The organism is Streptomyces sp. NPDC096176 (genome assembly GCF_044763255.1).
Classification (GTDB): domain Bacteria; phylum Actinomycetota; class Actinomycetes; order Streptomycetales; family Streptomycetaceae; genus Streptomyces.
Map to the genome: position 1 here is coordinate 224,982 of NZ_JBIWFV010000006.1, position 57,671 is coordinate 282,652.

51 protein-coding genes (2 of these 51 cut by a window edge) are annotated in these 57,671 nt (G+C 70.5%); 35 read left to right on the plus strand and 16 right to left on the minus strand.

The features are described 5' to 3' along the window. The 4 genes from ACIQ7Q_RS18690 to ACIQ7Q_RS18705 all read right to left on the minus strand — a co-directional run. Positions 1-761: the 5' portion of a transglutaminaseTgpA domain-containing protein gene (locus ACIQ7Q_RS18690; protein WP_403862738.1), read on the minus strand. Its footprint begins 1,774 nt before the window's first position; the window shows 761 of its 2,535 coding nt (coding positions 1-761); it begins with the start codon at positions 759-761; its stop codon lies beyond the left edge, outside the window. After that, positions 758-2,119, minus strand: coding sequence for a DUF58 domain-containing protein (locus ACIQ7Q_RS18695; RefSeq protein WP_403862741.1), 1,362 nt, complete (start codon positions 2,117-2,119; stop codon positions 758-760). The genes ACIQ7Q_RS18690 and ACIQ7Q_RS18695 overlap by 4 nt, the downstream gene beginning before the upstream one ends. Next, positions 2,119-3,165: an AAA family ATPase gene (locus ACIQ7Q_RS18700; RefSeq protein WP_403862744.1), complete on the minus strand. Its 1,047-nt coding sequence runs from the start codon at positions 3,163-3,165 to the stop codon at positions 2,119-2,121. Before ACIQ7Q_RS18700 ends, ACIQ7Q_RS18695 begins: the two co-directional genes overlap by 1 nt. Positions 3,166-3,364: 199 nt before the next feature. Then, positions 3,365-3,913, minus strand: coding sequence for a beta-class carbonic anhydrase (locus ACIQ7Q_RS18705; RefSeq protein ID WP_403862747.1), 549 nt, complete (start codon positions 3,911-3,913; stop codon positions 3,365-3,367). A gap of 273 nt (positions 3,914-4,186) precedes the next feature. Between ACIQ7Q_RS18705 and rsmH the strand changes: the two genes are divergently transcribed. The 16 genes from rsmH to ACIQ7Q_RS18785 all read left to right on the plus strand — a co-directional run bounded on the left by rsmH (position 4,187) and on the right by ACIQ7Q_RS18785 (position 22,251). After that, complete coding sequence (gene rsmH / locus ACIQ7Q_RS18710; protein WP_403862750.1) at positions 4,187-5,143, plus strand: 16S rRNA (cytosine(1402)-N(4))-methyltransferase RsmH; 957 nt, start codon at positions 4,187-4,189, stop codon at positions 5,141-5,143. Between the two features lie 55 nt (positions 5,144-5,198). Further along, positions 5,199-5,822 carry a septum formation initiator family protein gene (locus tag ACIQ7Q_RS18715; protein WP_403862753.1) on the plus strand — a complete coding sequence of 208 codons (624 nt, stop codon included), beginning with the start codon at positions 5,199-5,201 and terminating at the stop codon, positions 5,820-5,822. 4 nt (positions 5,823-5,826) lie between these two features. Further along, a complete protein-coding gene (locus tag ACIQ7Q_RS18720) occupies positions 5,827-7,794 on the plus strand; it encodes a peptidoglycan D,D-transpeptidase FtsI family protein (protein ID WP_403862756.1) in 1,968 nt (655 codons plus the stop codon). Between the two features lie 15 nt (positions 7,795-7,809). Continuing rightward, positions 7,810-9,507: a UDP-N-acetylmuramoyl-L-alanyl-D-glutamate--2,6-diaminopimelate ligase gene (locus tag ACIQ7Q_RS18725; protein ID WP_403862759.1), complete on the plus strand. Its 1,698-nt coding sequence runs from the start codon at positions 7,810-7,812 to the stop codon at positions 9,505-9,507. Between the two features lie 4 nt (positions 9,508-9,511). After that, positions 9,512-10,930 (plus strand): UDP-N-acetylmuramoyl-tripeptide--D-alanyl-D-alanine ligase, encoded by a 1,419-nt coding sequence (murF, locus tag ACIQ7Q_RS18730; RefSeq protein WP_403862762.1) that lies wholly within the window; start codon positions 9,512-9,514, stop codon positions 10,928-10,930. Next, the gene (gene mraY, locus ACIQ7Q_RS18735; protein WP_005318698.1) at positions 10,927-11,997 is read left to right on the plus strand and encodes a phospho-N-acetylmuramoyl-pentapeptide-transferase; all 1,071 of its coding nucleotides are present in this window, start codon (positions 10,927-10,929) and stop codon (positions 11,995-11,997) included. The genes murF and mraY overlap by 4 nt, the downstream gene beginning before the upstream one ends. After that, complete coding sequence (murD, locus tag ACIQ7Q_RS18740) at positions 11,979-13,406, plus strand: UDP-N-acetylmuramoyl-L-alanine--D-glutamate ligase (RefSeq protein WP_403862766.1); 1,428 nt, start codon at positions 11,979-11,981, stop codon at positions 13,404-13,406. The genes mraY and murD overlap by 19 nt, the downstream gene beginning before the upstream one ends. 308 nt (positions 13,407-13,714) lie before the next feature. Further along, positions 13,715-15,112, plus strand: a complete 1,398-nt coding sequence (gene ftsW / locus ACIQ7Q_RS18745) for a putative lipid II flippase FtsW (protein WP_403863580.1) — start codon at positions 13,715-13,717, stop codon at positions 15,110-15,112. Between the two features lie 6 nt (positions 15,113-15,118). Next, entirely contained in the window at positions 15,119-16,213 is a 1,095-nt protein-coding gene (murG, locus tag ACIQ7Q_RS18750) for an undecaprenyldiphospho-muramoylpentapeptide beta-N-acetylglucosaminyltransferase (protein WP_403862769.1), read from the plus strand. A gap of 13 nt (positions 16,214-16,226) precedes the next feature. Continuing rightward, positions 16,227-17,042, plus strand: coding sequence for a cell division protein FtsQ/DivIB (locus ACIQ7Q_RS18755; RefSeq protein ID WP_403862772.1), 816 nt, complete (start codon positions 16,227-16,229; stop codon positions 17,040-17,042). Positions 17,043-17,327: 285 nt separating this feature from the next. Continuing rightward, positions 17,328-18,539 (plus strand): cell division protein FtsZ, encoded by a 1,212-nt coding sequence (gene ftsZ / locus ACIQ7Q_RS18760; RefSeq protein ID WP_403862775.1) that lies wholly within the window; start codon positions 17,328-17,330, stop codon positions 18,537-18,539. Further along, positions 18,536-19,285, plus strand: a complete 750-nt coding sequence (pgeF, locus tag ACIQ7Q_RS18765) for a peptidoglycan editing factor PgeF (RefSeq protein WP_403862778.1) — start codon at positions 18,536-18,538, stop codon at positions 19,283-19,285. Before ftsZ ends, pgeF begins: the two co-directional genes overlap by 4 nt. Next, positions 19,282-20,001: a YggS family pyridoxal phosphate-dependent enzyme gene (locus ACIQ7Q_RS18770; protein ID WP_403862781.1), complete on the plus strand. Its 720-nt coding sequence runs from the start codon at positions 19,282-19,284 to the stop codon at positions 19,999-20,001. The genes pgeF and ACIQ7Q_RS18770 overlap by 4 nt, the downstream gene beginning before the upstream one ends. Positions 20,002-20,125: 124 nt before the next feature. Then, positions 20,126-20,731 carry a cell division protein SepF gene (locus ACIQ7Q_RS18775; RefSeq protein ID WP_403862784.1) on the plus strand — a complete coding sequence of 202 codons (606 nt, stop codon included), beginning with the start codon at positions 20,126-20,128 and terminating at the stop codon, positions 20,729-20,731. A 70-nt stretch (positions 20,732-20,801) separates the two neighbouring features. Continuing rightward, complete coding sequence (locus tag ACIQ7Q_RS18780; protein ID WP_403862787.1) at positions 20,802-21,098, plus strand: YggT family protein; 297 nt, start codon at positions 20,802-20,804, stop codon at positions 21,096-21,098. A gap of 49 nt (positions 21,099-21,147) precedes the next feature. After that, a complete protein-coding gene (locus ACIQ7Q_RS18785) occupies positions 21,148-22,251 on the plus strand; it encodes a DivIVA domain-containing protein (RefSeq protein WP_403862790.1) in 1,104 nt (367 codons plus the stop codon). 383 nt (positions 22,252-22,634) lie between these two features. Here the strand turns inward: ACIQ7Q_RS18785 and ileS are convergent, their stop codons facing one another. Beyond that, positions 22,635-25,772 (minus strand): isoleucine--tRNA ligase, encoded by a 3,138-nt coding sequence (gene ileS / locus ACIQ7Q_RS18790; RefSeq protein ID WP_403862793.1) that lies wholly within the window; start codon positions 25,770-25,772, stop codon positions 22,635-22,637. Positions 25,773-26,324: 552 nt separating this feature from the next. Between ileS and ACIQ7Q_RS18795 the strand changes: the two genes are divergently transcribed. From ACIQ7Q_RS18795 to ACIQ7Q_RS18815, 5 genes are all read left to right on the plus strand, one after another. Continuing rightward, positions 26,325-27,581, plus strand: coding sequence for a TraR/DksA family transcriptional regulator (locus tag ACIQ7Q_RS18795; RefSeq protein ID WP_403862796.1), 1,257 nt, complete (start codon positions 26,325-26,327; stop codon positions 27,579-27,581). Between the two features lie 59 nt (positions 27,582-27,640). Then, positions 27,641-28,201 carry a signal peptidase II gene (gene lspA / locus ACIQ7Q_RS18800; protein WP_403862798.1) on the plus strand — a complete coding sequence of 187 codons (561 nt, stop codon included), beginning with the start codon at positions 27,641-27,643 and terminating at the stop codon, positions 28,199-28,201. Positions 28,202-28,218: 17 nt separating this feature from the next. After that, positions 28,219-29,160 carry an RluA family pseudouridine synthase gene (locus ACIQ7Q_RS18805; protein ID WP_403862801.1) on the plus strand — a complete coding sequence of 314 codons (942 nt, stop codon included), beginning with the start codon at positions 28,219-28,221 and terminating at the stop codon, positions 29,158-29,160. Then, the gene (locus ACIQ7Q_RS18810; RefSeq protein WP_403862804.1) at positions 29,157-29,657 is read left to right on the plus strand and encodes a GNAT family N-acetyltransferase; all 501 of its coding nucleotides are present in this window, start codon (positions 29,157-29,159) and stop codon (positions 29,655-29,657) included. Before ACIQ7Q_RS18805 ends, ACIQ7Q_RS18810 begins: the two co-directional genes overlap by 4 nt. 97 nt (positions 29,658-29,754) lie before the next feature. Next, a complete protein-coding gene (locus ACIQ7Q_RS18815; protein WP_403862806.1) occupies positions 29,755-31,341 on the plus strand; it encodes a Na+/H+ antiporter in 1,587 nt (528 codons plus the stop codon). Positions 31,342-31,559: 218 nt separating this feature from the next. Here ACIQ7Q_RS18815 and ACIQ7Q_RS18820 read toward each other — a convergent pair whose 3' ends face one another. Continuing rightward, positions 31,560-32,738, minus strand: a complete 1,179-nt coding sequence (locus tag ACIQ7Q_RS18820) for a mechanosensitive ion channel family protein (protein WP_403862809.1) — start codon at positions 32,736-32,738, stop codon at positions 31,560-31,562. Positions 32,739-32,783: 45 nt separating this feature from the next. Here ACIQ7Q_RS18820 and ACIQ7Q_RS18825 point away from each other — a divergent pair, with 45 nt between their 5' ends. Next, the gene (locus ACIQ7Q_RS18825; protein ID WP_403862812.1) at positions 32,784-33,353 is read left to right on the plus strand and encodes a dienelactone hydrolase family protein; all 570 of its coding nucleotides are present in this window, start codon (positions 32,784-32,786) and stop codon (positions 33,351-33,353) included. 76 nt (positions 33,354-33,429) lie between these two features. On the opposite strand, the gene ACIQ7Q_RS18830 is transcribed toward ACIQ7Q_RS18825, so the two are convergent. The 5 genes from ACIQ7Q_RS18830 to ACIQ7Q_RS18850 form a co-directional block, all read right to left on the minus strand. Then, complete coding sequence (locus ACIQ7Q_RS18830; protein WP_403862814.1) at positions 33,430-34,431, minus strand: zinc metalloprotease; 1,002 nt, start codon at positions 34,429-34,431, stop codon at positions 33,430-33,432. A gap of 284 nt (positions 34,432-34,715) precedes the next feature. Then, a complete protein-coding gene (locus tag ACIQ7Q_RS18835) occupies positions 34,716-36,362 on the minus strand; it encodes an alkaline phosphatase D family protein (RefSeq protein ID WP_403862817.1) in 1,647 nt (548 codons plus the stop codon). Positions 36,363-36,491: 129 nt separating this feature from the next. Beyond that, complete coding sequence (locus tag ACIQ7Q_RS18840) at positions 36,492-37,307, minus strand: DsbA family protein (RefSeq protein WP_403862820.1); 816 nt, start codon at positions 37,305-37,307, stop codon at positions 36,492-36,494. A gap of 49 nt (positions 37,308-37,356) precedes the next feature. Beyond that, positions 37,357-38,049, minus strand: a complete 693-nt coding sequence (locus ACIQ7Q_RS18845; RefSeq protein ID WP_403862824.1) for a hypothetical protein — start codon at positions 38,047-38,049, stop codon at positions 37,357-37,359. Positions 38,050-38,129: 80 nt separating this feature from the next. Next, positions 38,130-39,455 carry a DUF2252 domain-containing protein gene (locus ACIQ7Q_RS18850; RefSeq protein ID WP_403862827.1) on the minus strand — a complete coding sequence of 442 codons (1,326 nt, stop codon included), beginning with the start codon at positions 39,453-39,455 and terminating at the stop codon, positions 38,130-38,132. A 232-nt stretch (positions 39,456-39,687) separates the two neighbouring features. Between ACIQ7Q_RS18850 and dnaE the strand changes: the two genes are divergently transcribed. Beyond that, positions 39,688-43,227 carry a DNA polymerase III subunit alpha gene (dnaE, locus tag ACIQ7Q_RS18855; RefSeq protein WP_403862830.1) on the plus strand — a complete coding sequence of 1,180 codons (3,540 nt, stop codon included), beginning with the start codon at positions 39,688-39,690 and terminating at the stop codon, positions 43,225-43,227. Positions 43,228-43,462: 235 nt separating this feature from the next. Here the strand turns inward: dnaE and ACIQ7Q_RS18860 are convergent, their stop codons facing one another. Then, entirely contained in the window at positions 43,463-43,633 is a 171-nt protein-coding gene (locus tag ACIQ7Q_RS18860) for a hypothetical protein (protein ID WP_403862833.1), read from the minus strand. Positions 43,634-43,866: 233 nt separating this feature from the next. On the opposite strand from ACIQ7Q_RS18860, the gene ACIQ7Q_RS18865 reads away from it, so the two are divergent. The 4 genes from ACIQ7Q_RS18865 to ACIQ7Q_RS18880 are packed head-to-tail and all read left to right on the plus strand — an operon-like array spanning position 43,867 to position 47,663. Further along, positions 43,867-45,159, plus strand: coding sequence for an NYN domain-containing protein (locus ACIQ7Q_RS18865; RefSeq protein WP_403863583.1), 1,293 nt, complete (start codon positions 43,867-43,869; stop codon positions 45,157-45,159). Positions 45,160-45,179: 20 nt separating this feature from the next. Then, positions 45,180-46,154 carry an ABC transporter ATP-binding protein gene (locus tag ACIQ7Q_RS18870; protein WP_403863586.1) on the plus strand — a complete coding sequence of 325 codons (975 nt, stop codon included), beginning with the start codon at positions 45,180-45,182 and terminating at the stop codon, positions 46,152-46,154. Beyond that, positions 46,151-46,972, plus strand: coding sequence for an ABC transporter permease (locus tag ACIQ7Q_RS18875; RefSeq protein WP_403862836.1), 822 nt, complete (start codon positions 46,151-46,153; stop codon positions 46,970-46,972). The genes ACIQ7Q_RS18870 and ACIQ7Q_RS18875 overlap by 4 nt, the downstream gene beginning before the upstream one ends. A 34-nt stretch (positions 46,973-47,006) precedes the next feature. Then, on the plus strand, positions 47,007-47,663 hold the full coding sequence (locus tag ACIQ7Q_RS18880; protein ID WP_403862839.1) for an ABC transporter permease: 657 nt from the start codon (positions 47,007-47,009) through the stop codon (positions 47,661-47,663). Positions 47,664-48,310: 647 nt separating this feature from the next. Here ACIQ7Q_RS18880 and ybaK read toward each other — a convergent pair. The 4 genes from ybaK to ACIQ7Q_RS18900 all read right to left on the minus strand — a co-directional run bounded on the left by ybaK (position 48,311) and on the right by ACIQ7Q_RS18900 (position 52,340). Next, the gene (ybaK, locus tag ACIQ7Q_RS18885; protein WP_403862842.1) at positions 48,311-48,808 is read right to left on the minus strand and encodes a Cys-tRNA(Pro) deacylase; all 498 of its coding nucleotides are present in this window, start codon (positions 48,806-48,808) and stop codon (positions 48,311-48,313) included. 17 nt (positions 48,809-48,825) lie between these two features. After that, positions 48,826-49,566 (minus strand): LON peptidase substrate-binding domain-containing protein, encoded by a 741-nt coding sequence (locus ACIQ7Q_RS18890; RefSeq protein WP_403862845.1) that lies wholly within the window; start codon positions 49,564-49,566, stop codon positions 48,826-48,828. 43 nt (positions 49,567-49,609) lie between these two features. Next, entirely contained in the window at positions 49,610-50,635 is a 1,026-nt protein-coding gene (locus ACIQ7Q_RS18895; RefSeq protein ID WP_403862848.1) for a hypothetical protein, read from the minus strand. Positions 50,636-50,738: 103 nt separating this feature from the next. After that, positions 50,739-52,340 carry an oxidoreductase gene (locus tag ACIQ7Q_RS18900; RefSeq protein ID WP_403862851.1) on the minus strand — a complete coding sequence of 534 codons (1,602 nt, stop codon included), beginning with the start codon at positions 52,338-52,340 and terminating at the stop codon, positions 50,739-50,741. Between the two features lie 148 nt (positions 52,341-52,488). On the opposite strand from ACIQ7Q_RS18900, the gene hisD reads away from it, so the two are divergent. The 8 genes in view from hisD to hisF are tightly spaced (each overlapping or abutting the next) and all read left to right on the plus strand, a layout consistent with a single transcriptional unit that may run on beyond the window. Next, positions 52,489-53,811 carry a histidinol dehydrogenase gene (hisD, locus tag ACIQ7Q_RS18905; protein WP_403862854.1) on the plus strand — a complete coding sequence of 441 codons (1,323 nt, stop codon included), beginning with the start codon at positions 52,489-52,491 and terminating at the stop codon, positions 53,809-53,811. Next, positions 53,808-54,920 (plus strand): histidinol-phosphate transaminase, encoded by a 1,113-nt coding sequence (locus ACIQ7Q_RS18910; protein ID WP_403862857.1) that lies wholly within the window; start codon positions 53,808-53,810, stop codon positions 54,918-54,920. Before hisD ends, ACIQ7Q_RS18910 begins: the two co-directional genes overlap by 4 nt. Continuing rightward, entirely contained in the window at positions 54,917-55,513 is a 597-nt protein-coding gene (gene hisB, locus ACIQ7Q_RS18915; RefSeq protein WP_356639009.1) for an imidazoleglycerol-phosphate dehydratase HisB, read from the plus strand. Before ACIQ7Q_RS18910 ends, hisB begins: the two co-directional genes overlap by 4 nt. Continuing rightward, positions 55,510-55,677: a hypothetical protein gene (locus tag ACIQ7Q_RS18920; RefSeq protein WP_403862860.1), complete on the plus strand. Its 168-nt coding sequence runs from the start codon at positions 55,510-55,512 to the stop codon at positions 55,675-55,677. The genes hisB and ACIQ7Q_RS18920 overlap by 4 nt, the downstream gene beginning before the upstream one ends. After that, positions 55,674-56,324: an imidazole glycerol phosphate synthase subunit HisH gene (gene hisH / locus ACIQ7Q_RS18925; RefSeq protein ID WP_403862863.1), complete on the plus strand. Its 651-nt coding sequence runs from the start codon at positions 55,674-55,676 to the stop codon at positions 56,322-56,324. The genes ACIQ7Q_RS18920 and hisH overlap by 4 nt, the downstream gene beginning before the upstream one ends. Beyond that, entirely contained in the window at positions 56,324-57,049 is a 726-nt protein-coding gene (gene priA / locus ACIQ7Q_RS18930; protein ID WP_403862866.1) for a bifunctional 1-(5-phosphoribosyl)-5-((5-phosphoribosylamino)methylideneamino)imidazole-4-carboxamide isomerase/phosphoribosylanthranilate isomerase PriA, read from the plus strand. The genes hisH and priA overlap by 1 nt, the downstream gene beginning before the upstream one ends. Then, the gene (locus tag ACIQ7Q_RS18935) at positions 57,046-57,459 is read left to right on the plus strand and encodes a RidA family protein (protein WP_403862869.1); all 414 of its coding nucleotides are present in this window, start codon (positions 57,046-57,048) and stop codon (positions 57,457-57,459) included. Before priA ends, ACIQ7Q_RS18935 begins: the two co-directional genes overlap by 4 nt. Beyond that, positions 57,456-57,671, plus strand: partial view of an imidazole glycerol phosphate synthase subunit HisF gene (gene hisF / locus ACIQ7Q_RS18940; RefSeq protein ID WP_403862872.1) — the 5' portion only. Its footprint extends 540 nt past the window's final position; only the first 216 of its 756 coding nucleotides appear in the window; the start codon lies at positions 57,456-57,458; the stop codon falls past the right edge of the window. The genes ACIQ7Q_RS18935 and hisF overlap by 4 nt, the downstream gene beginning before the upstream one ends.

A 57,671-nucleotide genomic window follows, 5' to 3' on the forward strand; every position in this document is an offset into this window, starting at 1 on the left:
CCCACGCCGCCGAGCAGGCCGCCGTCCAAGGCCGGCAGGGCCGCCGGGACCGCGAGCGCGACGCCCAGCGCGACCACACCGATCCTGCGGCCCGCTCGGATCGGGGCCTGCGGACGCCCGTCCGTCATGTCCAATCCGCCGGTCGAACGTCGCCGGGCACTGCCGGCGCCGCCGAAGACGCGCCCCCACTGGGACAGCCGGTCTCGGCCTTCGGCGAGCAGCAGCAGCAGATAGCCGGAAGCGGCAAGCAGGAACCACAGCCAGCTGGCCCCGCCGCCGGAGAGCCCGGCGGCCACCGAGTAGAGCGCCAGGAGCGGAAGACCGGCCGGTGCGGCGCTGCGGAACGTCACGGCCAGTGCGTCGACGGCCAGACCGATGACCAGCACGCCGCCGATCACCAGCAGTCTGATGCCGTCGGTCGCGGGGGCCGGGATGGCGTACTTGCCGACGTCGTCGGTACCGGCCTGCAGCAGCTCGCCGAACCGGGCGAACGAGTCGGGCCCCGGCAGCAGGCCGAGCACCGCCTGTTCGCGTGTGAAGACGACGGTGAGCACCAGGAGCGTCACCAGCACCTGCGCCGCCACGGTCAGGGGCCGGGCCAGCGGCACCCGCCGCGCGAGCGCGCCCGCCCCGGTCTGGACCGCCAGCAGGAACGCTGCCTGAATCAGCCAGTTGGGCGGATCGACCAGGGGCAGCAGCGACGCCGCCGCCATCAGCGTGGCGGCGAAGGCGCACAGCGCAAGCCGTCCGCGACCGCTCATGACCAACCTCCCCAGGAGTTCGTACCGGCGGTCGACGTCTCGCCGGGGCGCTCCCGGGCCGCCTGCTGCCACAGGTCCGCGAGCCGCGTCCCCGGCATCACCGCCAGTGCCGTCCAGCCGGCCTCGCGCAGCTGCCGCAGCCGGTCGTCGAGCGCGCCTTTCACAGCACCGCCGGTCAGCCAGGTGCCACTGTCCATCGCGAACGCGACGGCGGAACCGCTGCGCTGCCGCATCCTGGCCGCCAGCTCGGCCTGTTCGTCGTCCAGATCGCCGAAGAAGGCGACCAGCAACCCTTCGCCGCCGCCGCGCAGCACGTCGTACGCCCGCGACAGACCGGCGCCGTCGGAGTGGTCGACGACGGCGAGCGTGTCCATCATCAGACCGGCGGACTCCGCGGACTCCTGAGAAGAGGCGAACCCCTCGGCGCCCTCACCGGGGACGGAGCTTCCCGTGTCCGTCAACAGCCGGACGGCGAAGCCGCGTTCCAGCAGATGCGTCAGAGCGGAGGCCGCGCCGGACACCGCCCACTCGAAGGCCGAGTCGGGGCCCGCGCCCTGATAGGCCAGTCGGCGGGTGTCCAGCAGCACGGTGCACCTGGCCCGCTGCGGCTGCTCCTCGCGCCGCACCATGAGCTCGCCGTAGCGCGCCGTGGAGCGCCAGTGCACCCGGCGCAGGTCGTCGCCATAGCGGTAGGCGCGCGGGATGATGTCGTCGTCGCCGGCCAGGGCGAGCGAGCGCTGGCGGCCGTCGCCGTAGCCGGAGGCCTCGCCCGCCAGCCGAACCGCGGGCAGCGACTCGGTGCGAGGTATGACCGTGAGGGTGTCGAAGGCGCTGAACGAGCGGGTGAGCTCACACATGCCGAACGGGTCGTTCAGCCGCAGCTGGAGCGGTCCGAGCGGATAGCGCCCCCGCAGATCGGAACGGACCCGGTAGGACACCTCGCGCCTGCCGCCAGCCTCGACCCGGTCCAGGACGAAGCGGGGCCGCGGACCCAGCACATAGGGCACATGGTCCTGGAGCATCAGCAGCCCGGTCGGCATCCGCGAGACGTTGTCCATCCGCAGATGCACCCGCGCCTCTGAACCGGCGGGAACCCGGCCCGGCGACAGCCGGCGGCTGGCCGCGACGCGGTAGCGGGTGCGGTACAGCACGGTCACGCAGATCAGCGGCAGCGCGGCGAGCAGCAGCCCGACACGGAGCAGGTCGCTCTGGCCCAGGACGTACGCGCACACGGCGGCTGCCACACCGGCGGCGAGGAACGAGCGACCGCGGGTGGTGAGCCCGCCGAGCGCCGCCCGCATGCCGCCGGCTTCCTTGCCATCCGGGCCCGCAGAGGCGGCGGGCCCTACGGGTGTCATCACAGCCGCCGGGCGCCGGGCTGCTGGCCGTAGAGCGGCGACTGTGCCAGCCGGCCGGAGACGTATGCGCCGTCCGAGCTGCCGGTGGTGGGAACGGCCGTGCGCTGGACGATGTCCAGGACCACCTGCTCGGCCGTGCGGCGGTTGAGCTGGGCCTGTGCCGTGGGCAGCAGCCGGTGCGCGAGGACCTGTACGGCGAGCGCCTGCACGTCGTCGGGGAGGGCGTAGTCGCGTCCGCTGAGGGCCGCGGACGCCTTCGCGGCGCGCAGCAGGTGCAGCGTCGCGCGCGGTGAGGCGCCGAGTCTGAGGTCGGGGTGGCTGCGGGTCGCGGCGACGAGGTCCACCGCGTAACGCCGGACGGACTCGGCGACATGCACCGCGCGCACCGCCTCGATCAGCTTCACGATGTCGTGGGCGTGCGCCACGGGCTGCAGGTCGTCCAGGGGGGAGACGCCGCCGTGGACGTCGAGCATCTGCAGCTCGGCGGCCGCGCTCGGGTAGCCGATGGAAACGCGCGCCATGAAGCGGTCGCGCTGCGCCTCGGGGAGCGGGTAGGTGCCCTCCATCTCCACCGGGTTCTGGGTGGCCACCACCATGAACGGGTTGGGCAGCTCATAGCTGTGCCCGTCGATGGTGACCTGGCGCTCCTCCATCGACTCCAGCAGCGCGGACTGCGTCTTGGGCGACGCGCGGTTGATCTCGTCGCCGATCACGATCTGGGCGAAGATCGCGCCGGGCTTGAACTCGAACTCGCGCCGCTGCTGGTCGAAGATCGACACCCCGGTGATGTCGGAAGGCAGCAGGTCCGGTGTGAACTGGATCCGCCGCACCGAGCAGTCGATGGATCGCGCCAGCGTCTTGGCCAGCATCGTCTTGCCGACGCCGGGGACATCCTCGATGAGCAGATGTCCCTCCGCGAGCAACACGGTCAGCGAAAGCCGTACGACCTCTGGCTTGCCCTCGATCACACCCTCCACCGACCTGCGGATCCGATCCGCGGTGGTGGTCAGATCTGTGAGGCTCGTTCGATCGTCATAGGTCGTCACCCGGCCCTCCTCGGCCCGTTCTAGGGCCGGTGCACACAAGACGGCACGGCCCACCCCGAAACACGGACACCGCTTCCGGAGAGTCCGGAAGTGGGGTCACACCCGCATTCTTGTTGGCGTTCCCGCGTTGTGTCACTCGCCTGTGGATAAGTGGATGAGATATGTCGGGGTTGGGCGGTTATTCCGGGTGTCGGGCCGCTTACGCAGCGGGGTCGATCTCCCGCAGCTTCCCTGTGGTGACGTCGAAGACGAAGCCGCGGACGTCGTCGGCGTGCAGCAGGAACGGCGAGGTGCGCACGCGCTGCATCGACTGCCGTACGTCCTGGTCGACATCGCGGAACGCCTCGACCGCCCACGCCGGCCGCTGCCCGACCTCTTCCTCCAGCTCGATGCGGAAGTCCTCGGTGATGGTCTCCAGACCGCAGCCGGTGTGGTGCACGAGTATCACGCTGCGTGTGCCGAGCGCCCGCTGGCTGATCGTGAGCGAGCGGATCACGTCGTCGGTGACGACGCCGCCGGCGTTGCGGATGGTGTGGCAGTCGCCCAGTTCCAGGCCGAGCGCGGCGTGCAGGTCGAGGCGGGCGTCCATGCAGGCGACCACGGCCACCTTGAGTACAGGGCGCGCGTCCATCCCGGGGTCCTGGAACTTTGCGGCGTAGCGCTGGTTCGCTTCGACGAGACGGTCGGTGACGGTGCCGCCGGTGCGTGTGGCGTCGGCGGCGGCGGGTGTGTGCGCAGAAGTCGACATGGAATGAAGGTAGCGGTCACCGACCGGGCGGGCGCGGTGTGAGGGCGGACAAAAGAACGTCAACGACCCTTGCAGTGATGTAACCCACAAGAATGACGCGGTGGCCCGTGCGACGCGCTGGCCGGTTGATTGACCGGCCGGACCAGTGGACTAAAGTGACGCGAAGTTCACGGACACCATCCGCGTCAGCGGTGGCCTTCCGCACAATTCCCCGCGTGCGCGGCGTACGCACGGCCCGGCCATGACCCGCCCGCGCCGGATCTGAGAGGGCGCATGAGCCAGACCCGACACGTCCCGGTGATGCTCCAGCGGTGCCTGGACATGTTGGCCCCCGCGCTGGAGGAGCCCGGGGCGGTCGTCGTCGACTGCACCCTCGGCCTCGGCGGACACAGCGAGGCCCTGCTCAAGCGGTTCCCCGAGGCGTGCCTGGTCGCGCTCGACCGGGACAAGGAGGCTCTGCGCCTCTCCGGCGAGCGGCTCGCCCCCTTCGGTGAACGCGCCACGCTGGTGCACGCCGTCTACGACGAGCTCCCGGACGTCCTCGCCCGTCTCGACATCCCCCGCGTCCAGGGCATCCTCTTCGACCTCGGCGTCTCCTCCATGCAGCTCGACGAGGCCGACCGCGGCTTCGCCTACGCCCAGGACGCCCCGCTCGACATGCGCATGGACCAGACGACGGGCCTCAGCGCCGCCGAGGTGCTCAACACGTACCCGGCGGGCGAGCTGGTGCGGATCCTGCGCGCCTACGGCGAGGAGAAGCAGGCCAAGCGGATCGTCTCCGCCATCGTGCGGGAACGGGAGAGGGAGCCCTTCACCAACAGCGCGCGGCTCGTCGAACTCATCCGCGACGCGCTGCCGCAGGCCGCCAAGCGCACCGGCGGCAACCCGGCCAAGCGCACGTTCCAGGCCCTGCGCATCGAGGTGAACGGAGAGCTGACCGTGCTCGAGCGGGCGATTCCCGCGGCGGTCGCCTCGCTCGCCGTCGGTGGACGGATCGCCGTCCTGTCGTACCACTCCCTCGAGGACCGGCTGGTCAAGCAGGTCTTCGCGGCCGGCGCCGCGATCACCGCGCCGCCCGGGCTGCCCGTCGTGCCCGAGGAGTACCAGCCGCGACTGAAGCTGCTGACCCGCGGAGCGGAGCTGCCCACCGAGGAGGAGGTCGCGCAGAACCGCCGCGCCGCACCGGCGCGTCTGAGGGGGGCACAGCGCATCCGGGAGGACGTGGCGTGACCCGAGCGGGCGAGCGGCGCCGCGCAGTCGGCGGAGAAGCGAACCGGAGGACACCTTGAGCGCAGCGGCCAAGCAGCTGAAGGGACGGGCCGCGCGGCTCACGCGGCTCATGCCGTCGGGGCCGAGTACCGCCGCCCGCACCCCCTTCGTCCTGTTGGTCGTGATCCTGCTCTCCGGAGGACTGATCACGCTTCTGATGCTGAACTCGTCCCTGAACCAGGGCTCTTTCGAGCTGAGTGAGCTGAAGAAGAAGACCACCGAACTGACTGACGAACAGCAGGCGCTGCAGCGGGACGTGGACCGTCGCTCGGCCCCGGACGCTCTCGAGCGGCGGGCCCGTGAACTCGGCATGGTGCCCGGCGGCGGCCCCGCCTTCCTCGGCCCGGACGGCAAGGTCCTCGGCGTTCCGAAGAAGGCCACCGCGCAGCCCGTGCCGCGCCCGCCGTCGCCCACCGCGCCCGCCCCGGCGACTGCGGAGCCCTCGCCGTCCGCCTCGCCCTCGACGTCCGTGCAGACTCCGCCCCCGGCCGCCCCGCCGTCCGGTGCCACCCCTGAGCAGCAGGGCGGAGCCGGGTCCGCACAGACGCAGTCGACGCAGGCACCGGTCCTCCCCGCGCCCGCGCCCGCCCAGCCCTTCCGTACGTCCCCGCAGCCGACCCCGACGACCCCCGGCAGGTGACGCAGTGCCCTCCAAGGAACCACCGCGGCGCCGGGTGCCAGGCCCCGCCCGGCGGCCTTCCGCCCAGTCCTCCGCACGTCCCGGGCAGCGCTCCGGCTCCCGTTCGCCCCGCCCGGGGCAGCGTCCGGCGCCCCGGCGCGTACGGCTGAGCAACCCGCGCCCCCGGCTGAGGCTGGTCAGCCTGGGCCTGACGCTGGTCATGCTGGCGTTCGTCGTCAGGCTGCTGCAGGTACAGGCCGTCGACGCGAGCGCGTACGCGGCCAAGGCGCAGAAGAACCGCTACCTCAGCCACAAGCTGTCCGCCGAGCGCGGCGAGATCACCGACCGGGCCGGTGTCGCGCTGGCCATCAGCGTCGACGCGCACGACATCACCGCCGACCCGAAAATGTTCACGCTCGAGGACAGCAAGTCCGCGAACGCGCCGGAACAGGCGGCGGCACTTCTCGCTCCCATCCTGGGCACGGAGCCGGCCGAACTCGCGGAGAAGCTCAAGAAGCCCGGCTCCCGCTACGCCGTGCTGGCCCGCCGCCAGACCCCGCAGGTGTGGAACCAGATCAAGGACCTCAAGGGCGTCTACGCGGAGAAGGCCGCGGCCGACAAACGCAGGGGCGGTCCCGGTGCCAATGTGCTTGCGGGCGTCTTCCAGGAGCCCAGCAGCCGGCGCGTGTACCCGAACGGCGATCTCGCCGCCGGGATACTGGGCTTCGTCAACGCCGCGAACCGGGGCGGCGGCGGCATCGAGTCGATGCTCGACGAGGCGCTGGCCGGCAAGGACGGCACCATCACCTACGCCCAGTCCGGCGGTCGGCGCGTGCCCACCGCCACCTCCAGTGAGGTCCCCGCGGTCCCGGGCTCCGACGTCGAGCTGACCATCGACCGCGACATCCAGTGGGCCGCGCAGAAGGCCATCGAGGACCAGGTCCAGAAGTCGAAGGCCGACCGCGGCTATGTCATCGTCCAGAACACCAGGACCGGCGAAGTACTCGCCATGGCCAACGCGCCCGGCTACGACCCCAACGACCTGGGCCGGGCAGGCACGTTCCCCCTGGGCAACGCCGCCCTCCAGGACGCGTACGAACCGGGCTCCACCGCCAAGGTGATGTCCATGGCCGCCGTGCTCGAGGAGAAGAAGGCGACCGCCGGGACCCATGTCGTCGTCCCCAACCGGCTGCACCGGGGCGACCGGCTCTTCAAGGACGACATCGACCACCCCACCTGGTACCTCACGCTCAACGGCGTACTCGCCAAGTCGAGCAACATCGGCACCATCCTGGCCACCGGGCAGCTCGGCAAGAACCAGCCGGAGGCCAACAAGGTGCTCCACTCCTATCTGCGCAAGTTCGGCATCGGCAACCCGACCGGTCTCGGCTACCCGGGCGAGACCCCGGGCATCCTCGCCGAACCGCAGGACTGGTCCACCTCGCAGCAGTACACGATCCCCTTCGGACAGGGCCTGTCCGTCAACGCCGTGCAGGCGGCCTCCGTGTACTCGACCATCGCCAACGGCGGCGTCCGCATCGAGCCGACGCTGGTGCGCGGCACCAAGGGCCCCGACGGGCGCTTCACACCGGCGCCCGAACCCGACAAGACCCGGGTCGTCAGCGAGAAGACCGCCAAGACCCTGGCCACCATGCTCGAATCGGTCGTCGACGACGAGGAGGGCACCGGCACCAAGGCCCGCATCCCCGGCTACCGCGTCGCCGGCAAGACCGGGACGGCCAACCGCGTCGATCCAGAACTCGGCGTCTACAAGGGCTACACCGCCTCCTTCGCCGGCTTCGCACCGGCCGACGACCCGCAGATCACCGTCTACTGCGCCATCCAGAACCCCACCAGGGGCAGCTACTTCGGCGGACAGATCTGCGGCCCCATCTATCAGCAGGTCATGCAATTCGCGCTGAAGACCCTGCAGGTCCCCCCGACCGGCAAGGGGCCCGCCCGGCTGCCCGTGACCTTCGAACCCGGCGAGTGACCGGAGGTACCACCAGTGACAACGATCACGCCCGATTCCGGGAACCGGCCCGGTGAGGGCCCCTCATTTTCGCCCGGGCCCGGTGCGCCCGGTACGCTCACCGCCGTGCCACAAGCTGATCAGACCCGAACCACCCAGCAGGACGCCCCCCACAAGCACCCGGGGGCGCCCCGTCCGGACCGGCCCCGCCCGACGCAGCTCGGGGAGCTGGCCGCCCGGCTGGGTGTGCCGAGCCCGGGCCGCGCGGAGATCACGGGCATCACCCACGACTCGCGTGCGGTACGCCCCGGCGATGTGTACGCCGCGCTGCCGGGCGCTCGTTTCCACGGCGCCGACTTCGCCGCCCAGGCCGCCGACCTCGGGGCCGCCGCGATCCTCACCGACGAAGCGGGCGCCGAACGCGCCGCCGCAACCGGCCTGCCGGTGCTCGTCACCGACAACCCGCGCGGCCGGATGGGCGGACTCGCCACGGAGATCTACGGTCACCCCGGCGACGACCTGCTCCAGATCGGCATCACCGGCACCTCCGGCAAGACCACGACCGCCTACCTCGTCGAGGGCGGCCTCAGGGCAGCAGGCCGCTCCACGGGTCTGATCGGCACGGTCGAGATGCGCATCGGCGACGAGCGCATCAAGTCGGAGCGCACCACCCCCGAAGCCACCGACCTGCAGGCGCTGTTCGCGGTCATGCGCGAACGCGGCGCCGACTCGGTCGCCATGGAGGTCTCCAGCCACGCCCTCGTGCTCGGGCGGGTCGACGGCTGCGTCTTCGACGTCGCCGTCTTCAACAACCTCAGCCCCGAGCACATGGAATTCCACTCCGACATGGAGGACTACTTCCAGGCGAAGGCGCAGCTGTTCACACCGCTGCGCAGTCGGCAGGCCGTCGTCAACTTCGACGACGAGTACGGCCGCAGGCTGGTCGAAGAGGCCACCGTCCCGGTCACCACCTTCTCCGCGGAAGGCCACCCGGACGCCGACTGGCGGGCCGAGGACGCCGAAGTCACGGCGGTCGGCTCCACCTTCACCGTGGTGGGCCCCAAGGGCGAGCGGATTCGTGCGCAGGCGCCGCTGCCCGGCCCGTTCAACGTCGCCAACACCCTCGCCGCCGTCGTCACCCTCGCAGTCGCCGGCCTCGACCCCCAGACGGCGGCGGACGGGATCGCCGCCGTGCCCGGCGTTCCGGGCCGTCTGGAGCGGATCGACGCGGGCCAGCCGTACCTCGCGGTCGTGGACTACGCGCACAAGACCGACGCCGTCGAATCGGTCCTGCGCTCGCTGCGCAAGGTCACCGAGGGCAAGGTGCACATCGTGCTCGGCTGCGGTGGCGACCGCGACAAGACCAAGCGCGGCCCGATGGGCGCCGCCGCGGCACGGCTGGCCGACACCGCCGTACTGACGTCCGACAACCCGCGCGGCGAGGACCCCCTCGCGATCCTCGCCACGATGCTGGCGGGCGCCGCCGAAGTGCCCATCCACGAGCGGGGCGACGTGATGGTCCACGAGGACCGGGCCGCCGCCATCGCCGCCGCCGTCGCCCGCGCCGAGCCGGGCGACACCGTGCTCGTCGCCGGCAAGGGCCATGAGCAGGGCCAGGACATCGCCGGAGTGGTGCGCCCGTTCGACGACCGCCAAGTCCTCCGCGAAGCCATCGAGGCGCACCGAGACGCGGCGTCGAAACGCGCCACCGAAAACGAGAACAGTCAGGGATGACCAAGTGATCGCCCTCTCCCTCGCCGAGATCGCAGACATCGTCGGCGGGCAGTCGCACGACATACCGGATCCGGCCGCACCCGTCACCGGATCCGTCGTCATCGACTCCCGGGCCGTCGAGCCCGGCAGCCTCTTCGCCGCCTTCCAGGGTGAGAACGTCGACGGACACGACTACGCCGAGCGCGCGGTGTCGGCCGGCGCGGTGGCCGTACTGGCCGTTCGCCCCCTCGGCGTACCGGCGATCGTCGTCGACGACGTCCAGGCCGCCCTCGGCCGCCTCGCACGGGCCGTGGTGGAGCGCCTCGGCACCAAGGTCGTCGCGCTGACCGGCTCGGCCGGGAAGACCAGCACCAAGGACCTGATCGCACAGGTGCTTCAGCACAAGGCGCCCACCGTCTGGACGCCCGGCTCCCTCAACAACGAGATCGGCCTTCCCCTCACCGCCCTGCGCGCCACCGAGGACACCGAGCACCTCGTGCTCGAAATGGGAGCGCGCGGAATCGGCCACATCCGGTACCTGACCGAACTGACCCCGCCCCGGATCGGCCTCGTACTGAACGTCGGCACCGCCCACATCGGGGAGTTCGGCGGCCGCGAGCAGATCGCCGAGGCAAAGGGCGAGATGGTCGAGTCGCTGCCCGAGGACGGCGTCGCCGTACTCAACGCCGACGACCCGCTGGTGCGCGCCATGACATCCCGGACGAAAGCACGGGTGCTGCTGTTCGGCGAGGCCGCCGACGCCGCCGTACGCGCGGAGAATGTCCGGCTCACCGACCAAGGACAGCCCACCTTCACGCTCCACACACCCACCGGGTGCAGTGACGTGACCATGCGGCTGTACGGTGAGCACCACGTGTCGAACGCGCTCGCCGCGGCCGCCGTCGCCCATGAGCTGGACATGTCCGTCGACGAGATCGCCCTCGCGCTCTCCGAAGCGGGCACCCTCTCCCGCTGGCGCATGGAGGTCACCGAGCGTCCGGACGGCGTGACGGTCGTCAACGACGCCTACAACGCGAACCCCGAGTCCATGCGCGCCGCGCTGCGCGCACTGGCCGCCATGGGCGAGGCCGCACGGGCAAGGGGAGGACGTACGTGGGCGGTGCTCGGCAAGATGGCCGAGCTCGGAGACGAAGCGCTCGCCGAGCACGACGCGGTCGGACGGCTCGCCGTCCGGCTCAATGTCGGCAAGCTCGTCGCGGTCGGGGGCAGGGAAGCGTCCTGGTTGCAACTGGGCGCATACAACGAGGGTTCGTGGGGTGAGGAGTCGGTGCACGTGTCCGACGCGCAGGCGGCGGTCGACCTGTTGCGCAGAGAGTTGCGCCCGGGAGACGTCGTGCTGGTGAAGGCTTCCAGGTCGGTCGGTCTGGAGCGGATCGCTCAGGCTCTGCTCGAGGGTCTCGAGGGTGAGGGTGCCGTCCGATGAGGCAGATCCTCTTCGCGGGAGCCATCGGTCTGTTCCTGACCCTGATCGGTACCCCGCTGCTGATCAAGCTCCTGGCCCGCAAGGGCTACGGGCAGTTCATCCGTGACGACGGCCCGCGCGGCCACGCCGGGAAGAAGGGCACGCCCACCATGGGCGGCATCTCCTTCATCCTGGCCACGCTGATCGCCTACGCGCTCGCCAAGGTGATCACCGGCGAGGACCCGACCTTCTCGGGTGTGCTGGTGCTCTTCCTGATGGCGGGCATGGGGCTCGTCGGCTTCCTCGACGACTACATCAAGATCGTCAAGCAGCGGTCGCTCGGCCTGCGCGCCAAGGCGAAGATGGCCGGCCAGCTGATCGTCGGCATCGCGTTCGCCGTGCTGTCCCTGCAGTTCGCCGACCAGCGCGGCAACACCCCGGCCTCCACCAAGCTCTCGTTCATCACGGACTTCGGCTGGTCGATCGGCCCGGTGCTCTTCGTGGTCTGGGCGCTGTTCATGATCCTCGCGATGTCGAACGGTGTGAACCTGACGGACGGTCTGGACGGCCTCGCCACCGGCGCGTCGGTGATGGTCTTCGGCGCGTACACCTTCATCGGCCTGTGGCAGTTCCAGGAGTCCTGCGCCAACGCGGTGACCCTGACCAATCCCAGCGCCTGCTTCGAGGTGCGCGATCCGCTCGACCTCGCGGTCGTCGCCTCGGCCCTCATGGGCTCCTGCTTCGGCTTCCTGTGGTGGAACACCTCACCCGCCAAGATCTTCATGGGGGACACCGGCTCGCTCGCACTCGGCGGCGCACTCGCGGGCCTCGCAATCTGCTCCCGTACGGAGTTCCTGCTCGCCCTGCTCGGCGGACTGTTCGTCCTCATCACCATGTCCGTCGTGATCCAGGTCGGTTCGTTCAAGATGACGGGCAAGCGGGTCTTCCGGATGGCGCCGCTGCAGCACCACTTCGAACTCAAGGGGTGGTCCGAAGTCCTTGTCGTGGTCCGGTTCTGGATCATCCAGGGCATGTGCGTGATCGTGGGCCTCGGCCTCTTCTACGCGGGATGGGCAGCAGACAAGTGAGCGACTGGCAGGGTACGAACGTCACCGTCGCCGGCCTCGGCGTGAGCGGCGTCAGCGCCGCCCGCGCCCTGGCCGGGCTCGGCGCCCGGGTCACCGTCGTCGACGGCGGCGACAGTGACACGCACCGCACGCGCGCGGCCGAACTGTCCGAACTGGGCATCGCCGTTCGCCTCGGTGACGCGGAGACCCTGCCGGAGGGCACCGACCTGATCGTCACCTCGCCCGGCTGGAAGCCGTCCAGCCCGCTCTTCGAAGCGGCGGCGAAGGCGGGCGTCGATGTCGTCGGCGACGTCGAGATCGCCTGGCGGCTGCGCGGCCCGGACGCCGCGCCCTGGCTCGCGGTCACGGGCACCAACGGCAAGACGACGACGACGCGGATGCTCGCCTCGATCCTGACGGCGGCGGGCCTGCGCACGGCGGCGATCGGCAACATCGGTACGCCCATCGTCGATGTCGTCCTCGGCGGCGAGCCGTACGACGTGCTCGCCGTTGAACTCTCCAGCTACCAACTGCACTGGGCGCCCTCGCTGCGCGCCCACTCCGCCGTGGTGCTCAACCTCGCCCCCGACCACCTCGACTGGCACGGCTCCATGGAGGCGTACGCCGCCGACAAGGGCCGTGTCTACGAGGGCAACACGGTCGCCTGCGTCTACAACGTCGCCGATCCCGCGACCGAGGAACTGGTCCGCGCGGCGGACGTGGAGGAGGGCTGCCGGGCGATCGGCTTCACGCTGGGCACCCCAGGCCCCTCTCAACTCGGCGTCGTGGACGGGATCCTGGTGGACCGCGCGTTCGTCGAGAACCGGCAGAAGCAGGCGCAGGAACTGGCGGAGGTCTCCGACGTCAACCCGCCGGCGCCGCACAACATCGCCAACGCCCTTGCCGCCGCCGCCCTCGCCCGCGCCTTCGGCGTCGCGCCGGCCGCGGTACGCGACGGCCTGCGTGCCTTCCGGCCCGACGCGCACCGCATCGAGCACGTGGAGGACGTGGCGGGCGTCGCGTACATCGACGACTCCAAGGCCACCAACACCCATGCCGCGGAAGCCTCTCTGGCCGCCTACGACCCGATCGTGTGGATCGCAGGGGGACTTGCCAAGGGAGCGACCTTCGACGAACTGGTCACCAAGTCGGCGAAGCGACTTCGCGGTGTCGTCCTCATCGGGGCCGACCGCGCCCTGATCCGCGAAGCCCTCGCGCGACACGCGCCCGAGGTCCCGGTCGTCGACCTCGACCGGACCGACACTGGGGCGATGTCCGCCGCGGTACGGGAGGCGGCCTCGCTCGCCCGGCCGGGAGACACGGTGCTGCTGGCCCCGGCCTGCGCCTCGATGGACATGTTCACCGACTACAACAAGCGGGGCGAGGCATTCGCGGAAGCGGTCCGCGCCCTCGCCGCCGAGCACGCCTGACAGCCGCCAGGTCCGGCTGCCGCCGGGCACGACTGGAGGGGACAGCGACCATGCCGGCCACCGACCAGCCCTTGGGCCCCGCCCGGTCCGCCGACCCGCCCGGGCCGCCCACGCAGGGTGCCCCCGGGGGCACGGCAGACGGCTCCCTGGCCACGCAGGGTGCCCCCGGGGGCACGGCAGACGGCTCCCCGGCCACGCAAGGCGTCCCCAGGGGCACAGCAGGCGGCGCCTGGGTCGCCGGCGGCGTGCCTCGGCCGACCCGGGGACGTGTGCCGGACCGGACGGCCGCCAAGGGCGCCCTGAACGCCATGCGGACCGCGCGGGCCTGGGCGGCCGGGCTCGTGCCCGCCGCTCCGGTGCCCGCGCTCGCCGGCGGAGCCGGCCTCGCGCTCCGCAGCCGGAGCGGCGGGGCCGTACGGCGCTCGCCGGGGGTGCGGGGCGGTGCGGCCCGCTCCGGCGGCCCAGGAGGCCCCCGTGGGCCCCGGCGGCTCTACGAGCAGGCGCGCAGGGCCTGGGACCGCCCCCTCACCGCGTACTACCTGATCCTCGGCAGCAGCCTCCTGATCACCGTTCTCGGCCTGGTCATGGTCTACTCCGCGTCGATGATCCAGGCGCTGGAGTACTCGCTGCCCGCCTCGTACTTCTTCCAGAAGCAGTTCGTCGCGGCGGCCATCGGCACGTGCCTGCTCCTGATCGCGTCCCGTATGCCGGTCAAACTGCACCGGGCCCTGTCGTATCCGCTCCTGGTGGTCACGGTCTTCCTGATGGTCCTCGTACAGGTCCCGGGGATAGGGCACGCGGTCAACGGCAACCAGAACTGGATCTACCTCGGTGGTCCCTTCCAGCTCCAGCCCAGCGAGTTCGGCAAGCTGGCGCTCATCCTGTGGGGCGCGGATCTGCTCGCCCGCAAGCAGGATCGGCGGCTGCTGACCCAGTGGAAGCACCTTCTGGTGCCGCTCGTACCCATCGCTTTCCTCCTCCTCGGCCTGATCATGCTCGGCGGCGACATGGGCACGGCGATCATCCTCACCGCGATCCTGTTCGGGCTGCTGTGGCTGGCCGGAGCGCCCACGCGGCTCTTCGCGGGGGTGCTCGGCATCGCCGGCTTCGTGGGTCTGCTGCTCATCAGGACCAACGAGAACCGGATGTCCCGGCTGTCCTGCATCGGCGCCATCGACCTCGGTCCGGAAGGCGAGTGCTGGCAGGCTGTGCACGGCATCTATGCTCTTGCCTCTGGCGGATGGTTCGGTTCCGGCCTCGGAGCAAGTGTGGAAAAATGGGGCCAACTACCCGAACCGCACACCGACTTCATCTTCGCCATCGCCGGGGAGGAACTGGGCCTGGCGGGGACGCTGTCGGTGCTCGCTCTGTTCGCGGCTCTAGGCTATGCGGGTATCCGCGTCGCCGGACGCACGGAGGACCCCTTCGTGAGGTACGCGGCGGGAGGCGTCACCACGTGGATCACGGCCCAGGCCATGGTCAACATCGGTGCGGTGCTCGGTCTGCTGCCGATCGCCGGCGTCCCGCTGCCGCTGTTCTCCTACGGGGGGTCCGCGCTGCTGCCGACGATGTTCGCCGTCGGGCTGCTGATCGCCTTCGCGCGAGAGGATCCGTCGGCGAAGGCGGCCCTGGCCGTGCGGAGGCCCGGGGTGAGATGGAAGACGATGAGACGGCGCGTCAAGAAGCGTCCGTCCGGAGAGCGGTGAATTTCGGTGCATGTCGTACTCGCCGGTGGGGGGACCGCCGGCCACATCGAGCCCGCGCTCGCCCTCGCGGACGCCCTGCGCAGGCAGGACCCATCCGTGGGCATCACGGCCCTCGGCACGGAGCGGGGGCTGGAGACCAGGCTCGTGCCCGAGCGGGGCTACGAGCTGGCCCTCATCCCCGCCGTACCGCTGCCACGTAAGCCGACCCCCGAGCTGATCACGGTCCCCGGGCGGCTCCGGGGCACCATCAAGGCCGCCGAGCAGATCCTGGAGCGCACCAAGGCCGACTGCGTCGTCGGCTTCGGTGGTTATGTCGCGCTGCCCGGCTACCTTGCCGCCAAGCGCCTCGGTGTGCCGATCGTCGTCCACGAGGCCAACGCCCGCCCCGGTCTGGCCAACAAGATCGGCTCGCGGTACGCCGCGGGTGTCGCCGTCGCCACACCGGACAGCAAGCTGCGCAACTCCCGGTACATCGGCATCCCGCTGCGCCACACCATCGCGACGCTCGACCGGGCGCGGGTCCGCCCTGAGGCGCGCGCGGCCTTCGGTCTCGACCCCAACCTGCCGACGCTGCTGGTCTCCGGTGGCTCGCAGGGCGCCCGCCGCCTCAACGAGGTGATCCAGCAGATCGCCCCCGTGCTCCAGCGCTCCGGCATCCAGATCCTGCACGCGGTCGGACCGAAGAACGAGCTGCCACGCGTGGACAACATGCCCGGTATGCCGCCCTATGTGCCGGTACCGTACGTGGACCGGATGGATCTCGCGTACGCGGCGGCCGACATGATGCTCTGCCGCGCGGGCGCGATGACCGTCGCCGAACTCTCCGCCGTAGGACTGCCCGCCGCTTACGTACCGTTGCCGATCGGTAACGGTGAGCAGCGGCTCAATGCCCAGCCGGTGGTGAAGGCCGGCGGCGGGGTCCTGGTCGACGACGCGGAACTGACCCCCGAGTGGGTCCAGGGCAACGTTCTTCCGGTGCTCGCCGATCCCCACCGGTTGTACGAGATGTCGCGTGCGGCCGCCGAGTTCGGCCGCAGGGATGCCGACGAACTGCTCGTCGGCATGGTGTACGAGGCGATTGCGGCACGCCGCCAGGCGTGAGAAGGCAGGGAGCGTGGCCGGACCGACCACCGCGGAACGTGGTGCGCTGGGGCCCCAGGGCGGCCCCGGCGGACCCGAAGGCAAGGTCCGCCCGCCCCGCAAAGGCGCTCCGGTCGAGCGGTTCCCGCGGCCCGGCCCTCGCTCCCTGTTGATCGCATTCGGCGCGCTGATCGCCGTCGCCGGAGCGATCTGGCTGCTCTACGGTTCCGCGTGGCTGCGGGCCGAACACGTGGAGACCACCGGCACCGAGGTGCTCACGCCGCGCGAGGTCGAGGCCGTGGCGGCCGTGCCCATCGGGGCGCCGCTCATCTCGGTCGACACCGACGCCATCGAGGCCAGGCTGCGGCAGGAACTTCCGCGCATCGACGCGGTGGAGGTCGAGCGGTCCTGGCCGCACGGGATCGAACTGGTCGTGACGGAGCGAAAGCCGGTCCTGCTGCTGGAAAAGGGCGCAAAGTTCGTCGAAGTGGACGCGCGGAGCGTCCGGTTCGCCACCGTCGCCACGGCACCGAAGGGTGTTCCTCTGCTGCGGTTGAAAGTTGACGGTTCGGCGAGCCTCAACCGATTCGGCGCCGACCGGCTGGTCGCGGAAGCCGTCCGCGTCAGGAGCGAACTCCCCGCAAAGGTCGCAGCCGACCTAAGGAGCATGAAAGTAGTCTCATATGACTACATTTCCCTGGAGTTGAGCGGCGATCGCAGCGTCGTGTGGGGCAGTCCGGAGGCGGGCGAGGCGAAGGCTCGTGCGCTCACGGCGCTCATGAAAGCAGCTCCCAAAGCCGGGCACTTCGACGTAAGCGCGCCCAGCGCCCCTGCCGTGTCGAGGAGTTGACGTGCATCTGTGCTGGCCAGCACCCTGGTTGGTCATTGCTGTGCGTGATCACATAGGGTGAAAAGAAAAACGGGAGGTTCGGCGTGTTCGTTGAACGGGCGCCACTTGTCGACTTAGTGTCCTGTTCGGAAGAGTCCAGGGAACGGACACACTGGTAACCCTAAACTTCAGAGTTAGGGTTCGGGTCGGCAGCCGGGCTGGTCGGGCCGTCCCAATTCGACATCAGTCGTCGCAGCGCGGCCCCGCGAAGCGACGACACGTAACTCGAGGCGAGAGGCCTTCGACGTGGCAGCACCGCAGAACTACCTCGCAGTCATCAAGGTCATCGGTGTCGGCGGCGGTGGTGTCAATGCCATCAACCGAATGATCGAGGTCGGTCTCAAGGGCGTCGAGTTCATCGCTATCAACACGGACGCGCAGGCGCTGTTGATGAGCGACGCCGACGTCAAGCTCGACGTCGGCCGTGAACTCACCCGTGGCCTCGGTGCCGGAGCGAATCCGGCAGTCGGTCGCAAGGCGGCAGAGGACCACCGCGAGGAGATCGAGGAGGTCCTCAAGGGGGCCGACATGGTCTTCGTCACCGCCGGCGAAGGCGGCGGCACCGGCACCGGCGGCGCACCCGTCGTCGCCAACATCGCCCGCTCGCTGGGCGCCCTCACGATCGGCGTGGTCACCCGCCCGTTCACCTTCGAGGGCCGGCGCCGCGCGAACCAGGCGGAGGACGGCATCGCCGAGCTCCGCGAAGAGGTCGACACCCTCATCGTCATCCCCAACGACCGCCTGCTGTCCATCTCCGACCGTCAGGTCAGTGTGCTGGACGCGTTCAAGTCCGCGGACCAGGTGCTGCTGTCGGGTGTCCAGGGCATCACCGACCTCATCACGACACCGGGTCTGATCAACCTCGACTTCGCCGACGTCAAGTCCGTGATGTCGGAGGCCGGCTCGGCCCTCATGGGCATCGGCTCCGCGCGCGGCGACGACCGAGCGGTGGCCGCGGCGGAGATGGCGATCTCCTCGCCGCTGCTCGAGGCGTCGATCGACGGCGCGCGCGGTGTGCTGCTCTCCATCTCCGGCGGCTCGGACCTCGGTCTCTTCGAGATCAACGAGGCCGCCCAGCTGGTGAGCGAAGCCGCCCACCCCGAGGCGAACATCATCTTCGGCGCGGTCATCGACGACGCGCTCGGCGACGAGGTGCGGGTCACCGTCATCGCGGCCGGCTTTGACGGCGGCCAGCCGCCGACCCGCCGGGAGAACGTGATCGGTTCCGCCTCGAACAAGCGTGAGGAGCAGTCCTCGGCTCCGGCGCGGAGCACCGACGGCTCCCGTTCCACCGGCGGGCTCGGCACCGTGCCCGTCCGCGAGGAGCCCGCGTCCTCCGAGCCGGCTCCGATCGCCAGTGATCTCGGGTCGTCGTCCGGGCCGGCCCAGGTTCCGCCGGCCCGCCCCTACCCGGACAGCCAGGCCGAAGAGCTGGATGTCCCGGACTTCTTGAAGTGACAGTGCAGCACGACGCGATACACGAGAGCGGCGCGCACTTCGCCTTCACCGACAGGTGGGGCGGGGTGAGCGCCGTTCCGTACGAGGAGCTGAACCTCGGCGGCGCCGTCGGCGACGACCGCGATGCCGTACTGGCCAACCGGTCGATCGCCGCCAAGTCCCTGGGTCTGGACCCGGGGGCGGTGGTCTGGATGAACCAGGTCCACGGCCGGGATGTGGCCGTGGTCGGCGGCCCGTGGGGGGGTTCGCCCGGCGCGTCCGTCGACGGTGTGGTCACCGCACGGCGCGGTCTGGCTCTCGCCGTGCTCACCGCCGACTGCACCCCCGTCCTGCTCGCCGATCCCCTCGCTGGGGTGGTGGGCGCGGCGCACGCCGGCCGTCCGGGCATGATCGCCGGCATCGTGCCTGCCACGGTCGAGGCGATGAAGGGACTCGGCGCGCAGCCGGAACGCATCATCGCCCGTACGGGACCTGCCGTTTGCGGTCGCTGTTATGAAGTTCCCGAGCAGATGCGGTCCGAAGTGGCAGCGGTCGAGCCGGCAGCCTGGTCGGAGACGAGCTGGGGCACCCCCGCCGTCGACGTCACGGCCGGGGTGCATGCCCAGCTCGAAGCACTCGGGGTGCGCGACCGGCGGCAGTCACCAATCTGCACACTCGAATCGCGCGACCACTACTCGTACCGCCGCGACCGCACGACCGGGCGGCTCGCCGGATACGTCTGGCTGGAGGACCGGGAAACCCCATGACCGACCGCAGAACCGAACTCGCCGCGAATCTCGCGGCGGTGGAGGAACGTATCTCCTCCGCGTGCGCGGCCGCGGGCCGAGGGCGTGAAGAGGTGACCCTCATTGTGGTCACCAAGACCTATCCGGCGAGCGATGTGCGCCTCCTCCATGAACTCGGTGTGCGTCATGTAGCGGAGAACCGTGATCAGGACGCCGCCCCCAAGGCCGCGGCATGCGCGGATCTGAACCTCCACTGGCATTTCGTCGGCCAGTTGCAGACCAATAAGGTCCGTTCTGTCGCGAGTTATGCCGATGTGGTGCAGTCGGTCGACCGGCTCAAGCTCGTTTCCGCCCTCTCCACCGCCGCGGTACGCGCCGAGCGGGAACTGGGCTGCCTGATCCAGGTCGCCCTGGACGCCGAGTCCGGCCGGCAGGGCGACCGGGGCGGCGTCGCGCCGGACGGGATCGAGGAGTTGGCGGCGGCCGTCGCCGGCTCACCAGGACTGCGGCTCGACGGTCTGATGACCGTCGCGCCGCTCGCCGGACCGTACGCGGGACGGCAACAGGCGGCGTTCGAGCGGCTGATGGAATTCGCATCAAGCCTGCGCGCGGCTCATCCGGCTGCGAACATGGTGTCAGCAGGGATGAGTGCGGACCTCGAGCAGGCCGTGGCGGCCGGAGCGACACATGTGCGCGTCGGTACGGCGGTACTCGGAGTCCGACCCCGGCTCGGGTAACGTCGCGAAGCAAGTCGGACCACAGTAGAAAATATGGTCATTCCCGTTCATGGCGGGCAGACCGAGTGGATCGCGGGCACTTGGTGACGAATGCCGATCCACCACAGAGCGGAGGACTCAGAGAATGGCCGGCGCGATGCGCAAGATGGCGGTCTACCTCGGCCTCGTGGAGGACGATGGGTACGACGGCCGGGGCTTCGACCCCGATGACGACTTCGAACCCGAGCCGGAGCCCGAGCGGGATCACCGGCGGCACCAGCCCCCCCGCCAGATGGAGCGCGAGGAGCCGGTGCGAGTGCCGGCGCCGCCCGCCCCGCGTGAGCCGGTCGCCCTGCCTGTCGACAGTGGCCGTCCGGCACGAATCGCCCCCGTGGCATCCATCACACCTGAACGCCCGAGCATGGAGAAGAACGCACCGGTGATCATGCCCAAGGTCGTGTCCGAGCGGGAGCCCTACCGCATCACCACACTGCATCCGCGGACCTACAACGAGGCCCGTACCATCGGGGAACACTTCCGCGAGGGCACCCCGGTGATCATGAACCTCACGGAGATGGACGACACCGATGCGAAGCGACTTGTCGACTTTGCCGCGGGACTCGTCTTCGGTCTCCATGGCAGCATTGAGCGAGTGACGCAGAAGGTGTTCCTGTTGTCGCCTGCTAACGTCGATGTCACGGCGGAAGACAAGGCCCGCATCGCAGAGGGCGGGTTCTTCAACCAGAGCTGAGAAACGACACCGGGAACGACCCGGCCGTAGGGCCGGCTGAGATGGGATCCAGGGGAGAGGGAAGCGCGGGATGAGCGTCGCACTACAGGTGGTCTACATCGCGCTGATGTGCTTCCTTGTCGTCCTGATCTTCCGGCTCGTCATGGACTACGTCTTTCAGTTCGCCCGTTCATGGCAACCCGGCAAGGCGATGGTGGTCGTTCTGGAGGCCACCTACACTGTCACCGATCCACCGCTCAAGCTTCTGCGGCGAGTCATCCCGCCGTTGCGTCTCGGGGGCGTGGCACTCGACCTGTCCTTCTTCGTTCTGATGATCATCGTCTACATCCTGATCTCCATCGTTCGTGGAGTGGGGAACTCGATGTGAGCGATACGGTCCTGCCGACTGCCGACGACTACGTAGAGGTGAAGAAGAGATGCCGCTGACTCCCGAGGACGTGCGGAACAAGCAGTTCACGACCGTCCGCCTCCGAGAAGGCTATGACGAGGACGAGGTCGATGCCTTCCTCGACGAGGTCGAGTCCGAGCTGACCCGTCTGCTCCGTGAGAACGAGGACCTGCGCGCGAAGCTGGCCGCGGCGACCCGTGCGGCCGCCCAGAACCAGCAGCAGGGCATGCGTAAACCTCCGGAGCCGCAGGACGGCCGCGGCCCGGGCGGTCCCGGTGCCCCCGTCCCCGCCGCCATATCCGGACCGCCGGTCCAGCAGCAGCCCCCGCAGATGGGTCCGCCCCAGCTGCCCGGTGGTGCGCCGCAGCTGCCGGCCGGTCCGAGCCACGGTGGCCCTCAGGGCGGCCCGATGGGCCCCGGCCCGATGCAGGGTGGCCCGATGGGGGGCCCGATGGGCGGCCCGATGGGTGGCCCCATGGGCGGCCACGGTGGCCCGCAGGGTCCCGGTCCGATGGGTCAGGGTCCCGGCGGTGACAGCGCCGCGCGCGTTCTGTCCCTTGCCCAGCAGACCGCGGACCAGGCGATCGCGGAGGCCCGTTCCGAGGCCAACAAGATCGTCGGCGAGGCGCGCTCGCGCGCCGAGGGCCTGGAGCGGGACGCCCGCGCCAAGGCCGACGCCCTCGAGCGGGACGCCCAGGAGAAGCACCGCGTCGCGATGGGCTCCCTCGAGTCCGCGCGCGCCACGCTGGAGCGCAAGGTCGAGGACCTGCGGGGCTTCGAGCGCGAGTACCGGACCAGGCTGAAGTCCTACCTGGAGAGCCAGCTGCGTCAGCTGGAGACCCAGGCGGACGACTCCCTGGCCCCGCCGCGCACGCCGGCAGCCGCGTCGCTGCCGCCGTCCCCGGCGCCTTCCATGGCTCCGGCCGGCGCGAGCGCCCCGTCCTACGGCGGCGGCCAGACGATGGGCGGCCACGGCGGCCCCTCGCAGGGCGGCCCGTCGTACGGCGGCCAGCAGCAGATGTCACCGGCGATGACCCAGCCGATGGCGCCGGTGCGGCCGCAGGCGCCGCAGCCGATGCAGCAGGCGCCGTCGCCGATGCGGGGCTTCCTGATCGACGAGGACGACAACTGACGGGGATGCGCGCGAAGCGCGCGTAGCCGTCGGCAGACTGCGGGGCCGGGCCCGGGGTGCGAAATGCACTCCGGGCCCGGCCTTTTGCGTGGGCGTGGGCAGGGCAGGGCATGGCGCGTCGGCGTGGGCGGGCGTGGCCTGCGGGGCTTTTGCCCCACCCCGCCCCTTCCCGTAACCGGGCTCCGCCCGGACCCGGTACCGCGCTTCGCGCGGTGTCCTCAAGCGCCGGAACGGGCTGACGTTGCCCGGCAACTTCAGCCTCGCCGGCGACCCCGGCGCGGGGGCCCGGTGCGGCCCCCGGTTACGGGAAGGGGAGAAGTGGGGGAAAGCGACCGGGCCCGGCCACCTGGGTGGCCGGGCCCGGGGCGGGCGGGGGAGTGCCGTTATGCCTTGCGGAGGCGGAAGGTCAGGAACAGGCCTTCGTCCGTGAACGGGTCGCCGTACGAGCCGTCCGCCTCGCCGTTCGCGAAGTCCGTCGCCAGGACCTCGTCCGCGATCAGGGACGCGTGGTCCGTGAGGGCCGACGTCACCTCCGGGTCCGTCGAGGACCAGCGGAGCGCGATCCGGTCGGCGACGTCGAGGCCGCTGTTCTTGCGGGCCTCCTGGATCAGGCGGATCGCGTCACGGGCCAGACCGGCCCGCCGCAGCTCCGGCGTGATCTCGAGGTCCAGTGCGACCGTCGCGCCCGAGTCGGATGCCACGGACCAGCCCTCGCGCGGGGTCTCCGTGATGATGACCTCCTCCGGCGACAGCGTGATCGTCTCGCCGTTGACCTCGAGCGACGCCTCGCCCGAGCGCAGCGCCAGGGAGAGCGCCGCGGCATCGGCGGCCGCGACCGCCTTCGCCACGTCCTGGACGCCCTTGCCGAAGCGCTTGCCGAGCGCACGGAAGTTCGCCTTCGCGGTCGTGTCGACGAGCGAGCCGCCGACCTCCGAGAGCGAGGCGAGCGAGGAGACGTTCAGCTCCTCCGTGATCTGCGTCTGGAGCTCCTCCGAGAGCGCGGAGAACCCGGACGCGGCCACCAGTGCCCGCGACAGCGGCTGACGGGTCTTGACGCCGGACTCCGCACGCGTCGCGCGTCCCAGCTCGACCAGGCGGCGCACCAGCGCCATCTGCGACGAGAGCGTCGGGTCGATCGCGTCCAGGTCGGGCACCGGCCAGGAGGACAGGTGGACGGACTCCGGGGCGTCCGGCGCCACGGGCACGACCAGGTCCTGCCAGACCCGTTCGGTGATGAACGGGGTCAGCGGGGCCATCAGCCGTGTGACCGTCTCGACCACGTCGTGCAGCGTCCGCAGCGCCGCCGCGTCGCCCTGCCAGAAGCGGCGGCGCGAGCGGCGCACGTACCAGTTCGACAGGTCGTCGACGAAGGCGGAGAGCAGCTTGCCGGCGCGCTGGGTGTCGTACGCCTCCATGGCCTGCGTGACCTGGTCCACGAGCGCGTGCAGCTCGGAGAGCAGCCAGCGGTCCAGGACCGTGCGCTCGGCCGGCGCCGGGTCGGACGCCGAGGGGGCCCAGCCGGACGTACGGGCGTACAGGGCCTGGAAGGCGACCGTGTTCCAGTACGTCAGTAGCGTCTTGCGCACGACTTCCTGGATGGTGCCGTGCCCCACGCGCCGTGCCGCCCACGGGGAGCCGCCTGCTGCCATGAACCAGCGCACCGCGTCCGCGCCGTGCTGGTCCATCAGTGGGATGGGCTGAAGGATGTTGCCCAGGTGCTTGGACATCTTGCGGCCGTCCTCGGCGAGGATGTGGCCGAGGCAGACCACGTTCTCGTACGAGGACTTGTCGAAGACCAGCGTGCCGACGGCCATCAGCGTGTAGAACCAGCCGCGGGTCTGGTCGATCGCCTCCGAGATGAACTGCGCGGGGTAGCGCTTCTCGAAGATCTCCTTGTTCTTGTACGGGTAGCCCCACTGCGCGAACGGCATCGAGCCCGAGTCGTACCAGGCGTCGATGACCTCCGGCACACGCGTCGCGGTGCCGGAGCACTGCGGGCAGGCGAAGGTGACCTCGTCGATGAACGGGCGGTGCGGGTCGAGAGCCGACTGGTCGGTGCCGGTCAGCTCCGTCAGCTCGGCGAGCGAGCCCACGCAGGTGAGGTGGTTCTCCTCGCAGCGCCAGATCGGCAGCGGGGTGCCCCAGTACCGGTTGCGGGAGAGCGCCCAGTCGATGTTGTTGTTGAGCCAGTCGCCGTACCGGCCCTGCTTGACCGAGTCGGGGAACCAGTTGGTGGCCTCGTTCTCCGCGAGCAGCCGGTCCTTGACCGCGGTGGTGCGGATGTACCAGGACGGCTGCGCGTAGTACAGCAGCGCGGTGTGACAGCGCCAGCAATGCGGATAGCTGTGCTCGTACGGGATGTGCCTGAAGAGCAGACCGCGCGCCTGGAGGTCTGCGGTCAGCGCCTCGTCGGCCTTCTTGAAGAAGACGCCGCCGACCAGCGGGACGTCCTCCTCGAAGGTCCCGTCGGGGCGTACCGGATTGACGACGGGCAGGCCGTAGGAGCGGCAGACCTTGAGGTCGTCCTCACCGAAGGCGGGGGACTGGTGGACCAGGCCCGTACCGTCCTCGGTGGTCACGTAGTCGGCGTTGACGACGTAGTGCGCCTCGGCCGGGAACTCGACCAGCTCGAACGGGCGCTGGTAGGTCCAGCGCTCCATCTCCGCACCGGTGAACGTGGTTCCCGTGGCCTCCCAGCCCTCGCCGAGCGCCTTCTCCAGCAGCGGCTCGGCGACGACCAGCTTCTCCTCGCCGTTCGTCGCGACGACGTAGGTGACCGACGGGTGCGCGGCGACCGCGGTGTTGGACACCAGGGTCCACGGAGTCGTCGTCCACACCAGCAGCGCCGCCTCGCCGGCCAGTGGGCCGCTCGTCAGCGGGAAGCGCACGAAGACGGACGGGTCGACGACCGTCTCGTAGCCCTGGGCGAGCTCGTGGTCCGACAGGCCGGTGCCGCAGCGCGGGCACCAAGGGGCGACGCGGTGGTCCTGGACCAACAGGCCCTTGTTGAAGATCTCCTTCAGCGACCACCACACCGACTGGATGTAGTCCGGGTCCATCGTGCGGTACGGGTCGTCCAGGTCGGTCCAGTACCCCATGCGCGTCGTCAGCTCGGCGAACGCGTCCGTGTGCCGGGTCACCGACTCGCGGCACTTGGCGTTGAACTCGGCGATGCCGTATTCCTCGATGTCCTTCTTGCCGGAGAAGCCGAGCTCCTTCTCGACGGCGAGCTCGACCGGCAGACCGTGGCAGTCCCAGCCGGCCTTGCGGCCCACGTGGTATCCGCGCATCGTGCGGAAGCGAGGGAACACGTCCTTGAAGACGCGGGCCTCGATGTGGTGCGCGCCGGGCATGCCGTTCGCCGTGGGCGGTCCCTCGTAGAACACCCACTCGGGGCGGCCCTCGGACTGATCCAGGCTCTTGGCGAAGATCTTGCTCTCGCGCCAGAAGTCGAGCACTGCGTGCTCGAGCGCGGGCAGGTCTACCTGGGCGGGTACCTGACGGTACTGCGGCGGCGTCATCGGCGGTCTCCTCCGGCGGAACTGTTCGTCGGTCCGTCGGAGGGACGAGAGCGCCGACGCTGCGCGGCTCCCGCGGTACCACCCTCCTTGGCGGTGCACAGGACACCGCCCCCTCATTGAGGTCGCGACGCCGGTTCTACCGGCCGCGGATCTCCGCGGCTTTCTTCCGGCGGCTCCGGGGTGATGCTTCACGCCGCGCTCGCCCCCGGGCTCTCACCGTCCCCGGGTCGCTCATGGCTGCGTACGACGCTACTGGTCCCCATCCACGCCTTTCGCTGCGCCCAGTGTAAGGGCCCGTACGGGGAGAGGCCGACCGGTTTTGCCCCGTGCAGCCGTTGACCCGAATGGCCACACAGGGCGCGGCCGGGGTGTGGTGCGGCACAGAGGGCGGATTACTCGGCGGGGAGCTGGGCACAACGGATGCAGGTTCGACTTCTCGCAGCCCGGGACGGGTCCGACCGGCGGCGTGCCCCGTTGCCGCGGCGCTGGGGTCGATTTATCGTCCCAGCACGATTCGCGAGCAAGATCACAATATGTGAAGGGGCCGCGGCCATGGTGGCGAAGAAGACTGCCGAGAAGACGGCGTCCGCGCGTGCCGCCACTGCGGAAGCGACTGAGCGGAAGCCCGCCTCGACGACCACACCCCGGAAGGCCACGAGCAGGTCCGCCGCCACGAAGCCGGCGCGGAAACAGGCGTCGGCCACCGTGGACGCGGTCGACAAGGGAGCGGCGGGCAGGTCCCGGACCTCCGGTAGGGGAACCTCGGCCACCAAGGAGACTCCGGCTCGCAAGAAGGCCGCGGCCAAGGATGTGTCCGACGTCGAAGCCCCGAGAGGGAAGGCCGTTTCCAAGAAGGCGGCCGCCACCAAGGCGGCGGCCAAGAAGGCGGCCGCAGGTGCGCCGGCGTCCACGAAGGCCGCGTCCGACCGGGTGGCACGCAAGCAGACCAAGCCGGGAGGCATGGCCATGGTCGACGAGACGGTCGTCACCGAGTCCGAAGAGGCGACAACGGCCGTCACCGGCCGCGCCGCCAAGAAGGCGGCGGCTGTCACCGAGGCCGCGGCAAAGAAGGCCGGCGCAGGCAAGGGGAAACAGCGCGCCCCGGTGGAGAGGAAGGCGGCAACGAAGACGGCCGGGAAGTCCGTCCGGAAGACCACGGCCCGCAAGGCCGTGAAGAAGCCCGTCCCCGAGGCCGATGTGGTGGCGCCGGGGCAGGTCGACAGGGAGGTCGTCGACAAGTCGACCGCCAGGAGAACCGCGGCCGGCGAGCTCGCCGCCGAGGGGGCGGCAGTGGCCGCGAAGCAGACAGGAGCCAGGACGGTGGCAGCGAAGAAGACCGCGGGCAGGGCATCAGCCGCAGGCGGGAGCGCGGTGGCGGTGTCGACGGCCCGTACAGCGGCCGCGACACCGCCGGGTGAGCTGGCGGTCCGGCCCGGCGAGGACCCATGGACGCAGGAAGAGGTCGACGCGGCCAGGGCCGAGCTCGCGGGCGAGGCGACCCGGCTGACCGACGAGATCACCTCCTCGGAGGCGGCGCTGGCCGGGCTGATGCGGGACTCCGGAGACGGCGCCGGCGACGACGAGGCGGACACCGGGGCGAAGAACATCACCCGCGAGCACGAGATGGCGCTCGCTGCCAACGGCCGGGAGATGCTCGAGCAGACCGAGCGGGCGCTGCAGCGGCTGGACACCGGGACGTACGGCCTCTGCGAGAGCTGCGGCAACCCGATCGGCAAGGCCCGCATGCAGGCGTTCCCGCGCGCGACCCTGTGTGTCGAGTGCAAGCAGAAGCAGGAACGCAGGGGCTGACCTGGCGGAGGCTTGCCGTACCCTCGTCCTCAGTCAGGCACCTAGGTTGAGGGACTCACGTGGCAGAGGCGGAGCGCATCATCGGTACGCCGGATGTTGACGACGAGGCTGCGGCGCCCGCCGAGCAGCCGAAAGGCACACGCAAGATCGCGATGCTGTTCGCGGTGGCGCTCGTGGCCTACGTCCTCGACCTCGGCAGCAAGATGCTCGTGGTGGCCAAGCTGGAGCACCACGAGCCGATCGAGATCATCGGTGATCTGCTGAAGTTCGAGGCGGTTCGGAACCCGGGCGCCGCGTTCGGCATGGGCGAGGCCTTCACGATCATCTTCACCTTCATCGCGGCGACCGTGATCGTCGTGATCGTGCGCCTGGCCCGCAAGCTCTACAGCACTCCCTGGGCCATCGCCCTCGGTCTGCTGCTCGGTGGGGCGCTCGGCAACCTCACGGACCGGATCTTCCGCTCGCCCGGCGTCTTCGAGGGCGCGGTCGTCGACTTCATCGCGCCCGCGCACTTCGCCGTGTTCAACCTCGCGGACTCCGCGATCGTGTGCGGCGGCATCCTCATCGTGCTGCTCTCCTTCAAGGGCCTCGACCCCGACGGGACAGTCCACAAGGACTGACAAGGCATACTCGACGGGTGAGTACGATTCCCGAGATCCGCACCCTGCCCGTACCCGACGGCCTGGAGGGCGAGCGCGTCGACGCCGCCATCTCCCGGATGTTCGGGTTCTCCCGTACGAAGGCGGCCGAGCTTGCCGCTGCCGGGAAGGTGCAGGTCGACGGCTCGGTCGTCGGCAAATCGGAACGCGTGCACGGCGGCGCCTGGCTCGAGGTCGAGATGCCGCAGGCACCCGCCCCCGTGCAGATCGTCGCCGAGCCGGTCGAGGGCATGGAGATCGTGCACGACGACGACGACATCGTCGTGATCGCCAAGCCCGTCGGCGTGGCCGCGCATCCGAGCCCCGGCTGGACCGGCACCACCGTCATCGGCGGGCTCGCGGCGGCGGGCTACCGGATCTCCACCTCGGGGGCCTCCGAGCGGCAGGGCATCGTGCACCGCCTGGACGTGGGCACGTCAGGGCTGATGGTCGTCGCCAAGTCGGAGCGGGCGTACACCCTGCTGAAGCAGCAGTTCCGTGACCGCGTCGTCGACAAGCGCTACCACGCGCTGGTGCAGGGCCACCCCGATCCGATGAGCGGCACGATCGACGCGCCGATCGGCCGGCACCCCAGCCTCGACTACAAGTGGGCGGTCACCGCGGAGGGCAAGCCGTCGGTCACGCACTACGACCTGCTCGAGGCGTTCCGGGCGGCGTCGCTGCTCGACATCAAGCTGGAGACCGGCCGAACCCACCAGATCCGGGTACACATGTCGGCGCACCGCCACCCGTGCGTGGGCGACCTGACGTACGGCGCGGACCCGACGATGGCGAAGCGCCTCGGCCTGACCCGCCAGTGGCTGCACGCGGTACGGCTGGGCTTCGAGCACCCTTCGGACGGGCAGTGGGTGCAGTTCGAGAGCACCTACCCGGACGATCTGCAGCAGGCGCTGGACCGGATTGCGGCGGAGAGCTCGTGAGCACCGCGGAGCGGACGACCGGCGTCACCGTGCGCGTCGCCGTCGGCCCCGACGACCGTGAGGCGTGCTTCGCGGTCCGCAAGGAGGTCTTCGTCGCCGAGCAGCGGGTGCCGGAGGACATCGAGTACGACGCCTATGACGCGGAGGACGCGGACACCGTGCACGTCCTGGCGGTCGGGGCGGACGGCCGGGCGCTCGGCACCGGCCGGCTGCTGCACGGACCGGCCGCGGCCGGCAGGACCGGCGGCGACCCCACGGTCGGCTCGCTCGGCCGGCTCGCGGTGACCAAGTCGGCGCGCGGCCTCGGCGTGGGCGTGGCGCTGGTCCGGGCGATCGAGGGCGCGGCACGGGAGCGGGGCCTGGCCGCCGTCGACCTTCACTCGCAGACCCACGCCCGAGGCTTCTACGAGCGGCTCGGATACACGGCGTACGGCGTGGAGTTCCTGGACGCGGGCATTGCCCACCTGGCCATGCGGCGGCCGCTCCGCGCTTCCTGACGAAGCAGCGGGACGGGTGCCAGGGCCTGTTCCGGCGGCCCGCGTGGCACAGTTGAAGCCTTGATCGTCGGGGTTTCGCACCGCCGGAGGGCACACCGTGGACCAATTGGCGCTGCTCTTCGCGCTGTTGCTCGGAGCCGTGGTGACCGTACCGTTCGGACAGCGGCTGGGGCTGCCCCCGCCGGTGCTGATGACGCTGGCGGGGATCGTCCTCGCCTTCCTGCCCTTCGTGCCGAACGTCGAGGTGCCGCCCGAGTTCATTCTGCCGCTGCTGCTGCCGCCGCTGCTGTACGCGGCCGTGCAGCGCACCTCCTGGCGGCAGTTCACGGCCAACGTCCGGCCGATTCTGCTGCTCGCCGTCGCCCTCGTGTTCGTGACGACCGCGGCGGTGGCCGCCGTCGCGCACGCCGTCGTGCCCGGTCTGCCGATCGCCGCCGCGGTCGCCCTGGGCGCGCTGGTGGCCCCGCCCGACCCGGTCGCGGCGACCGCGGTCGCAGGGCCGCTGGGGCTGCCGCGCCGACTGGTCTCCATCCTCGAGGGCGAGGGCCTCTTCAACGACGTCACGGCCATCGTGCTGTACCACGTGGCCATCGCGGCCGCCGTGACCGGCACGTTCTCGTGGCCCGTCGCCGGGGGTGAGCTCGTGCTGTCCGCGGTCGTCGCGCTGGCCGTTGGACTCGCTCTGGGCTGGCTCTCCAACAAGCTGATGGGCATGCTCGGCGACGCGACCCTGCAGATCGGGCTCACGCTGATGGTGCCGTTCGTCAGCTATGTGCTGGCCGAGGAGCTGAAGGGCTCCGGCGTCCTCGCCGTCCTCGTCACCGCGCTCTTCCTCGCGGAACACGGAGCCGACGCCGACGACGTGATGGGACGCCTGGCGGGCAACACCTTCTGGCAGATCGTCGACACCCTCGTCACCGGGGTCGCGTTCGGGCTCATCGGTCTCGAACTGCACAACGTCTTCGGCACGGCGGACGGGCGGGAGTGGCAGATGCTCGGCTGGGGCGCGGCGGTCGTCGCGGTCGTGGTCGGCGTACGGCTGCTCTGGCTGCTGCCCGCGACCTGGCTCGCCAAGCGACTCCACACCCTGCGCGACATCGACGAGGAGATCCCCGTCAGCTGGCGCGAGACCGTCGTCATGTGGTGGTCGGGGATGCGGGGCGTGGCATCCGTCGCGCTGGCCCTCGCCATTCCGCTGAAGACGCAGGACGGCGCCGGTTTCCCGGGCCGGGAGGAGATCATCTTCATCGCCTTCTCCGTCATCCTGGCCACGCTCGTCGTGCAAGGCCTGACCCTGCCCTGGCTGGTGAAGCGGCTCGGGGTGCAGGCGGACACGGACACGGAGCGGCAGCTGGAGCGCGACCTGGCGATCCGGGTGGCGAAGGCGGCCAAGCGCCGGCTGCGGGAGATCGAGGAGGTGGAGCAACTGCCGGAGGACGTCAGCGAGCGGCTGCTGCGCGGTGCGTACGAGATGGGGGCGCGCATCAGCCCCGAGATCGTGGACGACGAGCGGCGGGAGTGGTTCGCCAAGCGGGCGGACCGGATGCGGACGGTCCAGCGCATCCAGCGGGAGATGATGTCGGCGGCGCGGCACGAGGTGCTGGCGGCGCGCAGTGAGCCGGGGGCGGATCCGGAGGTCGTGGACCGGGTGCTGCGGCACTTGGATGTGCGCAGCCTGCGGTGAGGCCTGACCGGGGCGGGGCCCGCTGCGCGGTGCTGTTCCCCACCCCACCCCACCCCGCCCCTTCCCGAACCGGGGTCTCCGACCCCGGACCCCGGGCCGGGGTCGCCGGCGGGGCTGAAGTCGCCGGGCAACTTCAGCCCGTGCGGGGGCACCTCCCACGGCCGCCAGGCCGTAGGGGGAGAGTGAGGACACCGCGCGGAGCCCCGCGCAGCGGCCCGTCAGCCACGGCCCGTACGTGGGGGCTTCGAGGACGGCTCGCCGTCCAGCGCATAGTCGCCCGCGTTGTTGCTGTGGATCTCCTCCGCGCGCAGCGGCCGGTCGCGGCCGGCCGCCGCGCGGTCCGGCCACTGGCCGTCCGGCGGCAGCGACGCGGCCGACGTCGCGATCCGCGGCAGCGCGTACGGATGCTTCTCGCACAGCCAGGCGATCATCTGCTCCCGCACGACGCAGCGGGCCGTCCAGATGTCGTCCGCGTCCTTCGCGGTCACGACCACGCGCACCTCGATCGTGCTGGGCGTCGTGTCGGTGACGGCGAGACTCCAGTCCCTGCCGTCCCAGGCCTTGCACTCGCCGAGGATCTCCTGCAGCCTCTCGCGCATCAGTGCGACCGGCGCCGAGTGGTCCAGGTGGAAGAAGACCGTCCCGGTCATCTGGGCCCCGCCGCGCGACCAGTTCTCGAACGGCTTGCTCGTGAAGTACGACACAGGCATGGTGATGCGGCGCTCGTCCCAGGTGCGGACGGCCAGGAACGTCAGCGTGACCTCCTCGACGACGCCCCACTCGCCGTCCACCACCACCGTGTCGCCGATGCGGACCATGTCGCCGAAGGCGATCTGGAAGCCGGCGAAGAGGTTTCCGAGCGTGGACTGCGCGGCGACACCGGCGACGATGCCGATGATGCCCGCGGAGGCCAGCATCGAGGCGCCGAACTTCTCCATCCCGGGGAATGTCAGCAGCATCGCCGCGGCCGCCACCACCACGACGACCGCCGTGACGATCCGCACGATCAGGGTGATCTGGGTCCGCACCCGGCGGACCCGGGCGGGATCGCGGGTCGAGGACGCGTAGCGGGCGTAGGACGACTCGACGACCGCGGAGACGATCCGCGTCACCAGCCATGCGCTCGCGCCGATCAGCACCAGCGAGAGCACATGGCCGATGCCGGATTGGTGGCGCTGGACGAGCGACCAGTGCGTCTCGCGGTAGCCGGCTCGCAGCAGCGCCCCGAGCAGTACGACCTGCAGCGGCAGGCGGCATCGGCGCAGCATGCCCCACAGCGGGGTCTCGGGGTGGTGTTCGTCCGCGCGGCGCAGCAGACGGTCGACAGCCCAGCCGAGAACCAGTGTGAGCAGGACCGCTCCACCGATGACGGCCAACGGGCGCAAGGCGTTCTCCATGTCTCCGTAACTCCTGATGGCGAAGGCGGCTGGCAGGATGGCCGGATGAACGTCATCCTTTTCCATTCGACCTTCGGTCTGCGTCCGGCGGTGCACGCCGCCGCGGACCGGCTGCGTGCCGCCGGGCACGAGGTTCGCGTGCCCGACCTGTTCGACGGGCAAACCGCCGAGAGCGTGGAGGAGGGCAGGGAGCTCAGGGAGGCTGTCGGCACGGACGAATTGCTGCGGCGGGCGATCCACGCCGCAGCGCCCCTTTCCGATGAGGGCCTTGTCTACGCCGGGTTCTCGCTCGGCGGCGCGGTCGCGCAGAATCTGGCGCTCGGCGACGAGAAGGCGCGCGGGCTGCTGCTTCTGCACGGCACCTCCGACATGGCGGAGGGCGCGCGGGCGGACGATCTGCCCGTGCAGTTGCACGTCGCCAGCCCCGACCCCTTCGAGCCCGACGACTGGCTGAACACCTGGTACCTGCAGATGCAGCAGGCGGGCGCGGACGTGGAGGTCCACCGTTACCCGGGTGCCGGGCATCTCTACACCGACCCCGAACTGCCGGACTACGACGAGGAAGCGGCCGAGCAGACCTGGCGGACGGCGCTCGGGTTCCTCGACTCACTCTGAGCGGCAGCGGGGCGGCGGACGGAACCGCCCGGCACGCTCGTGGCGCGCCGGGCGACGGGAGTCCCTGGCGGCCCGGTCAGCCGCGGTAGGCCGCCCAGTGGTCCTTCATCCGCTGCACCTGGCCCGAGGTGAACTGGTACATGCAGGCGTCGTACGTGTAGTCCATGAAGTTGTGGATCGGGTCCGCACCGGTCTTGTTGGCGCAGGTGTCACGGCCGGTCGGGCAGGCGTATGCGGGGCTCTTCTCGGCGGGGGTGTCGGTCACGTAGTCGCCGTTGCCGTTACAGCCGCCCTGGAAGGTGTGGTAGAGGCCCATCCAGTGGCCGACCTCGTGAGTGGCGGTGTCGCCCTCGTCGTAGTTGGTGGCGGAGCCGCCGGGGAGCGAGGTGTCGAGGACCACCACACCGTCCATGGACGGGCTGGAGTTGTAGGAGGACGGGAAGGTCGCCCACCCGAGCAGGCCGCCGCCGAGATTGGCCGTGTAGAAGTTGAGCGCGCCCGCGTCGCCCTTGCGCAGCGTGGACTTCATCTGCTTCTCGGCGGTGGAGCCCGAGGACAGGTTGTACCAGGAGGCGTTGTCGGTGTAGTCGGTGCCGGCCAGCGTGAACTGGAAGCCGGAGTCGACGTTTCCGGTGCCCTGGCCGGCGTAGGCCGCGTTGAGCACCGCGAGCTGGCTGTTGATCTGGGCGCTGGAGAGCTTGCCGGTCTCGCCGTCGTGGATGACGTGGAAGTAGACCGGGATGCTGGTCGCGGCGGCGGCCTGGATTTCTGGGCCGCTCCTACGGGCGGCGTCCAGTCTCTTCTTCAGGTCCGCGTCCATGGCCTTGGCCTTGGCCTCGGAGATCTCGTTGGGCTCGTGGGCGTGACCGGCGCCGGGACGTGTCTCACGTGCGGCGGCGTGCGCGTGGGTGTCCTCCCCGCAGTGCTCCGCGGTGGAAGACGCCGGTGCCGCGGACGATGTGGCGGCGGCGACGCTGCCGGGAGCGGAGAGCGGGGCGAGGGCCAGGGTTCCGGCCATGATCGCCGTACCGACTGCACGGTGGCGCAGTCGGGGGGATATACGGGCAAGAGCGCGCATTACGTCTCCTCGCGGGGGGTTGTGAAAGGGCCTTTCCTGGCCACCGCGGGGAGATTACGGGTGCATGTCAGATCTTGATGAGGACTCTTCAGGCCCAATCAATCCAGGGGCGATTGCGGACATCGGGAAGAAAGGTTTCGGTCATGTCCGGGGTGTGAGATCAGCCAGTAACGAGAGCACTGACGACGACGGGTGGTGTGTCCGCATTCATGGTGCGGAACACGCCACCCGTCGTAGCGATGTGATCTCCTGTTAACAGTGTGGCGAGTGGCTGGAAATCACCCCTAGCGCACCGGCTGGTTCACGCGCTCGACCTTCTGCGTTCCACTGAGCGTCCGGTAGGAGCGGGACCACGTGGACGTTGCGTCCTGCTTCGTCCGGTCGGAGATCGTGTAGTAGTCCATCTGCGAGCGCTCGGCGGTGACGTCCAGCACGCCGTAGCCGTGCCCGTCCATGTCCACCCACTTCACATGGCGGTTGGCCGCACGCACGGCCGCCGACGCGACCAGCGAGACGGTCCCCGGCGCCACATGGAGGATGTCGTCCAGGTTGTCGGAGCTCACCGACGTCACCACGAACTCCGTGGCGGCGGAGCGAGAGAGCGGGTACGTCGCCGCCTTGGCCGGGACGTCGTTCGCCCACGCCATGTGGATGTCGCCGGTGAGGAAGACCGTGTTCTCGATACCGCGCTGCGTCAGATGCGTCAGCAGCTCCTTGCGGTCGTCCGTGTAGCCGTCCCACTGGTCGATGTTGACGGCAAGCCCCTCCTTGGGCAGACCCATCAATTCGGCCAGCGGCGCCAGCAGATGGGCGGGAAGCGAGCCGAAGGCCACCGGCGAGATCATCACCGAGGTGCCGACCAGCTGCCACGACGCGTCCGAGGCCGAGAGCCCCGCCTTCAGCCAGTCCAGCTGCGCTCGCCCGGTGAGCGAGCGGTCCGGGTCGTCGACGTCGCCGTTGCCTATGCCCGTCTGCTGGGAACGGAACGACCGCAGGTCCAGCAGGTGCAAGTCGGCCAGGCTGCCGAAGCGGAGCCTGCGGTAGACGGTGCCCTCGGTCGAGGCGCGGACGGGCATCCACTCGAAGTACGCCTGTTTGGCCGCGGCGGCCCTGGCCGCCCACTCTCCCTCGGCGCCGGGTGTGTGGTTCTCCGCGCCGCCCGCCCAGGCGTCGTTGGCGAACTCGTGGTCGTCCCATATCGCGATCACGGGGTGCGCGGCGTGCATCGCCTGCAGGTCGGGGTCCGTCTTGTAAGTGGCGTGCCGGAGCCGGTAGTCGGCGAGCGTCACGATCTCGTGCCGCGGCTCGTGCTGCCGTACGGCGTACTCCTCCGCGGGGTACCCGCCGGTCGCGTACTCGTATATGTAGTCGCCGAGATGCAGGACCGCGTCGAGATCCGTACGGGCCGCCAGGTGACGGTAGGCGGAGAACCAGCCGGACTCCCAGTTGGCGCACGACACCACGCCGAAGCGCACCCCGGGCGCGGCCGCGTCCGGGGCGGGCGCGGTGCGGGTGCGTGCGACGGGGGAGACGGCGACGCCCGCGGTGAAGCGGTAGAAGTAGGAGGTCCCGGGGCGCAGGCCGCGCACGTCCACCTTGACGGTGTGGTCGGAGGCCGCCTTCGAGGTGGTGGTGCCGCGTGCGACGACCCGGGCGAACCCCCGGTCCTCCGCGACCTCCCAGGCGACGTCGGTGTCGGCACCCCTGCCGGAGCCGGGTATCGCGTCGGTGCTCGGGGTGACGCGGGTCCACAGGAGTACGCCGTCGGGCAACGGGTCGCCCGAGGCGGTGCCGTGGAGGAAGGCGGGGCCCTGGTCCGCCGCTGTGGCGGGGGAGACGAGGGAGCCGAGAACGGGTGCGGCGACGGCGGTGGCGGCAGCGGCTCTGACGACCGTGCGGCGACTGGGAGTTGAGGAGAATCGACTGGTCACGGCCGATCAGACTACTGACCAGTACGCCGAATGGGCGGGCGAACCGGGAAAGTTCGCCCGCCCATTCGAAGCGGTCCACCTGAGTGTTGCCGTCCTGACCGCCGGCGGCGGCCGACCGGAGGGCGGCGATCAGCCCTTGAGCGCCTTGTCGATCGCCGTGGTGAACTCCTTCACCGTCATGGGCGCGTTGTCGCTGCCCTCCGCGGTGACCTTCTTGCCGTCCATCATCAGCGTCGGCGTGCCCTGGACGCCGCTCTTGTCGAACGTCTCCGACATCTTCATCGCCCAGGCGTCGAACGTACCGTCCTCGACGTTCTTCTTGAACTCGGCGTTGCTCTTGAGGGCGGGGACCGCGTCGGCGACCTCGAGGAGGTAGGAGTCCTTGGCGAACTTGTCGTCGTTCTCCTCGGGGTGGAACTCGGCGGAGTACAGCGCCGACTTGTACGCGAGGAAGGCGTCGGGGCTCACGTTCAGGGCCGCGCCGAGCGCGCTGAGCGCGTTCTTGGAGCCCTCGCCGTTGGTGGCGTTGTCGATGAAGGTGGCGCCGACGTACTTGATCCTGTACTTGCCGGCCTCGACGTCCTTGTCGACCGTCTCGCCGACCGCCTGCTCGAAGGTCGCGCAGACCGGGCAGCGCGAGTCCTCGTACAGCTCCAGGGTCTTCTTCGCGCTGTCCTTGCCGACGACAACGGTCGTGCCGTTCTTGCCCTCGGTGTTCTTCGGCGCGGTGACGTTCGACTCCTTGGCCACCGATTCCCAGTGGCCCGGCTTGTTCGCCTGCATGATGCCGTAACCGACACCGCCGGCGACCGCGAGCACCACGATCACCGAACCGATGACGACCAGCTGCCGGCGGACCTTGTCCTTCTTGGCCTGACGCTCGCGCTCCTGGCGCATCCGCTCGCGTGCCGCCGCCTTGTTGGCCTGGCTGTTGCGATTGCTCATGATCATTCACTCCGTGCGGGGACGTAAAAAAGGGAAGGGGACTTGCTGTTCAGGCGCAGAGCGCGACCGAAAGCGGCGGTCCCCTCCGTCCCACGGAGTGCACCAGCAGACGGGTACGGGAAGAGCGGGGCGCGTACTGCTCCGGGAACCGTGCCCGGCGACGGGGCCCGGGGGTGTGCACCGCGGCGACCGCCAGGAGCAGCGGCCGGAAAGCGAACGTGCCCACCGCGCGCACCAGTGCCGCCAGAGCCGACTCACCGCGACGCAGCCATGCCGCCGCGATCAGGCCGACCGCCACATGGACGGCGAGCAGCAGCCAGGGCTGGGCGGGGTCGGGGGTGCTGAGCAGGGCCGCGAGCCCCTGCTGGTCGGCGGGCGCGGGAACACCCGGCAGTGCTGAGCCGACCTCGCCGCCTCCGCAGAGCAGGTCGAAGCCGAACGACCGCAGCGAACCGGCGACCGGTCCGCCCGCTGGGCCGTAACAGACGTGCTGGCCGGTGGTGAAGACCGTGTCCGCGGCAAGCTCCAGCGGGATCAGCAGTCCGGCGATGCGCCAGAACCCCCGCTCGCGGCACGCCAGCGCGAAGGCGACGGCGAAGACCGCGGCGGCGAGGGCGGCGACGGTGGCCAGCGGCAGGGGAGCGCGGGAGAGCAGCACATGGGCGGCGGCGGACAGCGTCACGACCAGTGCCGTGAAGATCGCTGCCCGCAGCGCTCTGAGCCGCGTCCCGGACGTGTCCATCGTCGCCGAGTGTGTCATGCGTTTCTTAAGAGGCTCTTAAAGAGGTCCCCAGGCCTCTCGAGGAGGGTTCCGGCCGTCGCCTAAAGGCCCGGGATCCGACCGTTGCGGAACAGGTCGACGAAGATCTGGTGGTCGGCGCGCGCCCTGGCGCCGTAGCTGTGCGCGAAGTCGACCAGCAGGTCGCCGAAGCCCTCCTCGTCCGCCGCGATGGCCGCGTCGATGGCCCGCTCCGTGGAGAAGGGCACGAGCGAGTGGCCGCTCTCGTCGTCCGCCGCCGAGTGCATCGTCGCCGTCGCCCGGCCGAGGTCGGCGACGACCGCCGCGATCTCCTCCGTGTCGTCGATGTCGGACCAGTCCAGATCCACCGCGTACGGCGAGATCTCGGCGACCAGTTGACCGGAGTTGTCCAGCTCGGTCCAGCCGAGCCACGGGTCGGCATGGGCCTGGAGGGCGCGCTGGGAGATCACCGTGCGGTGACCCTCGTGCTGAAAGTAACCGCGCACCTCGGGGTCGGTGATGTGCCGGGAGACAGCAGGGGTCTGCGCCTGCTTCATGTAGATCACCACATCGTTCTCGAGGGCGTCGCTGTTGCCCTCCAGCAGGATGTTGTACGAAGGCAGGCCGGCCGAGCCGATGCCGATGCCGCGGCGGCCCACGACGTCCTTGACCCGGTAGGAGTCCGGGCGGGTCAGGCTCGAGTCGGGCAGCGTCTCCAGATAGCCGTCGAAGGCGGCCAGCACCTTGTACCGGGTGGCCGCGTCCAGCTCGATCGAACCGCCGCCCCAGGCGAACCGGCGCTCGAAGTCACGGATCTCCGTCATCGAGTCCAGCAGCGAGAACCGGGTCAGCGAGCGGGCGACGCGCAGGGCGCCGAGCAGCGGTCCGTCCGCGGTGTCGAGGGTGAACGGCGGCACCTCGTCGTTCTTGGCGCCGGTCGCCAGGGCGTGGATGCGCTCCCGGTACGCGGCGGCGCAGATCCGCACCAGCTCGGTGATCTGGTCGTCGCTCAGCGCCTTGGTGTAGCCGATCAGGGCCAGCGAGGCGGCCAGCCGCTTGAGGTCCCAGGTGAAGGGGCCGACATAGGCCTCGTCGAAGTCGTTGACATTGAAGATCAGCCGGCCGTTGGCGTCCATGTACGTGCCGAAGTTCTCCGCGTGGAGATCGCCGTGGATCCACACCCGGCCGGTCCGCTCGTCGAGGAACGGCCCGCCGTGCTGCTCCTGCTCCAGGTCCTTGTAGAACAGGCACGCCGTGCCCCGGTAGAAGGCGAACGCCGACGCCGCCATCTTGCGGAACTTGACCCGGAAGGCGGCCGGGTCGGCCGCCAGGAGCTCGCCGAAGGCGGTCTCGAATACGGCGAGGATCTCCTCGCCGCGCTGCTCGGCGGTGTGCTGCGGGACCGGCATCGGGGGGTGCCTCCTGGTGCGTGCATGCGGGACAGTATTTCCGCACCCTCCAACGCACGAAGGTACGCGGGAGTGCCCGCCCGGCCCCCGCCCGGCGCCCCGGCAGCCGCCTCCTCGAGGGGCGACGCCAGGTGGTTTTCCCCCGGGGTGTCAGTGCGGCGACGTAGACTTCCACGCTGTCCCCCAGACTGCCCGCAGCCTGGCGCCCACTGTTCTTCGGAGGCCCGCCGCCGTGACCAAGCCGCCCTTCACGCACCTTCACGTACACACCCAGTACTCGCTGCTGGACGGTGCCGCGCGGCTCAAGGACATGTTCGATGCGTGCAACGAGATGGGCATGTCGCACATCGCCATGTCGGACCACGGCAACCTCCACGGGGCGTACGACTTCTTCCACTCCGCGAAGAAGGCCGGAGTGACTCCGATCATCGGCATCGAGGCCTATGTCGCGCCCGAGTCCCGGCGGAACAAGCGCAAGATCCAGTGGGGCCAGCCGCACCAGAAGCGGGACGACGTCTCCGGCTCCGGCGGCTACACCCACAAGACCATCTGGGCGGCGAACGCGTCCGGCCTGCACAACCTGTTCCGCCTCTCCTCCGACGCGTACGCGGAGGGCTGGCTGCAGAAGTGGCCTCGGATGGACAAGGAGACCATCTCCAAGTGGTCGGAAGGGCTGATCGCCTCCACCGGCTGCCCCTCCGGCGAGCTGCAGACCAGGCTGCGCCTCGGCCAGTTCGACGAGGCCCTGAAGTCCGCCTCCGAGTACCAGGACATCTTCGGCAAGGACCGGTACTTCCTGGAGCTGATGGACCACGGCATCGAGATCGAGCGCCGCGTCCGCGACGGGCTGCTGGAGATCGGCAAGAAGCTGGGCATTCCGCCCCTGGTGACCAACGACTCCCACTACACGTACGCGCACGAGGCGACCGCCCACGACGCGCTGCTGTGCATCCAGACCGGAAAGAACCTCTCCGACCCCGACCGCTTCAAGTTCGACGGCACCGGTTACTACCTGAAGTCGACCGACGAGATGTACGCGATCGACTCCTCGGACGCCTGGCAGGAGGGCTGCCGCAACACCCTGCTGGTGGCCCAGCAGGTCGACACCGCCGGCATGTTCGAGAAGCGCGACCTCATGCCGAAGTTCGACATCCCCGAGGGCCACACCGAGGTCACCTGGTTCAAGGAGGAAGTGCGGCGCGGCATGGAGCGCCGCTACCCCGGCGGCATTCCCGAGGACCGCCAGAAGCAGGTCGAGTACGAGATGGACGTCATCATCCAGATGGGGTTCCCGGGGTACTTCCTCGTCGTCGCCGACTTCATCATGTGGGCCAAGAACCAGGGCATCGCGGTCGGCCCCGGCCGAGGCTCCGCGGCCGGTTCGATCGTCGCGTACGCCATGGGCATCACCGACCTCGACCCCATCCCGCACGGCCTGATCTTCGAGCGGTTCCTCAATCCCGAGCGCGTCTCCATGCCCGATGTCGACATCGACTTCGACGAGCGCAGGCGCGTCGAGGTGATCAGGTACGTGACGGAGAAGTACGGCGCCGACAAGGTCGCCATGATCGGCACCTACGGCAAGATCAAGGCGAAGAACGCCATCAAGGACTCCGCCCGCGTCCTCGGCTACCCGTACGCGATGGGAGACCGGCTCACCAAGGCCATGCCCGCCGATGTCCTCGGCAAGGGCATCGACCTCAACGGCATCACCGACCCCTCGCACCCGCGCTACAGCGAGGCCGGCGAGATCCGCGGGATGTACGAGAACGAACCGGATGTGAAGAAGGTCATCGACACCGCCAAGGGTGTCGAGGGCCTGGTCCGGCAGATGGGCGTGCACGCCGCCGGCGTGATCATGTCCAGCGAGACCATCACCGAGCATGTCCCCGTGTGGGTCAGGCACACCGACGGTGTGACCATCACCCAGTGGGACTACCCGCAGTGCGAGTCGCTCGGGCTGCTGAAGATGGACTTCCTCGGCCTGCGCAACCTCACGATCATGGACGACGCCATCAAGATGGTGAAGTCCAACAAGGGCATCGACCTGGAGATGCTCTCCCTCCCGCTCGACGACCCCAAGACCTTCGAGCTGCTCCAGCGCGGCGACACCCTCGGTGTCTTCCAGTTCGACGGCGGACCCATGCGGTCCCTGCTGCGGCTGATGAAGCCCGACAACTTCGAAGACATCTCCGCCGTGTCCGCGCTCTACCGCCCGGGCCCGATGGGAATGAACTCCCACACGAACTACGCGCTGCGCAAGAACAAGCAGCAGGAGATCACGCCGATCCACCCCGAGCTGGAGGAGCCGCTCGAGGAGGTCCTCGCGGTCACCTACGGCCTGATCGTCTACCAGGAGCAGGTCCAGAAGGCCGCCCAGATCATCGCGGGGTACTCGCTCGGCGAAGCCGACATCCTGCGCCGCGTCATGGGCAAGAAGAAGCCCGACGAGCTGGCGAAGAACTTCGTCCTCTTCCAGAAGGGCGCCCGGGAGAAGGGCTACAGCGACGAGGCCATCCAGGCCCTGTGGGACGTGCTGGTCCCCTTCGCCGGATACGCGTTCAACAAGGCGCACTCCGCCGCCTACGGCCTCGTCTCCTACTGGACGGCGTACCTCAAGGCGAACCACCCCGCCGAGTACATGGCGGCGCTGCTCACTTCGGTCAAGGACGACAAGGACAAGTCGGCCGTCTATCTGAACGAGTGTCGCCGCATGGGCATCAAGGTGCTGCCGCCCAATGTGAACGAGTCCATGTCGAACTTCGCCGCACAGGGCGACGACGTGATCCTCTTCGGCCTCACCGCCGTGCGCAACGTCGGCCAGAACGTGGTCGAGTCGATCATCAAGTCGCGCAAGGCGAAGGGGAAGTACAGTTCCTTCCCCGACTTCCTCGACAAGGTCGAGGCCGTCGTCTGCAACAAGCGGACCATCGAGTCCCTCATCAAGGCCGGTGCCTTCGACGAGATGGGCCACACCCGCAAGGGCCTGGTCGCCCACCACGAGCCGATGATCGACAACGTGGTGGCCGTCAAGCGCAAGGAGGCGGAGGGCCAGTTCGACCTCTTCGGCGGCATGGGCGAGGAGGAGAACGACGAGCCGGGCTTCGGGCTCGACGTCGAGTTCTCCGACGTCGAATGGGACAAGTCGTATCTCCTCGCGCAGGAGCGCGAGATGCTCGGACTGTACGTCTCCGACCACCCGCTCTTCGGTATCGAGCACGTCCTGTCGGACAAGGCGGACGCTGCCATCTCCCAGCTCACCGGCGGTGAGCACGCGGACGGCGCGGTCGTCACCATCGGCGGCATCATCTCCGGTCTGCAGCGCAAGATGACCAAGCAGGGCAACGCCTGGGCCATCGCCACCGTCGAGGACCTGGCCGGCTCTATCGAGTGCATGTTCTTCCCGGCGACGTACCAGCTGGTGTCGACGCAGCTCGTCGAGGACACGGTGGTCTTCGTCAAGGGACGGCTCGACAAGCGTGAGGACATCCCGCGGCTGGTGGCGATGGAGCTGATGGTCCCCGACCTGTCGTCCGCCGGCACCAACGCCCCGGTGGTCGTGACCATCCCGACCGTCAAGGTCACCCCGCCGATGGTCACCCGCCTCGGCGAGATCCTCAGCCACCACAAGGGCAACACCGAGGTGCGGATCAAGCTCCAGGGCCCCCGCAAGACCACGGTGCTCCGGCTCGACCGGCATCGCGTCCAGCCGGACCCCGCGCTCTTCGGCGACCTCAAGGTCCTGCTCGGCCCGTCCTGCCTGGCGGGCTGACCGGCCCCGCCTGACGCACGCGCCCCCGCCCGCTCACGCACGCGCCCGCCGCCCGCTCACGCACCCGCCGGCCGCCCGCTCACGCACCCGCCGCACGCGCCGGCCGCCCGCTCACGCACCCGCCGCACGCGCCGGCCGCCCGCTCACGCGCCCGCCGCACGCAGAAGGGGCGCTCCCGTCGTCACGGGAGCGCCCCTTCTGGCGTTACGCGTCAATGCGGTCCGGCGCGGTCCGCTCAGTTGTGGCCGAAGCGCTTCTGCCGGCCCTTGTGGGCTATATCGGACGGCGTCACCGACTGCGCCCGCTGTTCGGCCTGCGCCTCGAGGGACGAGCTCTTCGCCTCCTGCGAGCCGCGCTCGGCCGGCGAGGACTTCTGCTCACGCTGCGGCTTCTTGTTCTTGGCCATGGTGGTGCCTCCTGTGGGGTGTAGGGGCCAGGGCCGCGACCAGACTCACATACGTAAAATACCGCCGCATTTTGGATCATTGCGCACCGTAGTCGGGGGCACCCCGTGCCCCGCGGCTCGATCCGCCACGCCGATGATCGAGTTCCGGCCGTTAACCCTCCCGTGGTCGGGCAGACTCGAAGGAAACCCGGAACAATCCCCGATCCCGACCCCCGATGAGCTCCCGAAAGAGGGTGGAACGCGTGGACCGCTGCGTCGTCCTGGTGGACGCCGGCTACCTGCTGGGTGCCGCCGCCAGCCTTCTCGCCGGAGAGCCGGCCAGGTCGCGGATCACCGTCGACCACGCCGCCCTCATCCACGGCCTGAGGGAGCTCGCGGAAGCCGATACGGAGCGGCCCCTGCTCCGTATCTACTGGTTCGACGGCGCGCCCGACCGCGTTCCCCAGCCGGAGCACCGCCGGTTGCGCGTGATGCCCCGGGTGACCGTCCGCCTGGGCGCCCTGACCCGCAGCGACGGACGCTGGGCGCAGAAGGGCGTCGACGCGGCGATGCACGCCGAACTCACCGAACTGGCCAGAAACCGCGCCTGCTCCGACGTCGTGCTGGTCACCGGCGACGGAGACCTGCTGCCGGGGCTGATGTCCGCCAAGGAACACGGCGTCGCCGTCCACCTCTGGGCCGTGCAGGCCGCCGACGGCGACTACAACCAGTCGGAGGACCTGGTCGCGGAGGCCGACGAGCGTCGGGTGCTCGACCGGGTCTGGATCACCCGGGCCGTCCGCGCCAAGGAACTCACCGGTATCTGCGCGCCGACGCCCGTGCCCCGGCCCGAGATCGCGGCCATCCTGTCGGCGCCGCTGCCCGAGTCGGCGCTCGCCGCGGCCGAGGAGCGTGCCGCCGAAGCCACACGCAACGGGACACGGCCCGTGCCGGAGGAGAACGGCGCGGCGCCCGCCCCGGCCCCCGCCGCCACCAAGGGCGTGCCCACGCCCAAGGACCTCGCCGGGTTGCGCGCGCCGGGACAGCAGACCCCCGCGCACCCGTCCCCGCACCCCGCGAACGCCACCCTGCGCTGGTCCTCCGACAAGGGCTGGATCGAACGGCCCGGCAGCGGGGCGCTGGGCGAGCCGCCGGAGACCGCCTCGCTGCCGACCCTCGCGCAGCTCACCAGCGCCGAGCAGCGCTGGGCCGACCGCGAGGAGGACATCACCACAGTCGGCGGTGACCCTTTCGAGGTCGGTCAGGTCTTCGCCCGGCGCTGGATGGAACGCCTTCCCGAGACGGGCCACGTGCAGAAGCTGTCCACCATGTACCCCCGCATCCCGCACCGCATCGACGGCGAACTTCTGCGTTACGCAGCACGTTTCGGACTTCTGGCGCACAAGGACGACCAGATCGACGAGCACGACCGCTATGCGATCAGGGCCGGATTCTGGCGGGAGATCGACGTACGGACGGCCGCGGAGCACGGGCCGGCGGCGGAGCAGTCGGGGCCCGAGGGCATTCGCGGCGGCCGGACCCCGTAGTCTCGTCCCTTGTGAGTACGGTGTGCGTGGTGCGGGATCTGGTCAAGACGTACCCCGCCGCGCGCGGCAGACGCGGGACGCCGGGGACACCCGAGGTGCGTGCCACGGACGGGATCAGTCTCGAGGTCCGGCGCGGCGAGATCTTCGGCCTGCTCGGACCGAACGGCGCGGGCAAATCGACCCTGGTGCGACAGCTCACCGGCCTGATGCGCCCCGACTCGGGCAGCGTCCACGTCCTCGGCCATGATCTCGTACGCCACCCCGAGCGCGCCGCCCGGCTCATCGGTTACCTCGGGCAGGAGTCGACCGCCCTCGACGAACTCACCGTGGCCCTCGCCGCGGAGACCACCGGACGGCTGCGCGGGCTGACGGCACGAGAAGCGCGCGCCGAACGGGACGCCGTCCTCGAGGAGCTTGGGCTCGCCGCCCTCGCCGCCCGCCCTCTGAAGAAGCTCTCCGGCGGACAGCGCCGGCTCGCCTGCTTCGCCACGACGCTTGTGGGGGAGCGGCCCGTGCTCGTGCTCGACGAGCCGACGACCGGCATGGACCCTGTCGCGCGGCGTGCCGTGTGGGCGGCCGTCGACCGGCGTCGCGCCGAGCGCGGCGCGACCGTGCTGCTCGTCACCCACAACGTCATCGAGGCCGAGACCGTCCTCGACCGGGTCGCCGTCCTCGACCGCGGCCGGGTCATCGCCTGCGACACCCCGTCCGGGCTGAAGGAAAGCGTCGCCGGCGAGGTCCGGGTCGAGCTGGTGTGGCGCGAACGCGCCCCGCTCGACGTGCCGGAGGTCGCCGCGCTCTGCGGCTTCGCGCAGCAGTCCGGGCGGCGCTGGGTCCTCAGGCTCGCGCCGGAGGAGGCACGGGCGGCTGTCGCCGCGGTGACCGGCGGCGCGGCGTTCGCGGCGCTCGACGACTTCACGCTGGCCACGCCGAGCCTGGAGGACGTGTACTTGGCACTCGGAGGGAACGCGACGAAGGGGCTGGTCAAGGCGTGAGCATCGTGTCCGCGGAAACCGCCGGGGCGGTGGCACGCACAGCCGTCGTGGTCGAGGAAGGTCCCGCGCCACTCGCACCACGGGCGCGGCTGTTGCCCGCGCTCGCCGCCGTGTACCGGGCGCAGCTGTCGCGGGCGAGGGTCGCCCGCATCCCGCTGCTGTTCGTGGCGACCTTCCAGTCCATAGGGATCATGGTCCTGATGCGGGGCGTCGTCGACGGCGGCACGGAGGCGCGGGCGGTTGTCGCGGGCGCGAGCGTGCTTGTCGTCGCCTTCGTCGCGCTCAACCTGCTCGCCCAGTACTTCGGCCAGCTCAGGGCCGGGGGAGGCCTCGACCACTACGCGACACTGCCCGTGCCGCCCGCGGCCGTGGTCCTCGGCGCGGCAGGGGCGTACGCCTCGTTCACCGTGCCCGGCACGGTGGCGACGGCCGTCGCCGGCAGTGTGCTGTTCCAGCTGCCGCTCACGCATCTGTGGGTGCTCGCCGCGGTGATCCCGCTCGCCGGCGCGGCACTCGCCGGGCTGGGAGCGGCCCTCGGACTGCTGGCGCCGCGTCAGGAACTGGCCACGCTGCTCGGGCAGCTGGGCATGTCCGCGGCGCTGTTGCTCGGCGTCCTGCCGGCCGAGCGGCTGCCGGGGCCGATCTCGTACGCCCGTGATCTGCTGCCGTCCACGTACGGCGTCGAGGCCATGGCCAGGACCTTCGACGCGAACCCCGACTGGGCGGCCGTCGGAATCGACCTCACCGTCTGCGCGGCCGTCGGGGTCTGCTCCCTGGCCCTGGCCACGTGGGCCTACCGGCGGGCGGCGGTCCGATGAGGCGACGGTGGGACGGGCCTGGCACGATGGCGGGGTGACCGCACCTTTGACGCCGCCGCACCAGCCCCACGAACCGTCCTCCTCGGACGACAATCCCTGGCAGGCACCGCCCGCCGGGGCTGGGCCGTCATCGATGTACGCGTACGGGGCGGCGAAGGACGAGGCCGAGTCGGCCGCGGAGCTGCGCAGGGACCTGCGGGACTCCGCCCTGATCCTGGTGTGCGTGACCCTCATGGGGCTGGCGCTGGGCTTCCTGTGGCTGTGGCTGGCGCCGCGGGTGCCGCTGATCTCCAACAACGAGGCCGTTTTCCTCAAGGACACGGAGGGCGAGGAGGCGATCGGCGCGGACGGCACGTTCGTGCTGCTGGCCGTCGCCCTCGGCGCCCTGAGCGCGGCGGCGGTCTTCCTCTTCCGCCGGCGCGGCGGCATCGCCCTCGTGATCGCCCTGGCGGTGGGCGGCCTGCTCGGCTCGCTGCTGGGCTGGGGTGTGGGTGTCTGGTTCGGCCCGACGACGGATGTCGCGGCGCGGGCGCGGGAGGTCGGCGAGGGCGTCACCTTCGACGCGTATCTGGAGCTGCGGGCGAAGGGGGCGCTGCTGGCGTGGCCGGTGGCGGCGATGGTGATGCATCTGGGGTTGACGGCGCTGTTCGGTCCGCGGGATCCGGAGCTGGAGTGGCCGCCCGAGCAGTGACGTTTCCCCACCCCGCCCCTTCCCGAACCGGGGCAAGCCCCGGCCCCCTCCTCGCGCTCCGCGTGGCATCCCGGGGGCTTCGCCCCGTAGCCCCGCGCCTCAATCGCCGGGGGGCTGGAGGTGGCCCTGACCCGGCCTCTGCACCGCGCTCCGGATGGCGTCCCGGGGGCTTCGCCCCGTAGCCCCGCGTCTCGATGGCCGGCGGGGCTGGAGGTGGCCCCGGCGCCTTGATCGGGTGTGGGGAAAGGTGGGCTCCGCGCCCCGAGGGCGTGCGGGGGTGGAGTTGCTCGGCGCCGCGGGCGGGGGCGGGCTGGGGTTGGCCTGCGCTGCCCGACCCGGCCTCTGCACCGCGCTCCGGGTGGCATCCCGGGGGCGCTTCGCCCCGTAGCCCGCGCCTCAATCGCCGGCGGGGCTGGAACTGGCCTCCGCGCCGGGGCTGCCCGTCGGTCTGGTCTCGATCGTCGGACGTTGCCCCGCGGGGCCGGAGTTGCCCCGCGCCCCGATGGCGTGCGGGGTGGAGTGGCTCCGCGTCGCGGTCGGGGTGCGGGCCGGGGTTGTGCGGCTCAGGGGGCGAGGGGGCCGTGAATGCAGCGCGTCCGGCGATTGAGGACACCGCGCGGAGCGCGGTACCCCAACGTCCCGCGAGGCTACGCGCGGGCGATGGGCGCCAGGAGGGCCGACGTGTGGGTGGTCAGGTCCTGGGGGGAGAGTTCGACCTCCAGGCCGCGGCGGCCCGCCGAGACGCAGATCGTCTCGTGTGCCGACGCCGACGCGTCCAGCACCGTGGGCAGCCGCTTACGCTGCCCCAGTGGTGAGATGCCGCCGCGGACGTAGCCCGTCGTGCGTTCCGCCGCCGTCGGGTCGGCCATCGTCGCGCGCTTGCCGCCGACGGCGGAGGCGAGGGCCTTGAGGTCGAGCTGGCCCGCGACCGGGACGACCGCCACCGTCAGGGCGCCGTCGACGTCCGCGACCAGGGTCTTGAAGACGCGGTCGGGGGAGACGCCGAGTGCCTCGGCCGCCTCTTCGCCGTACGAGGCGGACGACGGGTCGTGGTCGTAGGCGTGCAGGGTGAACGGGGTTCCCGCGGACGTGAGGGCCACCGTCGCGGGCGTGCCGCTCGACTGCTTCTTCGTCTTCTTCGCCAAGGCAGTGGTTCCTCGCGTCAGTTGGGGTTCGTCGGCCGCCACGTCAGATCGACCGCCGGCAGCGACGGCAGATGCCGCAGGACCGCCGTCTCCGCGCGCAGCAAGGTGAGTTCTTCGCGCAGCCGCGTCGCCGTGTCCGGCGCCTGGAGCAGCCGCTGCTTCGCGGGGGTGTCGAGCACCGCCGCCGCTGCGACGAGGTACGAGACGACCGACGGTTCGTCCGGGAGCTCCGCGCCCGTCGACAGCGACCGCTCACGCGCCCCCGCAAGCCGCTTCTGGTAGCTGCGAAAGGCCCGCAGTACGCCTTCGGCGAGCGCGCCCGCGCCGTCGCCCGGTTCCTCGGGAATTTCCTCGAGCTCGGCCGTCAGGAACGGTCCCGTGGTGTCGACGGACAGCAGCTTGACCCGGGTCGTACCGGTGGCGAGCACCTCGAAGCTGCCGTCCCCGCGTTCACGGATGGTCGCCGCGTCGGCGATGCAGCCGACGCGGTGAAACGCCTGGATGGGGTCCTGGCCGAAGCCCGCCGCGGGACCGCGTTCGGTGACGGTGGTCTGGTCCGGCATGCCGGGCGCGGTGGGCGCGACCTCGCGTCCGTCGCGGATGGCGACCACCGCGAAGCGCCGCGGCTCCTCCTCGCCCGCCTTCGACAGCTCGCGCATCATGGCGCGATAACGCTCCTCGAAGACGTTCAGGGGCAGCACGAGGCCCGGGAACAGAACCGAGTTCAGCGGGAAGAGGGGCAGGCGAGCGGTGGTCACAGCGGTCAAGAGTAATGGGCGGGCAACCGCGCCCGTCCTCCCCCTACGACCTCGCGGCCGCGGGAGGTGCCCCCGGTCCACGCAGCGGCGTCCCGGAGGCGACCTCGATCCGTACGCCGTCCCGTGCCTGGAGGAACTGGCCCAGCGGGTCCTCCGTCACCGACGACCACGGAAAGGACGTCGCGTACGGGCCGATGAGGCGGAACTGCGCCAGCGACTCCTCCCAACGCCCGCGCGCGACCAGCACGTACGCGAGCAGATTGCGCACCTCGGCCGGCCACGGGTCGGCGGCCTCGTACGCGCCGGAGAGCGTGACCGCGAGGTCCGCCGCCGCGTCGATCCGGTCGTCCTGCACGGACGTCCTCGCCTCGCCGCCCAGCAGCTGGGCGAACGCCGCCCGTACCGGCAGTGCCTGCACCAAGGAGCCGGGCAGTGCGTCCGCCGCCGCCTGCTCCGCGAAGTCGAAGCACTCGCGGTGCGACCCGTACCACTGGGCGGACAGGTATTTCAGCGCCGCCACATGGCAGCCGTAGTGGTGCGAGGAGCGGCGGATCGCCTGTTCCCAGAGCGACTCGAAGGCCGTGTGCGTTGCGTGCGTGCCGCGTGCGTGGTCGAGCGCGATGCGCCAGGGCACCGGGTCGTTCGGCTCACTCTGCGCCGCCGCGTCGATCAGCGGACCGATCTCGCGCAGCTGTTCCGGCCGCGCGGGCGATTCCCAGGCTCTGCGGACCGCGAGTTCGGTCTTGACGACAAGCGCGTCGGAGTCGCGGGGCGAGGACTTGAGCCAGTCGGTGAGCCATTCGTCCCGCTTCTGGGCGAACGCCGCGAGTCTCTTGACGTAACGGTCGCGGTTCTCCCATTCGGCTGATTCCCGTGTGGTCGCGAGCAGCTTCGCGGCCGTGTCGTACTCCCCGACGGCGGCCGCCACGAGGGCCGGGCCGAGCCGCTCGTCGGGGGCGTCGAGCAGCACCGCCTCGTCGGGCACGAGGCCATCGGTGAGCCGTGGCGTATGACGGATCATGCGCGCGGTACGGATCAGGGCGCGGAGCAATGACATGGTGCGGACCATTGAAAACGCGCAGGTGAACGCCGCGCCAGAGGCTGGCTGTGAAGCTTTGGTAGCGGCGGAATGGTTGTCCCGGCCGAAGTCAAGAGACGGTAAAGAAAGTGTCCTAACCGCGACGTAGCAACCGCGACGCGCCCGCCGCCACCGTGGTGGCCAGAATCCAGCCCAGTAGCACCAGAACGGCAGCCGCCCACTGCCATCCGCCCTGGAGCCGCCAGTGCCCGTCCTGGCCGAGATTGATCACCGGTACGAGCAGATCGAGGGCGTACAGAGCCGGATTCCACTCCGGATGCTCGCTGGGTTTGATCGGTGGCGGAGCGACCTGCGCGAAGGCGATCGCGCCGGCCGCCCACAGGACCGCCATCCACAGAGCCGCCCGGCCCGGCCGGTAGCCGTACGCCACTGTCAGGTCCTGCAGATAGCCCCACAGCTTTCCGGCCAGCGGCAGAGTCTCCCGGCGCCGGCGCTGCTTGGCCAGCAGCACCTCGCGGGCGTCCGCGTCCTCGCCGCTGTTGCGCAGCACGGTCGCCAGGCGCTCGTACGGCTCCGGCGAGTACTCCGGAGTGGCGGAGGCGACCCACTCGAGCCGCCGCGACAGCGGGAACTCCTCCTGGGGGACGAGGTTCTCGTAGACGAAACCGCCCATCGCCAGCCCACCCGGACCCGGCCAGCTCGCCGCCAGGTCGATCAGCGTCACCACCTTCGCGCCGTTCAGCACGATCCGCCCCTCCTCGGGGCACTCCGCGTTGAACCGCAGCTCCGGGGTGGCGATCCGGCGCAGCGACAGCTCCTCGCGCGAGCTCAGCACGAACCGTGCCCGCTGGAGGTCGACCGCGTCACCGAACCGCCCGTCGTCGAGACGGACCCCGCCGTGGCACTCGAAGGGCTGCAGCCGCGTGCCGCGCGCGGGGGTGCCGTACGCGCCTATCCCGAACGGGGGAGTGGCGCCCTGATTGCCTGTGGCCACGGTCACCCACGCGCCCGTCATGTAGAGCGTGCGCTCCACGCTCAGCTGCGGCGCGTTCAGTGCGCGGCGCTCGGCCGCCGCCCGCAGCCGGCTGCCCCGCAAGCTGAGCGAGACCCCGACCTTCGCGCCGCGCAGACTGAACTCGCCGTATGTCTCGATCAGTTCGGCCTGTAAGTCCTGGGCGACCGACATGCCGTCCGCGGTGATCGCCCGGCCGCGGCGGTCGGGTCGCACATTGATCTGGTTGATCAGCAGGTCCGTGCCGATCTGGGCGTCGGTGAGCCGGATGCCGTGGTCGACGCGGCAGCGCGGCAGATGCAGGTCGCCCTCGGTGCGCAGCCGGGCGGCCTCGATCCGGGGGATGGCGCAGCCGACCATCCGTACGGTGGTGAAGTGGGCCTCCGGCATCAGCAGCTCGTTCTCGAAGCGGCAGCCGTGCAGCTCCACATAGGGCGCGATGCTGCCGCCCGCGAGCTTGAGCGTGCCCGTGATCAGGACCCCGCGCAGCTTGAGCGCGGCGACCCGGCCCGGCCTTGCGGTCGGTCCGCTCAGCAGCAGCCGGGCCACGATGGACGCGCGGACACTGCGCTCGGGTCCCCAGGGCAGCGGGGAGAAGGGATCGTTCAGCAGGGGATCTGTGTCGCTGAGGTCGTAGGTGCTTCCGTTCCTGAAAGCGTTCCACATGTGCAGCTCGGTCGGGCTCAGTCCGTCCGGAGGCCCGTCGTCCAGCGGCTCGGTCACTGCCGCCCCTCCGCTTCCTTGGTTCGTACAGCTGTTCTTCCCGCTGAGTGACGGGCTGAACGCTAGTGGTGATGGTCAACTTGTGGGGCTCGTATCAGCCACTGATACGGAAAACGGACGCCTGAAACGGTCTGAGAGAATTGCTGACGTGATCTCTCGAATCGATTTGCGTGGCGACGCCCTCCCCGAGGGTGGCGCTCTGCGCGACCTGCTGCCCCGTGCCGAGTTCGACGTGGAAGCCGCCCTGCACAAGGTGCGGCCGATCTGCGAGGCCGTGCATCATCGTGGCGACGCGGCGCTGATCGACTACGCGGAGAAATTCGACGGCGTGAAGCTGGACCAGGTGCGGGTGCCGGCCGCCGCGCTGGCCAGGGCCCTGGACGAGCTCGCCCCCGACGTCAGGGCCGCCCTGGAGGAGTCCGTCCGCCGGGCCAGGATCGTGCACCGCGCCCAGCGCCGCAGCGAGCACACCACCCAGGTCGTGCCGGGCGGCACTGTCACCGAGAAGTGGGTTCCGGTCGACCGTGTCGGGCTGTACGCGCCCGGCGGCCGGTCCGTCTACCCGTCCTCCGTGATCATGAACGTGGTCCCGGCGCAGGAGGCGGGCGTCGAGTCCATCGCGCTGGCCTCGCCCGGCCAGAAGGAGTTCGGCGGCCTCCCGCACCCGACGATCCTCGCCGCCTGCGCCCTGCTCGGCGTCGACGAGGTGTACGCGGTCGGCGGTGCCACCGCCGTCGCGATGTTCGCGTACGGCACCGAGTCCTGCGCGCCGGCGAACATGGTCACCGGCCCGGGCAACATCTGGGTCGCCGCCGCCAAGCGTTACTTCACCGGCAGGATCGGCATCGACACCGAGGCCGGACCGACCGAGATCGCCGTCCTCGCCGACTCCACCGCCGACCCGGTGCACGTCGCCGCCGACCTGATCAGCCAGGCCGAGCACGACCCGCTGGCCGCGGCCGTGCTGGTCACCGACTCCGAGGAACTGGCCGCCGCCGTCGAGCGGGAGCTGGAGCCGCAGGTCGCCGCGACCAAGCACATCGAGGACCGGATCAAGCCCGCGCTCACCGGCCGGCAGTCCGCCATCGTGCTCGTCTCCGACATCGAGGACGGCCTCAAGGTCGTCAACGCCTACGGTGCCGAGCACCTGGAGATCCAGACCGCCGACGCCGCCGCCCTCGCGGCACGCGTCCGCAACGCGGGCGCCGTCTTCGTCGGCCCCTGGGCCCCGGTCTCCCTCGGCGACTACGCCGCCGGGTCCAACCATGTCCTGCCGACCGGCGGCTGCGCATGCCACTCGTCCGGCCTGTCGGTGCAGTCGTTCCTGCGTGGTATCCACATCGTGGACTACACGCGGGACGCGCTCGCCGAGATCACCCACCACGTTGTCACGCTCGCGGAGGCGGAGGACCTGCCGGCGCACGGCGCCGCGATGAAGGCAAGGTTCGGCTGGAAGGTTCCGGGACAGTGACCGACATCGGCATCGACGACCTTCCCATCCGCGACGAGCTGCGCGGCAAGTCCCCGTACGGCGCGCCGCAGCTCGACGTCGCCGTCCGGCTGAACACCAACGAGAACCCGTACCCGCTGCCGGAGGCGCTCGTCGAGCGCATCGCCGAGCGGGTGCGCGACGCCGCCCGGCAGCTCAACCGCTACCCGGACCGGGACGCGGTCGAGCTGCGCACCGAGCTGGCCCGCTACCTCACCCGCACCACCGGACACGAGGTCGCGCCCGAGGGCGTGTGGGCGGCCAACGGCTCCAACGAGGTCATCCAGCAGCTGCTGCAGACCTTCGCCGGGCCCGGCCGTATCGCGATCGGCTTCGAGCCGTCGTACTCGATGCACGGCCTGATCTCGCGCGGCACCGGCACCGGCTGGATCTCCGGCCCGCGCAAGGACGACTTCACCATCGACACAACGACGGCCCGGGCGGCCATCGCGGCGCACCGCCCGGACGTCGTTTTCATCACGTCGCCCAACAACCCCACCGGCACCGCGGTCGACGCCGAGACGGTCCTCGCCCTGTACGAGGCGGCGCAGGCCGCCAAACCGTCCCTCGTCGTCGTCGACGAGGCGTACGTGGAATTCAGCCACCGGCCCTCGCTGTTGCCTCTCATCGAGGGCCGCCCCAACCTGGTGGTCTCCCGGACCATGTCCAAGGCCTTCGGCGCCGCCGGACTGCGCCTCGGTTACCTGGCCGCGCACCCCGCCGTGGTCGACGCCGTCCAGCTGGTGCGCCTGCCGTACCACCTGTCGGCCGTCACCCAGGCGACCGCGCTGGCCGCGCTGGAGCACACCGATACGCTGCTCGGGTACGTCGAGCAGCTGAAGACCGAGCGGGACCGGCTGGTCGCTGAGCTGCGGGCGGTCGGCTACGAGGTCACGGAGTCCGACGCCAATTTTGTGCAGTTCGGCCGCTTCGACGAGGCCCACACGGTGTGGCAGCAGATCCTCGACCGGGGCGTCCTGGTCCGGGACAACGGCGTACCGGGATGGCTGCGGGTGACCGCGGGCACGCCCGAAGAGAACGACGCGTTCCTCGATGCGGTTCGCGCTTTGAAGAAGGAGCAGAGTTCATGAGCGGCCGCGTAGGACGGGTCGAGCGCACCACCAAGGAGACCTCGGTCCTCGTCGAGATCGACCTCGACGGCACCGGCAAGGTCGACGTCGCCACCGGCGTCGGCTTCTACGACCACATGCTCGACCAGCTCGGCCGGCACGGTCTGTTCGACCTCACCGTCAAGACCGACGGCGACCTGCACATCGACACCCACCACACCATCGAGGACACCGCCCTCGCGCTGGGCGCCGCCTTCAAGCAGGCCCTCGGCGACAAGGTGGGCATCTACCGTTTCGGCAACTGCACCGTGCCGCTGGACGAGTCCCTCGCCCAGGTCACCGTGGACCTGTCGGGCCGCCCGTACCTGGTGCACACCGAGCCCGAGAACATGGCGCCGATGATCGGCGAGTACGACACGACCATGACCCGGCACATCTTCGAGTCGTTCGTCGCCCAGGCGCAGATCGCGATGCACATCCACGTCCCTTACGGGCGCAACGCCCACCACATCGTGGAGTGCCAGTTCAAGGCGCTCGCCCGCGCCCTGCGGTACGCCTCGGAGCGCGACCCGCGGGCAGCCGGCATCCTCCCCTCCACGAAGGGCGCACTGTGACCGGCCTCTCGACCATTCTCATCGTCGTCGGACTGTTCCTCGCCGGCGGTGTGTACTCGTTCTCCCAGCAGAAGTTGCCCAAGGGCCCCATCGTGCTGCTCGCAGGAGCAGCCGTGATGTGTCTGGTCGCGGGCGTCATGCGGATTCAGGGGATCTGGGGATGACCGCTGCGACGCCACAGAAGAAGGTCGTCGTCTTCGACTACGGGTTCGGCAACGTCCGCTCCGCGGAGCGGGCGCTCGCCCGGGTCGGCGCCGACGTCGAGATCACCCGCGACTACGACACGGCGCTGAACGCCGACGGGCTGCTTGTCCCGGGCGTGGGCGCCTTCTCCGCCTGCATGGACGGCCTGAAGAAGGCCCGCGGCGAGTGGATCATCGACCGCAGGCTCTCCGGCGGGCGTCCCGTCATGGGCATCTGCGTCGGTATGCAGATCCTCTTCGAGCGCGGCATCGAGCACGGCGTCGAGACCGAGGGCCTCGACGAGTGGCCGGGAACGGTCGGCCCGCTCCAGGCGCCCGTGGTGCCCCACATGGGATGGAACACCGTAGACGCCCCCGCCGGCAGCGCGCTCTTCGCCGGCCTCGACGACGACGCCCGGTTCTACTTCGTGCACTCCTACGCCGTGCACGAGTGGAGCCTCGAGGTCACCAACCCGGCGATGCGCGCACCCCAGGTCACCTGGGCCGAACACGGCGAGCGGTTCGTCGCCGCCGTCGAGAACGGCGCCCTGTGGGCCACCCAGTTCCACCCCGAGAAGTCCGGCGACGCCGGCGCCCAGCTGCTCACGAATTGGATCGAGACGCTCTGATGCCGAAGCTTGAACTCCTCCCCGCAGTCGACGTCCGCGACGGCCAGGCCGTCCGCCTCGTCCACGGCGAGTCCGGTACGGAGACCTCCTACGGCTCCCCGCTCGAGGCGGCCCTCACCTGGCAGCGGGCCGGCGCCGAGTGGCTCCACCTCGTCGACCTGGACGCCGCCTTCGGCACCGGCGACAACCGCGCGCTGATCGCCGAGGTCACCGCGGCCATGGACATCAAGGTCGAGCTGTCCGGCGGCATCCGCGACGACGCCTCCCTGGAGGCCGCGCTCGCCACCGGCTGCCGCCGCGTCAACCTGGGCACCGCAGCGCTGGAGACCCCCGAATGGGTCGCCAAGGTCATCGCGGAGTACGGTGACAAGATCGCCGTCGGTCTCGACGTGCGGGGCACGACGCTGCGCGGCCGCGGCTGGACCCGCGACGGCGGCGACCTCTACGAGACCCTCGCCCGCCTCGACTCCGAGGGCTGCGCCCGCTACGTCGTCACCGACATCGCCAAGGACGGCACGCTCCAGGGCCCCAACCTGGAGCTGCTGAGGAACGTGTGCGCCGCGACCGACCGGCCGATCGTCGCCTCCGGCGGTGTCTCCTCCCTCGACGACCTGCGCGCACTCGCGTCCCTGGTCCCCGACGGCGTCGAGGGCGCCATCGTCGGCAAGGCGCTGTACGCCAAGGCGTTCACCCTCGAGGAGGCGCTCGCGGCGGTGTCCGCATGAGCGGTTCCGTACGCCGCATCGGCTCGGGCGGCCCCTGGGAGGAGTCGTTCGGCTACTCCCGCGCCGTCGAGCTGCCCAACGGCCTGGTGCTCGTCTCCGGCTGCACGTCGGTCGTCGGCGGTCAGATCGCCGCGGGCAGCCCCTACGAGCAGACCGCCACCGCCTTCGGCGTGGCGATCGAAGCGCTGAAGGAACTCGGGCTCGGCGCAGAGGACGTCGTACGCACCCGGATGTACATCACGCACGCCCGCGACGTGGACGAGGTCGGGCGCGCCCACAAGGAGATCTTCGGCGCGGTCCGGCCGGCCGCGTCGATGCTCGTGGTCTCCGGTTTCGTCGACCCCTCGCTGGTCGTCGAGGTCGAGGTCGAGGCGTACCGGCCGACCGGAACCGATGGAGGTGCCGCATGACCCTCGCGGTACGGGTGATCCCCTGCCTTGACGTCGACAACGGACGGGTCGTCAAGGGCGTCAACTTCCAGAACCTGCGCGACGCGGGTGACCCCGTCGAGATGGCCAAGCTCTACGACGCCGAAGGCGCCGACGAGCTCACCTTCCTCGACATCACCGCCTCCTCCGGCAACCGGGAGACCACCTACGACGTGGTGCGCCGCACCGCCGAG

Coding starts and splice junctions, on each gene's coding strand:
- ACIQ7Q_RS18695 (WP_403862741.1), bottom strand. CDS start 2,119: ATGACACCCGTAGGGCCCGCCGCCTCTGCGGGCCCGGATGGCAAGGAA.
- ACIQ7Q_RS18705 (WP_403862747.1), bottom strand. CDS start 3,913: ATGTCGACTTCTGCGCACACACCCGCCGCCGCCGACGCCACACGCACC.
- rsmH (WP_403862750.1), top strand. CDS start 4,187: ATGAGCCAGACCCGACACGTCCCGGTGATGCTCCAGCGGTGCCTGGAC.
- mraY (WP_005318698.1), top strand. CDS start 10,927: ATGAGGCAGATCCTCTTCGCGGGAGCCATCGGTCTGTTCCTGACCCTG.
- murD (WP_403862766.1), top strand. CDS start 11,979: ATGGGCAGCAGACAAGTGAGCGACTGGCAGGGTACGAACGTCACCGTC.
- ftsW (WP_403863580.1), top strand. CDS start 13,715: ATGCGGACCGCGCGGGCCTGGGCGGCCGGGCTCGTGCCCGCCGCTCCG.
- ACIQ7Q_RS18770 (WP_403862781.1), top strand. CDS start 19,282: ATGACCGACCGCAGAACCGAACTCGCCGCGAATCTCGCGGCGGTGGAG.
- ACIQ7Q_RS18775 (WP_403862784.1), top strand. CDS start 20,126: ATGGCCGGCGCGATGCGCAAGATGGCGGTCTACCTCGGCCTCGTGGAG.
- ACIQ7Q_RS18780 (WP_403862787.1), top strand. CDS start 20,802: ATGAGCGTCGCACTACAGGTGGTCTACATCGCGCTGATGTGCTTCCTT.
- ACIQ7Q_RS18785 (WP_403862790.1), top strand. CDS start 21,148: ATGCCGCTGACTCCCGAGGACGTGCGGAACAAGCAGTTCACGACCGTC.
- ileS (WP_403862793.1), bottom strand. CDS start 25,772: ATGACGCCGCCGCAGTACCGTCAGGTACCCGCCCAGGTAGACCTGCCC.
- ACIQ7Q_RS18795 (WP_403862796.1), top strand. CDS start 26,325: ATGGTGGCGAAGAAGACTGCCGAGAAGACGGCGTCCGCGCGTGCCGCC.
- ACIQ7Q_RS18820 (WP_403862809.1), bottom strand. CDS start 32,738: ATGGAGAACGCCTTGCGCCCGTTGGCCGTCATCGGTGGAGCGGTCCTG.
- ACIQ7Q_RS18825 (WP_403862812.1), top strand. CDS start 32,784: ATGAACGTCATCCTTTTCCATTCGACCTTCGGTCTGCGTCCGGCGGTG.
- ACIQ7Q_RS18830 (WP_403862814.1), bottom strand. CDS start 34,431: ATGCGCGCTCTTGCCCGTATATCCCCCCGACTGCGCCACCGTGCAGTC.
- ACIQ7Q_RS18840 (WP_403862820.1), bottom strand. CDS start 37,307: ATGAGCAATCGCAACAGCCAGGCCAACAAGGCGGCGGCACGCGAGCGG.
- ACIQ7Q_RS18845 (WP_403862824.1), bottom strand. CDS start 38,049: ATGGACACGTCCGGGACGCGGCTCAGAGCGCTGCGGGCAGCGATCTTC.
- ACIQ7Q_RS18850 (WP_403862827.1), bottom strand. CDS start 39,455: ATGCCGGTCCCGCAGCACACCGCCGAGCAGCGCGGCGAGGAGATCCTC.
- ACIQ7Q_RS18860 (WP_403862833.1), bottom strand. CDS start 43,633: ATGGCCAAGAACAAGAAGCCGCAGCGTGAGCAGAAGTCCTCGCCGGCC.
- ACIQ7Q_RS18895 (WP_403862848.1), bottom strand. CDS start 50,635: ATGGTCCGCACCATGTCATTGCTCCGCGCCCTGATCCGTACCGCGCGC.
- hisB (WP_356639009.1), top strand. CDS start 54,917: ATGAGCGGCCGCGTAGGACGGGTCGAGCGCACCACCAAGGAGACCTCG.
- hisH (WP_403862863.1), top strand. CDS start 55,674: ATGACCGCTGCGACGCCACAGAAGAAGGTCGTCGTCTTCGACTACGGG.
- priA (WP_403862866.1), top strand. CDS start 56,324: ATGCCGAAGCTTGAACTCCTCCCCGCAGTCGACGTCCGCGACGGCCAG.
- ACIQ7Q_RS18935 (WP_403862869.1), top strand. CDS start 57,046: ATGAGCGGTTCCGTACGCCGCATCGGCTCGGGCGGCCCCTGGGAGGAG.